The following is a 57671-nucleotide window of genomic DNA, read 5'->3' on the forward strand; positions in this document are numbered from 1 at the left end:
AATTATAAAAGAAGGTGATATTATCGAGGTGTCGCCAGCGCGTGAAAGCCTGATGGATGAAATAGCCAGCCATATTATGCAATATCGCGGTGCTGCCTTGATTATTGATTATGGTGCTATTGAGCCAAAACCGGCTGACACATTGCAAGCCATGTCAAAACATCAATTTAGTGATCCTCTTGCAAGCCCTGGAAAAGATGATTTAACATCACATGTGGATTTTGCCGCCCTTAACCAACGAGCGCAGCTAATGCACTGTCAAACCTATATGACCACTCAAGGCGAATTTTTATTGTCATTAGGGCTAATTGAGCGAGCGCAAACTCTTGGGCAAGGTCGCGACAGCCTATTTCAAGAGAAAATCCGCAATGATGTCGAGCGGCTCGCAGGTGATGATAAAATTAGTGGGAAAATAGGTGGGAAAATGGGCGGGCTCTTTAAAGTATTATGTGTAAGTGATAAAAATACCCCTATAATACCCTTTGATCAGCAATTCTAAAACAGTTAAAAGGCGGAAAAACAGCATGAATAATAAGCCTATGCCGATTATAAACACCGCCTTTAACGATCATTGCGGCGCGCAGATACAACATGGCTTTTTTACCCGTCAAGGCGGCGTATCAAGTGGCATTTATGAGAGCCTTAACCTTGGTCAAGGTTCTGATGACGAGCCCAATTTGGTGCTTGAGAACCGCAATCGTGTGGCTGCAAACTTTCATATTACCAGCGACAAGCTTTTGACTTGCTATCAGGTGCATTCATGCGATGTCGTAACCGTGACAGCGCCTTTTTCGAGTGAGCGTCCAAAGGCTGATGCCATGGTAACCAACGTGCCGGGGCTTGCGCTTGGCATCTTAACTGCCGATTGCGGACCTTTATTATTTGCTGATAGTAAGGGTGGAATTATTGGTGCAGCCCATGCGGGTTGGCGCGGTGCGCTTTATGGTATTATTGATAATACTATAGCCGCCATGGAAGCCCTTGGTAGTAAGCGTGAAGACATAGCGGTTGCGGTTGGCCCCTGCATTGGCCCCAATAATTATGAAGTTGGTGCAGAGTTTTTGCATAGCTTTCTTGACCTTGATGCTAATAATATGGTTTACTTTCGGCCATCGAACCGCGCTGACCACTATTTTTTCAATTTGTGGGCATTTTTAACTGTCCGTTTGCGCCGTAATAAAGTGAAGGATTATGCACTTAACCTGTGCACCTATGCTGATCAGGCACGTTTTTTTTCATATCGTCGTAAAACCCATCAAAATGAGATGGATTATGGTCGGCAAATTTCAGCGATTATGCTAGGGGAATAAGAATGGGTTTATATTTTTCTACCGAAGAATTTAAAAAGCGTGAAGCCCGCCTAATCGAAAAAATGACGATTGATAAACTTGATGCCGTGGTGCTTTTTTCGCAAGAAAGTCTTTACTGGTTGACGGGCTTTGATACATTTGGCTTTTGCTTCTTTCAATGCCTTATTGTTAAAGCTAATGGTGAAAAAGTATTATTAACGCGTTTGCCAGATTTGCGCCAAGCACTAGAAACATCAACAATCAAAAATATTGTTATTTGGCGTGACCGTGAAAACGCCAATCCCGCCTTTGATTTACGCAATCTTTTAAACGATATGGAGCTTTTGGGTTGTCGTATTGGTTTGGAATATCGCTCCTATGGTCTTGATGGTGCAAGTTGCCGCCTTGTTGACGAGCAATTGACCAGCTTTGCCAAAATTGTTGATATTTCTGGTTTGATTGACCATCTACGCTTAATAAAAAGCCAAGAAGAGATTACCTACATTAAAAAAGCTGCGCAATTATCCGATGATGTGCTTGATGCGGCTTTACCCAAAATTCAAGCAGGCAGCAATGAAGGTGATATTTTAGCTGCTATGATTAGCGCTAATTTTATTGGTGGCGGTGATTTTCCCGCCAATGATTATATTATTGGTTCAGGTAAAGATGCGCTTTTATGTCGTTCCAAAACCGGTCGGCGAAAGCTTGATGACAATGACCAATTAACCCTTGAATGGGCCGGAGCCTATCGCCACTACCATGCTCCGATGTTGCGCACTATATTGATCGGCACTCCAACACCGCGCCATCACCAGCTTTATGATGCAGCATTTGAAGCCATTTTAGCTATTCAAACGGCAATGAAACCAGGGGCAATATTTTCCGGTATTTTTGATACATTTACTGCCGTTATGGAAAAGCATGACTTAACGCGCCATCGTTTGAGTTCTTGTGGCTATTCCATTGGTGCCCGCTTTGCACCAACATGGATGGAAATGGAACATTTTGAAGCAGAAAGCCCGTTTGAAATTGCACCCGACATGACGCTTTTTGCCCATGCCATGCTTTTTGATTCAGATAGTGGTACAGCAATGACTCTAGGCGCTTCTTATCTTATTGATGAAGAAGGTGCAAAGCCGCTGTCACGCCACACGTTAAATCCAATTTTGCGTTAAAAAGTAAATAAAATCATTGATTATTACTGTCAATGTATCGTTGGCAGAATTATTGTTGGTTTATAAAATATCAAAATAAACTACGTTGCGTCTCATTGGAATATATTGAGTATTTCCAACCTCGCATATAGAATGATGATTTTGCAATTAATATTTATTGCGAAAAATTCATGCATAAAGCAAAAATATCGCTTTTTTTATTGTAAATTGCGTTTAAAATAATTCCATGATTTCTCGAAATGTTGAAAATTTGATGAAAAACAAAATTTTTACTATTTTTTCTATATTTACTGTTTTAATTTTGACAGGATGTCAGCATCTAGGACTTGGCAGCAAAACTGCTTCAAGTCCTGCCTTTGGTATTATTTCCCTTGATAATGCAACCGTTGCTGCGGCCAAACAACTCAGCGATGCCTTCATTGATGAAGGTGATGAGCAAAAAATCAAAATTTACCGCGGCATGCCTGATAAAGCGCAATATTATATTAAGGGCTACTTCTCGGTTATAGTTGATGAAAGCCCTGACGAAAATATGGTTCTTTATGTCTTCGATATTGTCGATAAGGATGGATCACGACTACACCGCATTGAAGGAAAATATGTGCTAAATCGTGTATTGGTACCGGCGCGCGACGGCTTTTGGGCAAGTATCACCAAAGACGGATATGACGCAATTGCAACGGAAACCATTCGCCAGATTGGTATATGGGTTGCAACCAATCGCGGCAATCTGTGATGGTTTTGTCTCGCAAGTGAAGCTATTATGCCAGTATCATTTTGACCGAGGAGATAAAAGTGATTGATTTTGCAGATTTTGAAAAAGTTGATATCCGTGTTGGCAAGATAATTGAAGCTGAGACTTTTCCGCAAGCACGAAAGCCTGCTTATAAATTGCTGATTGATTTTGGCGCTGACATTGGCTTTAAAAAATCATCGGCACAAATTACCAGTCATTATCAGCTTGATGATCTTGTTGGAAAGTTGGTTTTAGCGGTGGTCAATTTTCCGCCACGCCAGATCGGCCCTTTTATGTCTGAAGTGCTAACGCTTGGACTTCCCGATGAAAAAGGCGATGTTGTGTTGCTAACTCCCGATAAAACGGTACCACTTGGTGGACGCATGTTTTAAAGGCATTACTTTATTCTGGTTTTACCTTGATAGACGGACAAAACCAGAATGTAATAATAAGCAAAAGAAAGCTATAACAACTAAATATTAACGTGGACTAGTTTCACGTTTTTTACGCTCTTCATATGCTTTGACATGGCTATAGGCAAGCTCAAGAATTGGATGCTTTATATTTGCAGCCTCGGCGCGTTGTAAAAGGTCGCCTAAAATATGATCGCCTTCGACACGATTGCCATGTTCTATATCGCGCAACATTGAAGATGTGCCAACTGATTGATCATCGAGCAAAAAATGCTTTATAGCATCAAAAGCATCTGCATTAACCGCAAATCCATAATGGGCGGCAATTTCCGCATTGGTTATGATATAGCGCGACATGGCTTCACGTCCGCCATGGGCGCGATTAATATCGCCAAGGCTTGCACGCATAAGGCAAGTCATGCCGGCAAAAGCCGATAGCTGCACCCATTTATTCCACATTCTTTGTAAAATATCAGGAACGGCTGAAACTTGTAATCCTTTAGCACCATTAAAAGCACTATCTAGCATTTCAGTGCGTTCACTCAAACCGCCATCTTGCTCACCCAAAACCAATGTTGCTGTATTATTAAGGTGGTGAATAACACCATCTTGCCCAAGCGTTGCCTGAATAATAACTGAACCACCAAGAACATTGGCCTTGCCAAAAATCTCATTCAGTCTATCCATATGCGCCATGCCATTTAAAAACGGAACAAGCGATGCCCCCTCCCCCATAGCCGGAGCAATAGCTGCGATAGCGTCATCAAGATCATAGGCTTTACAGGTTAAAAATATGAAATCATAATTTGGCTGCAACTCGCTAGCAAGTATGGTTTTTGCCTTGATAATTGCATTGCCTGCAGGACTTGCAATGACAAGCCCGTTTTGTTCAATATTAGCTTGTCGCTTTTCACGAACCAAAAAAGTAACATCGCCGCCAATTTCGGCAAGACGCCCGCCATAATAGCCCCCAATTCCGCCAGCACCTAAAACCAGTATTCTTGGTCGTTCCATACCACCCTCCAATAAAAAGCTAACTAATTTATTTATATAATAGACTTAACCGCAAAATCATTGGCTTTGCCGAAAAATATTCTGAACAATATCTAAAGCATTTTTTTAAAAAAATAGAAAATCACATTTATTTATAGCACTTGCCGTTTAATAATTCGTACAATTTATAGAGCTAATAATGTGAATGAAAATGGATTTGATTTGCCAGCCTTTATTCAACGCTTAATAAATCTTAGACTAAACATTTATTCTCACCCCTTGCGCTTTTGTCGATATTAAGGCAATTTCACCTAGAGTATAATTTAAGTGTCGCAAATAATGCGCAGCAAAGGCATTGCTATTGCCTTTATGCATGGGTAGGATAAAAAATGGTTCTTGTTCTTCGTCAACAAAACAATGATTTTGAAGCAAAATTTAAACAGTTTCTCGGCTCTAAAAGAGAAGTCTCCCAAGATGTTGACGATGTTGTGCGTGCTGTTATTGATCATGTGCGCGAAAATGGTGACGAAGCCCTAATTGAATATTCCCTGCAATTTGATCGCATTGACCTTCGCGAAAAGGGCATTGCGATAAGCCAACAGGATATTGAAACTGCTGCTGCAAGTATTGATAGTGACACAATGGCGGCGTTGCAACTTGCCCATGACCGCATCAAGGCCTATCATCAACACCAATTACCACAGGACAAAAAATTTAGCGATGATTTGGGAGTTGAACTGGGTTGGCGGTGGACAGCGGTTGAATCTGTTGGGCTTTACGTACCAGGTGGCACGGCAAGCTATCCAAGCTCGGTATTGATGAATGCCGTTCCTGCAAAAGTTGCGGGTGTAGAGCGCCTTGTGATGGTGGTACCAACCCCAGATGGCAAAATTAACCCCTTGGTGCTTGCCGCTGCAAAACTTGCCGGCGTTGATGAAATTTATCGTGTTGGCGGCGCACAAGCGATTGCTGCCCTTGCCTATGGTACACAAACCATTGCACCTGTTGCCAAGATTGTTGGGCCCGGCAATGCCTATGTAGCCGCAGCAAAGCGCCAAGTATTTGGCATTGTTGGCATTGATATGATTGCTGGCCCTTCTGAAATTTTGGTACTAGCGGACAAAAATAATAATGCTGATTGGATTGCAGCTGACCTATTAGCGCAAGCTGAGCATGATGTTGCAGCTCAATCAGTACTTATCACCGATGATGAGGCTTTTGCAAGAGAAGTTGAAAAAGCGGTTGATGCGCAACTCAAAATACGCAAACGCGCAAAAATAGCCGAGCAGAGTTGGCGTGATTTTGGTGCAATTATTTTGGTTGATAATTTTCAAAATGCAATGCCATTGGTTAATCGCTTTGCGGCAGAACATCTGGAACTTGCCGTACAAGACCCAGATGCTTTATTGCCAATGATACGCAATGCTGGCGCAATTTTTCTTGGCAGTTACACGCCTGAAGTTATTGGTGATTATGTTGGCGGTTCAAACCATGTTTTACCAACGGCGCGTTCTGCTCGTTTTTCTTCTCCGCTTTCGGTTTTTGATTTTATGAAACGTAGTTCAGTGATGAAATTAAATGCCGAACAGTTGCGCGTTCTTGGACCAGCCGCCATTCGCATTGCTGAAGAAGAAGGGTTAGACGGCCATGCTTATTCGGTTGCAGTGCGGTTAAATCTTTAAAATTTTACGAAGCCATATTGACGCTTACGCAAAAGACTTTAAGGTTAGAACTCAATGAGTGAATTTAATGAAAATGCGCGGTTGATTGGTATTGAATTTGACGAGACCATTGGCCGCTCCACTCCAGAGGTTGAACATGAGCGCGAAGTAGCCGTTTTCGATCTTATTGAGGAAAACCAGTTTTTTCCCTCTGGCGATGATATTGGCGGGCCCTATAATCTTAAACTGTCCTTAATTGAAAAACGCCTTGTCTTTGACATTTCACGCAGTGACGGAACATGGGTTACCACCCATATTTTGTCTCTCACACCATTTAGGCGTATAGTCAAAGACTATTTTTTGATATGTGAATCCTATTATGAAGCCATACGCCTTGCAGCACCGAGCAAGATTGAAGCGATTGATATGGGGCGGCGCGGCTTGCATAATGAAGGATCACAAACCCTGCTAGATCGGTTAAGCGGTAAAATAGATATGGATTTTAAAACCGCACGCCGACTTTTTACACTTTTATGCGTTTTACATTGGCGGGGTTGATATGGATCATTTTTTACCAAAAGTATCACAACCAAGCTCGGTGCTTTTTGTATGCGGCATGAATTCCATCCGCTCGCCTATCGCAGAAGCTTTAATGCATCATCTTTTCCCTAAAATTTATGTCGCATCAGCCGGCGTAAATCGCGGTGAACGCGATCCATTTGCATCAGCCATTATAGCCGAAGAAGGTCTATCTCTTGATAGCCATAACCCACGCGGATTAGAAGATTTATCCGATGGTTTCTTTGACCTTATCATTACGCTAACGCCGCAGGCTCACCATGCGGTATTAGAAGAAATGCGCTCTTTTTCAGTCGATGTTGAATATTGGCCAATGCCAGATCCTGCTTTGGCAACGGGCTCACGCGAGCAAATTTTAGATGCCTATCGCAGTGTGCGTGAAGTTTTAAAAAAGCGTATTTTAGAACGTTTTAGCTCTATGAGCGAATGAAATAATAAAAAGCATATATTTAAGCCTATTTTACCGACAAGATATAAATCAATATAAAGCATATTCTTATTTTCATGATGAAAATTTGTGAGGAAAAAATGGTTCAGCGTTTATTATGTTTTGTTTTAATATTCTTAACAGCAACAGTTCCTGCAAAAGCGTTAGATCATTTTATCTATGCTGCAGATATTGATGATTATGTTGTTGTGCTCGAACTTTACCGCTTTTCTGACAATTCCTTCATTGGCCGTATGAGAACGGATGGCGATATATGGGCATTAGAAGGTAATAATGACAAGGCCAATCAATCAGCTCTTTCAGATATAGGCCTTGGCAGTAGTTATGCGACATGGCAGTTTAGCCAACTTCCTGACGGTAATATAGACGCAAAACGCAAATATTTTTATAAAGAGGAAATTACCAATATTGTATTTAGGCTAGTTGCAAAAGAAGCAAGAGCAGATATTAGTCGCAAAGATTTCATTAAACTGCTAAAGCAAAATGGTTTTAAATATTTCGACGAATTGTCAGATAAATACCAAGTAATTTTGGCGAAGTTTGATTATGATGAACGGGTTATTTATAAAGGAACTATCGGTTACTCCCCGATTATTATGGAGTTGTCATTTAGACCTGATAAAGTCTTAAAGGGACGCTATTTTTACGAAAAGTCAGGCATTGATATTCCAATAAAGGGAACGATAGCAAGCATCGCTGAGCCCTATCCGTTAAAAGACTATCCATATCAAAAATTTGATGAATATTTTGCTGATGGTCCAGTTTTCGTGCGACCAAAAGGGCGCTTTATAGGCGCGTTTGATGAAAAAAAATACTCGGGCATTTGGGAATTCGACGACAAAAAGATGGCGACCAAATTTGAGCTTGAGGAAGTAGATCGCTATTCGGGAGGATATTATTACTCTTCATCTAATGGCGAATTCTCACCTTATGATATGCTCAAGCTTCAAGGGCACGCTAAAGAAACTGGAAAAATACAGCAACAAAATAAAATAAGTTGGCAATATGTCAAAGATCCGCGAAACAATATTACGTTTTTCAAATTGGTAGATTTTCCTAATAACGCCATTAAAAATAGTATTAATCAACAGCTCCAAGACCAATTTTGGCAACTATCACAAAGTGCATTTGAATGTCTTTCTAGCCAATATTATGAAGTAGCGCCTTGGGCTGGACGAACAGGCTTTGAATTCCAAAAGGTTGGTGTCATATATGCATCTAAAAATTTGTTGGTGTATGAACAATCAATCGATGCCTATTGCGGCGGTGCACACCCATCAATTTTCACAGAACAGACAGCTATTGATATGACTTTGGGGGGCGAGCTAGATTGGCAAAAAATCTTTAATTTTGCGAAAATCTACGGCGACAAGACAGATAACTCATACAATTTACCAACTAGAGAGAATTTTTTTAAATTTCTTAAAAACCAACATAATAAAAATCGAAAGCAAAAAGATTGGGTGGAATGGGATGAATGCGCAGATTTTATGGCGGATTATCTTACATTTTTTTATGCGGATAATCGTTCCATCGCCTTTGGTAACAAGTCCATTTCCACGGCGGATCGCAATTGTGAAGGACCGATTATGCGTTTAGATATTGATAAGCTCACACCATATTTACAAAAAGGCGCGAGAGAATTTTTAACCAAAAACTAAACGCGAGCCTTCCATTTATAATAATATTGCTATCTTACCCATTCATAAATTTTTTGGGAATAATCAAATTTTACAAAATGAAGCGCTGTGGTGTTTTTTATATCTGCATATCTTTTAGGGGCGCTTACTCTTTGAAAGTAAATATGAAATTCCAAAATTTTACATAAACTTCGCGTCAAGCTTTTTTACATGGCCGTTTAGGTTAACTAGATATTCTACACCATCAAAATCTTTTATATATACCTTATTAAAGGCGATAATTTTATACTCCAATATTACGTCATAGTGAGAATATTCATAAAGCTTTGACCAATCCGCTAACGAACGCCACATTATCGATAACTCAGTTACCAAAATAGCCATTTCATCATTCACAATGAAAATGGCCCGCATTTCGTTTTCTTCATCATATTCCATTACCACCCGCTTATTTTGGATTTTTGCGAGCCGAGTGCAGAACCAACAATAAAGTGTATGTTCATCAACAATTGTAAGACTTGCCGGATATATTGGCCATTTGAATATGTGTATAAGCTCATCATTGATATATAAATGAACATTATCGCCTTTTTCATTTAACCGATATTTGGTTTGCCCGATAATATACAGCATGGCATCTCCCGAATTATTAATTAACACCATTTAACCTTATTTGTGATACCCCCCTCAATTGTGCAATTCAACCTCAATATTGCATTTGACTGGTGTAAAACTAAATCTACCGAAAGCACGACATTTTCGGCAATAAAAAAACAACGAAAGAGGCAATCTTTCGTTGTTTAAAAAATTCATAATTCGACAATCAAAACTGTCGCATCAACAGCACTTTGCTTAAGCCATAGTAAGAACGCCGCGCACGGTGGTTAATTCATATAAGAAATCTTCAGCGCGGTTACGGTGATCATCATTGGTAGCACCATCAAGTTCAGCCTTAGCAGCAGCGATACGCTCTTCAAGCTCCGCTGGATCAAAAGCTTCCAAAGGATGAGCAGCTTCCGCCAAAATTGCGCAAGATTGCGGGGTAATATCGGCAAAACCGCCAAATACCACAAAAGCCTTTTCGTCCTTGCCAGCAATTTTTACACGTACAACGCCGGGCATGAGACGGGTCATTGTTGGCGCATGATTGGCCATTACTGTCAAATAACCTTCACTGCCAGGAAGCTGAACTTCAAGCGCTTGTTCTGAAAGAAGAAGCTTTTCAGGTGCAACGAGTTCAAATTGAAAGGTATCGGCCATGTTCATTTGCTTTCAATCATTAGAGCATAGAATAGCTTCAAAAAATGAGCTGAATAGCTATGCAACAAAACAAAGAGATATAAAATAATTATATTCAGCTTGAGCTGAAAATATTTTGGGAAATTACCTTGGAACAACAGTACCCTTAAATAATTATACCAAAATCAGTCTAACTAAGCGCTGTTATAAACAATATCTATAACAGCGCCAACATTTATTAAGCAGCTTCGGCAGCAAGACGCTGAGCTTTTTCGATTGCTTCTTCAATAGAACCAACCATGTAGAAAGCTTGCTCTGGAAGGTGGTCGTAATCACCTGCGCAAAGACCCTTAAAGCCTTTAATCGTATCTTCAAGAGCAACCAACTTACCTGGTGAACCGGTAAACACTTCAGCTACGTGGAATGGCTGTGACAAGAAGCGTTCAATCTTACGTGCACGAGCAACAGTAAGTTTATCTTCTTCTGATAGCTCATCCATACCAAGAATTGCGATAATATCTTGCAATGACTTATAACGCTGCAAAATGGTCTGCACTTGACGGGCAATTTCATAATGCTCTTCACCAACTACGAGTGGGTCAAGCATACGGCTTGATGAATCGAGTGGATCCACCGCAGGATAAATACCCTTTTCAGCAATGCTACGTGAAAGAACAGTTGTTGCATCCAAGTGAGCAAATGATGTTGCTGGTGCAGGATCGGTCAAGTCATCGGCAGGAACGTAAATAGCCTGCACTGAAGTAATCGAACCCTTATTAGTGGTTGTAATACGCTCTTGCAAAGCGCCCATTTCATTAGCAAGGGTTGGCTGATAACCAACAGCTGATGGAATACGGCCAAGAAGCGCTGACACTTCAGAACCTGCTTGTGTAAAGCGGAAAATATTATCCACGAAGAAAAGAACGTCCTGTCCAGCATCACGGAAATATTCAGCAACGGTTAGACCTGACAAAGCCACACGAGCACGGGCCCCAGGAGGCTCGTTCATCTGACCATAAACGAGGGCGCATTTTGAACCTTCCGCGGAACCATCATGTTCCTTAGGATCAACATTTACCTTACTGTCAATCATTTCGTAATAAAGATCGTTACCTTCACGGGTACGTTCACCAACACCAGCAAATACAGAATAGCCACCATGGGCTTTCGCGATATTGTTGATAAGCTCCATGATGAGAACGGTTTTACCAACGCCCGCACCACCGAAAAGACCGATCTTACCACCCTTTGCATAAGGTGCGAGAAGATCAACAACCTTAATACCAGTGACGAGAATTTCAGATTCTGTTGATTGCTCAACATATTCTGGAGCTGGCTGGTGAATAGCGCGTGTTGCAGAAGCAACAATCGGACCGACTTCATCAACAGGCTCACCGATAACGTTCATGATACGACCTAACGTACCTTCACCAACTGGAACTGAAATCGGGGCACCAGTGTCTGTTACTTCTTGACCGCGAACAAGACCTTCAGTCGAGTCCATAGCAATACAACGAACAGTATTTTCACCAAGATGCTGTGCTACTTCGAGAACAAGACGATTACCGAGATTTGTTGTTTCAATGGCGTTAAGAATGAGCGGTAGATGCTCATCGAACTGAACGTCAACGACAGCACCGATAATCTGCTTGACGCGACCGACATGACCTTTTGATGTATCCATCCTAAAGGATCCTTTACCTGTTATTGACGCAGCTGTTGCAGTTTCTGCCGCTGCATGGGTTAAATAGTATTGGGGCAATTATGCAGCATTGTTTAAAATGCTTCAAGGATTTGCCCCTTTTGTTTCATTATTGTAAATAATAGCAGGAAATAAAACGCTTATTACAGCGCTTCAGCACCTGCGATAATTTCAATTAATTCTGTTGTAATCTGCGCCTGACGTTGGCGGTTATAGGTGATCGACAATCTGTTGATCATATCGCCAGCATTACGCGTTGCATTATCCATAGCGCTCATCTTAGCACCCATTTCACCGGCAGCATTTTCAAGCAATGCCCGAAATACCTGAACAGTTAAATTACGTGGGATGAGTTCATCAAGAATAGATGCAGCATCGGGTTCATATTCATAAAGCGCGCCATTGACATCGGCATTATCTGCAACAACGTCACCTGCACTTGCTGGGATGAGTTGCAAACGGGTTGGCTCTTGATTTATAACCGACTTAAATTCGGAATAAAACAATGAACAAACGTCAAATCCACCATCATTAAACAAGTTGACAATCTTGTTGGAGATACGCTGTGCATGAGCAAAACCAACTTGTTTGGCATCACGCAAATCAACATGATCAATAATAAGCTTGCTAAAGTCACGCTTTAAAATATCTGCGCCTTTTTTACCAACAGTAATCAGTTTCACCTGCTTACCATCTTGCAAAAGAGTGCGGATATATTCACGAGCATGACGCGCAATTTGCGAATTAAAGCCGCCGCAAAGACCGCGCTCAGCTGTACAAACAACAACAAGATGAACTTGATCATTGCCTGTACCTGCCATTAAACGCGGTGCATCTTCAGGGCTTACATTAGCAGCGATATTGGCAAGAACTGATGCCATACGCTGAGAATATGGACGCGCAGCCTCAGCTGCCTCTTGGGCGCGACGCAATTTTGCCGCGGCGACCATTTGCATCGCCTTGGTAATTTTTTGCGTCGCCTTAACTGAGGCGATACGGTCTCTGAGATCTTTTAGCGAAGCCATTAAACCGTCCCGTCAGTGTTAAGCAAAGTTCTTTGCATAATTGCCAAGCAATTCGACAAGCTTGCCTTTAAGCTCATCAGTTACCTGCTTTTGATCGCGAATGCCTTCAAGGATATCCTTGTGCTCGGTACGAAGCAAGGCTAATAGACCTTGTTCAAATTTACCGACCTGATTAACAGCAAGCTTATCAAGATAGCCGTTCACACCAGCGAAGATCACACAAACTTGTTCTTCGGTTTTAAGCGGTGAGAATTGCGGCTGTTTCAAAAGCTCAGTCAAACGGGCACCACGGTTAAGCAAACGCTGAGTTGCCGCATCAAGATCCGAACCGAACTGCGCGAAGGCAGCCATTTCACGATACTGAGCAAGCTCACCCTTAATCGAACCTGCAACTTGTTTCATTGCCTTGATCTGCGCTGATGAACCAACGCGTGATACGGAAAGACCAACGTTAACAGCAGGGCGAATACCTTGATAGAACAAATTGGTTTCCAAGAAAATCTGACCATCGGTAATCGAGATCACATTGGTTGGAATATAAGCAGAAACGTCATTTGCTTGAGTTTCAATAACTGGCAACGCGGTTAATGAACCTGCGCCATTATCGTCATTGAGCTTTGCAGCGCGTTCTAAAAGGCGTGAATGCAAATAGAAAACGTCACCTGGATAAGCTTCGCGGCCTGGTGGACGGCGAAGAAGCAAGGACATTTGGCGATAAGCAACAGCTTGCTTAGACAAATCATCATAAGCAATAAGAGCGTGCTTGCCATTATCACGGAAATACTCGCCCATTGCACAAGCTGCAAATGGAGCCAAATATTGCATTGGAGCTGGTTCAGAAGCGGTAGCTGCAACAACGATTGAGTATTCAAGAGCGCCGCGTTCTTCCAAAACCTTCACAAATTGTGCAACGGTTGAACGTTTTTGACCAACAGCAACATAAATGCAATAAAGCTTGTCCTTTTCAGGACCAGCATCGTGCACTGACTTTTGGTTAAGGAAAGTATCAAGAATAATTGCAGTCTTACCAGTTTGACGATCGCCAATTACCAATTCGCGCTGCCCGCGACCAACTGGAATAAGCGCATCAATGGCCTTAAGACCAGTTGACATTGGCTCATGAACAGACTTACGTGGAATGATACCAGGTGCTTTCACATCAACGCGGCGGCGTTCCTTTGCATTGATTGGACCTTTGCCATCAATTGGATTACCAAGTGCATCAACGACGCGGCCAAGCAATTCTGGGCCAACTGGCACATCCACAATCGACTTGGTACGGCGAACAGTGTCACCTTCACTGATATTACGGTCAGGTCCGAAAATAACGGCACCAACATTATCAGCTTCAAGATTGAGCGCCATACCACGGATACCACCGGGGAACTCAACCATTTCACCGGCCTGAACATTATCAAGACCATAAATACGGGCAATACCATCACCCACAGACAATACCTGACCAACTTCAGAAACTTCGGCCTCTTGGCCAAAATTCTTAATTTGCTCTTTTAGGATTTGCGATATTTCCGACGGTTTAATATCCATCAGCCGACCTCTTTCAGTGCAAGCTTGAGCGAAGACAATTTAGTGCGCAGCGATGTATCGATCTGTCGTGAACCTACGCGCACAACAAGACCGCCAAGAATAGCTGGATCCACAGTTACATTTAATGCAACATCTTTACCAACCACTTGACTAAGCGCTGCTTTCAACTCTTTTTCCTGTACGTCTGTTAACGCAAGGGCTGAGATTACCTCAGCAGAAACCTCACCACGCGCACGCGCAGCAAGAATATGAAAGCCTTTAATAATTTCAGGCAATTTATTTAAACGCCGATGATCGGCGATAACACGGAGAAAATTTCCAGTCAGCCCTTTTGGACCTGCACCATTAAGACCAGCCTTATTGGCGATACTATCAATAGCGGCAAGCTGTTGCTCTGCTGAAAATACCGGACTTTCAATCAAAGACTGTAGGTCATCATTTTTTGCAATTACTTGCGCAAAAGACGAAAGTTCTTTTTCCACAGCCTCGACACAGTTGGCTTCAGACGCAAGATCAAATAGGGACCCTGCATACCGCTGGGCAACTGATGAAATAAGCGAAGACGTTTCTGTCACGATTACTTGTCTCTTTCCCCAAGCATAGGCCCACCCTTAAAAAGGATTCGACCTTTCGGTTTCAATTAATTTCAGCACAATAGGCATTTTTTCAAAAATGGCAACACTGAAAGTTGAAGAGCATCTAGCATAGACATTCATGGCGTGCAACACCAAGCTGGAAGCCTTTTGCGCGGTTCCTTATGTTTTTCCACGTTTTTGCCATTATTTTTATGTGATATGGAAGACTTCTAATTTAAATAAAACTTGATTTAGCGCATAATCCCTTTGCTTACTATCAATCCGCAAGCAGGTGATTCCTCTCATTGTAGTTTCGCAAAATGCGCGATTAACCTAATTTATTTTTCTTACTAATCCCATGCAACTGTTTCTTAAACCTATCAATATTGGTGATGTTTTTGATATAAAGGACGCATTTAGAAGATAATTTTTCAAAACCCATAATAGCGGTGGTAATATTGCCGCAATTACGCTATAAGCTTGCCATTGTATTTAGGATTTAATTATCCATACATTTTTAACCCTTGTCTGGACGACATCCCGGCTAGGGCGTTTTTTCTTTAATTTTTGAAAGGATATATGATGTCGATTACTGCTGAACGTAAACAAGCTCTTATCAATGAATATGCAACAAAAGCCGGTGACACTGGTTCACCAGAAGTGCAAGTTGCTGTTTTGTCAGAGCGTATTGTTAATCTTACCGAGCATTTTAAAACCCACAAAAAGGATAACCATTCTCGCCGTGGTCTTTTGAAACTGGTTTCGCAACGTCGTAGCCTTTTGGATTACCTTAAGAAAATCGACCTTGCTCGTTATCAGACTTTGATTTCAAAGCTTGGTTTGCGCCGTTAAGCCAAATTGCCCTGTCCCATTTGAATATGGGGCAGGGTAAAATTTTTGAAGTTTACGCTTATGTTTTATCGGTTATCACCTTAAAACAATGAGTTTAATTTCACACACAAACGATTATTTTTATAATATCGCTGATATTATAAACGATCGTTTTGATACCTATTATTAATTGCTGTGAAAAATACTTTCTATCCAAGATTATGATAGGCATCAAAAAATGCATGTAAATTCGGGACTTGTCATGGGGCAGGATTGCTAGCCGCTTTAGATAGTTAACTCATGTGAATCTGCTTTCAATTGAAAGCTGCTTGTTGTCTTGCCCATGGCCCGTCTAAATAAGTGAACATATTTTGTAATCTAATTGATCAATGGATGATCGATAATAAAATATGTTTTGTATGTTAAATGAATGAAAGACGAAGTATGTTTAATACACATAAAGTAGAAATCGAATGGGCAGGCCGCCCGCTTACCCTTGAAACCGGCAAGATTGCCCGCCAAGCTGATGGCGCAGTAATTGCAACCTATGGTGAAACCATGGTTATGGCAACAGTGGTTTCCGCTAAGGAAGCAAAGGCCGGACAGGATTTCTTCCCCCTTACGGTTAATTACCAAGAAAAAGCTTATGCAGCTGGTCGTATCCCAGGTGGCTATTTCAAGCGCGAAGGCCGTCCCTCTGAAAATGAAACTCTTGTTTCACGCCTGATTGACCGTCCGATCCGTCCGCTTTTCCCTGAAGGTTATAAAAATGACACGCAAGTCATTGTAACTGTTCTTCAGCATGATCTTGAAAATAACCCTGATATTTTATCAATGGTCGCAGCTTCGGCAGCACTTACTATTTCTGGTGTACCTTTCATGGGACCCATTGGTGGTGCACGCGTTGGTTATATCAATGGCAAATATATTTTAAATCCAAATATCGATGAAATGCCTGAATCAAAGCTTGATTTGGTGGTTGCTGGTACAAGTGATGCTGTTCTTATGGTCGAATCAGAAGCACAAGAGCTTAATGAAGAAATTATGCTTGGTGCGGTAGTATTTGGTCAACAAGGTTTCCAACCAGTTATTGATGCAATTATCAAGCTTGCAGAAGTTGCTGCTAAAGAACCACGCGAGTTTGAGCCAGAAGACTTTTCTGAAATTGAAAAGAAAATGCTCAAATTTGCCGAAAAAGATTTGCGCAAAGCCTATCAAAATACTGTTAAACAAGAGCGTTATGCTGCTGTTGATGCTGTAAAGGCAAAAGTGCTTGAAAAATTCTTGCCAGAAGGCGAAGAAGCTGAATATGCACCAGAACAAATTGCAGCAGTATTTAAGCATTTACAGGCGAAAATTGTTCGTTGGAACATTTTAGATACCGGCACACGTATTGATGGCCGTGATCTTGTTACTGTTCGCCCAATTGTTGCTGAAGTTGGCATTTTACCTCGCACCCATGGTTCTGCTGTCTTCACACGCGGCGAAACCCAAGCAATTGTTGTTGCAACTCTTGGCACTGGCGAAGATGAGCAATATGTCGATACGCTTTCCGGCCTCATCAAAGAATCCTTCATGCTTCATTATAATTTCCCGCCATTCTCGGTTGGTGAAACAGGTCGCATTGGTTCACCGGGTCGCCGCGAAATTGGTCACGGTAAGCTTGCTTGGCGTGCGCTTCACCCAATGTTGCCTGAAAAAGCAAACTTCCCTTATACTATGCGTGTTGTGTCAGAAATCACTGAATCAAATGGTTCGTCATCAATGGCAACCGTTTGCGGCACCTCGCTTGCCTTGATGGATGCTGGCGTTCCTCTCGCTCGTCCCGTTGCTGGTATTGCAATGGGCCTTATCAAGGAAGGCGATCGCTTTGCGGTTCTTTCTGATATTCTTGGTGATGAAGATCATCTTGGCGACATGGATTTCAAGGTAGCTGGTACCGATCAAGGTATTACTTCTTTACAGATGGACATTAAAATCCACGGCATCACTGAAGAAATCATGAAGGTAGCGCTTGAGCAAGCTAAGGGTGGCCGTGAGCATATTCTTGGCGAAATGGCAAAGACCATTACCTCATCACGTGCTGAGCTTGGTGAATTTGCTCCTCGCATTGAAATCATGAACATTCCGGTTGATAAGATCCGTGATGTTATTGGTTCAGGCGGTAAGGTTATTCGTGAAATTGTTGAGCAAACCGGTGCGAAAATCAATATTGAAGATGATGGTACAATTAAGATTGCTTCTTCTGATGGTAAAACCATTGAGGCTGCAAAACGTTGGATCCATTCAATCGTTGATGAGCCAGAAGTAGGTGCGATTTATAATGGTACTGTTGTAAAGACTGCAGAATTTGGCGCCTTTGTTAATTTCTTTGGTCCTCGCGATGGTCTTGTTCATATTTCACAGCTTGCACCTGAGCGCGTTCAAAAAACCACCGATGTGGTAAAAGAAGGCGATAAGGTTTGGGTTAAGCTCATGGGCTTTGACGAGCGTGGTAAAGTACGCCTTTCCATGAAGGTTGTTGATCAGGAAACAGGTAAAGAACTTGCTCAAGACAACACAAGTGAAGATGCTGGTGACAATAATGATGGTGGCGACCGCCCAGAGCGCAAGCGCCGTCCACGCCGCAACAATGACTAAGTTAAGCTAAATTAAGCGTTAGTATTTTTGCCTATAGGCATATAAGCAGGGCTAACAATTGAGATTGACTATAAAGAAAGCAGGTACATCATGTGCCTGCTTTTTTATTTACGCTATTTTTTGGTGCTATGTTTATGTGGAGGTGAAAGCAACTTCCAAGGTAATTCAGAATATTTATGGCTTATCATGAGATGCGTCATGATTTTTTAAATGAAATTTTTTTGACAGGTTAGAACCAAGATTTACGCTGAAGCAATTTCAGAAAATGAAACTTTAAGAACCGTTTTAAAAAAACTGCAGCAATTGTTGCGATTTAAATATCATTTGTCAAAAATCGTATTTTAGAACACCTCCAAGGTTGCAATTTTTATGATAGGCTTTAAATATAGCAAAAATTACCAAGGTTACGATAATCTTTATATGCTAGAGACTTGAAACCGCTTCTTAAAAGGAGTAACTACTATATATAGAGTTAGCCCTTTAAAGTGTGACAGGCTTTTTTCGGTTTTCAATGATTATTTGTCTTGAAAAATTGTGCGCTATTTTTGATCGCACTTTTCAGGCTTAGTTGATTATTGGCTCTGGTGGTTTATGGGTAGGTCATGGATCTATTCATTATAGTTTTGACAACCACATGGTAAGCAAGACTGTAATAACCTTAAATCTGTCTCATCTGATGGTAATGACATTTTATATACACTATTTAAAGTCCCAATTAAGCCTATGGTTTGATTTGGCATATTTGAACATAAAAAAATAGCACATTGCGCATTTTACAAAGCTGTTAAAAATGCATGATGGAAGCGGTAAACACCTGCTTGTGATCCGGAGTTAAGATAATGACTTATGTCGTGACCGACAATTGTATTCGTTGCAAATATACTGATTGTGTTGAGGTTTGTCCTGTCGATTGTTTTTATGAAGGCGAAAATATGCTTGTCATCAATCCAGATGAGTGTATTGACTGCGGTGTTTGTGAGCCTGAATGCCCCGCCGAGGCAATTAAGCCAGACACTGAACCAGGTCTTGATGACTGGATGGTGCTTAATGCGGAATATGCTGAAAAATGGCCTAACCTGACCATTAAAAAAGACCAGCTTCCTGAAGCGGAAGAAATGGATGGGGTAACTGGAAAGCTTGAAAAATTTTTCTCACCTAATGCTGGCAGTGGCGATTAAGCCAGCTAAAAGCCGTCTTGAAAAGCGGCTTTCTCTTTCCATATAAAGAATCATCTACCACATTTGTATTTTTCCTTGTTTCTCTAGTGGAAAAACACTAAGAAGAAGGTTAAATCGCTCTCTTTTGTTAAATTTTTGATAATAAGTTGATTCTTATTAAAAAAAGTGATATGGTTGCTATATTCTGTCGAGAGCAAAATCGTGACCTTACCAGTGTTTATCATATTTGATGTTGTTTATATTGGCTAACGAAATTATGGATTTTGTCCAATAATGCTAGCCAATTTTTGCGCTTGTAAATTTGTTAGCGCATTAAAGGTTCTGAGTATGTTGGATTGCCAACAATTAGACAATATCACTTAGCCGATACTTCTGGCTTGCCTCACGCATATCGACTTACAAAAAATATACCGATTAGCCCTAAGGGTTCAACATGTGTTTTCGGCAATATCGTGCCGGACACAAAGGGAGAAAGTTAACCTATGTCATCCCAGCAGAAGAAGACCTCAGCCCACCATGGTTTTAACGCCGGTGAATCTATTGTTTATCCCGCCCATGGTGTGGGTGAGATTGTTGCCATTGAAGTGCAAGAAGTTGCAGGGCACAAGTTAGAGCTTTTTGTCATCCATTTTGAAAAAGACAAAATGCACGTTAAAGTGCCGGTTGCTAAAGCGCTTTCTATTGGTATGCGCAAACTTTCAGAAAATGATTTTGTCGATCGCGCCTTGAAAGTCCTGCAAGGTCGTGCACGCGTTAAGCGCACTATGTGGTCGCGCCGCGCCCAGGAATATGATGCAAAAATCAATTCTGGTGATCTTATTGCTATCGCTGAAGTGGTGCGCGATCTCTTTAGAGCTGATAATCAGCCTGATCAATCCTATTCTGAACGCCAGCTTTATGAAGGTGCATTGAGCCGGATGGCGCGCGAAGTTGCTGCGGTAAATGCGGTTTCTGAAACTGAAGCTGTGCGTCTGATTGAGGCCAATTTGGTAAAAAATCCTAAGCGCAATGCTAAAGCTGATGATCAAATTGATGACAGTGAAGAAGTTGAAGCTGCTTAATTTATAAAACTATTTTAAAAGCCGTGTTTTCTTTATTAGATAACATGGCTTTTTGTGTTTAATGGCATGCGATTTGGCTCGCTAGTTTTTTAGGCAACGTAGCAAACGGAAACCCATACACTTCCATTTAAACAAATGGCCAAATTCTCACTTACAAAAACAGAAGCTCCCTTACAATATTTAACTATGCCGACAATTATTTAGCGCCATAAATCTTACCTCATTTTTTCCTTGAATAATACGATAGAATAAGTATTACTTACTCTATTCCGTTGGACCTGTTTTTCAGGTGGCTATTCCGGGCGCCTATCCCCCGGCAACATTTATGTTAGAGCATTTTCAAATTCAGTTAAAACGACAAAATGCTCTCATTTTTGGGTTTAAAGCATAATCTATAAAAGCGCATTTTACTGCTTTATAATTATGCATAGCACTTTGCCAGTGCAATTAAACCAATAGAAAGATTCATAACTTGAAAATTCGTGGTTTTGCTACCATTCGTCATGAATGGCTGGGAAATATTCGCGGCGACGTGCTTTCGGGTACGGTTGTCGCTCTTGCCCTTATTCCTGAAGCCATTGGCTTCGCTCTCATTGCTGGGGTTGACCCAAAAGTCGGTCTTTATGCTGCTTTTTCAATTTGTTTTTTAACTTCAATTTTCGGTGGTCGCCCTGGCATGATTTCCGGCGCGACTGCAGCTGTCGCGGTGCTTTTTGTCGTTCTCGTCAAAGATCACGGCGTTCAATATCTCTTCGCCGCAACCATTCTCGCCGGGCTTTTACAAATGTTATTTGGGCTGCTGCAAATTAGCAAATTGATGCGATTTATTTCCCAACCGGTAATGAATGGATTTGTCAATGCCTTGGCCATTTTGATTTTCATGGCGCAATTGCCAGAATTACTGGGGCAAAATGCCAAGCCGCTAACCTTTATCATGGTTGGCGTTGGCTTGCTTATTCTCTACCTATTTCCGCGGCTCACTAAAGCAATCCCTGCCCCATTGGTTTGCATTATCGTGTTGACTGCCGCCGCCTATTATCTCAATCTTGATGTAAGGATGGTTGGGCAAATGGGAGATATTCCTGAAAGCTTGCCCGTTTTTGCCATTCCAAGTGTTCCATTTACCTTTGAAACTCTAGTAATTATTTTTCCCTATGCTTTGGCAGCAGCTCTTGTTGGTCTATTAGAATCCTTGATGACCACCAATATTGTTGATGAATTAACCGATACTTATGGTAATAAAACCCGTGAATGTATTGGCCAAGGCATTGCCAATTCGGTTACCGGTTTTTTCGGCGGCATGGCAGGTTGCGCCATGATTGGCCAATCAATGATCAATGTTAAAAGTGGTGGACGCGGCCGCCTTTCATCATGCTTTGCCGGCCTATTCCTATTATTTCTCATATTAATTTTGAATGATCTGGTGGCGATAATCCCAACAACCGCCCTTGTTGCAGTGATGATCATGGTATCTATCGGTACATTTTCATGGTCGTCGGTTAAAAATATTCCTCGCAATCCTGCAACGTCTTCATTGGTTATGCTTGTCGTCGTTGCAGCAGTTGTTTACACCCACAACCTTGCCATTGGAGTTATTGCCGGCGTCATTTTGTCAGCATTATTTTTTGCTTGGAAAATTGCCCGCTTGATGACCATTACTTCAAACCTTAGTGATGATGGCCTTAACCGTACCTATCATATTGAAGGGCAGTTATTTTTTGTATCCGTATCAGGATTTACCCGTGCTTTTGATTTTGGGGAAGCATTGAATAAGGTGACTATTGATGTGTCGCACGCTCATATCTGGGATCTTTCTGCTGTCACCGCCCTTGATCAAGTGGTGTTAAAGTTTAGGCGCGAAGGGGCAGAAGTTGAGCTTATCGGCATGAATAAGGCAAGCGAACTTATCATCAAAAAACATGCCGTTCATGATAAGGAAAATGCCAAACTACCTGCTGGACACTAGGTAAGTCACCCATTAAACTAACCACATTGAATAAAGCATTTTTACTTCTATATTAAGTATAAATGCTTTATGTTTTGAATTTATTAGCGCGTAGCATTGAAACTTTTGAAAAGGGCACATCATGACCCATATTCTTTCACTCATTGACAGTTCCATCTACGGTCCCAGTGTTTGTGACTTGTCCAGTTGGATAGCTACGCGCCTTAGCGCAACCGTAGAGCTTGTTCATGTTATCGATAAAAGCGAAATGCATGAACAATTAACTGATTTAAGTGGCTCCATCGGTCTTGGCGCACGCAGCGCCTTGCTTACTAAACTATCCGACCTCGACGCAGAACGGGCACAGCTTGCTAATAAGCATGGCCGTGTTCTCCTTGATGAAGCAAAAGAGCGGCTTGAAAAAAGTGGCGTTCAGAATATAACCATGAATTTGCGCCATGGTACTCTGCTTGACGTGATGGAAGATTTAGGAAAAAAAGCCGATTACATCATTCTTGGCAAGCGCGGTGAAGGGGCAGATTTCATTAAACTCCGACTTGGCTCTAATGTTGAAGATGTTGTGCGTAGCAACCAAAACCCTACATTATTGGCGGCGCGACAATTTAAACCAATCAGCAATTTTTTAGTGTCTTATGATGCAAGTGCTGCGATTGAACGAGCCATTGACTATTTATGCCAAACACCACTTCTTAAAGGTCTTGGTTGCCATCTTATTATGGCGGGAAGTGAAAACGATAAGGATTTTGATAAGTTAAATGCAGCAGCGGTCAAACTGGTTGCAGCCGGCTTTGATGTTAAAGCCGATATTATTAATGGTGCTGCAGGTCCAGTCATTAAAAACCGCGTTGAAAAAGATAATATCGATCTTCTCATTATGGGCGCTTATAGCCACTCGCGTATAAAGCAATTTTTTGTTGGCTCTACCACCACGGAACTTATTCGGGGTTGCCTTATCCCAGTTATGCTATTTAGCTAAACAAAAGCCTTCGGAAAAATTCTCCGAAGGCTTTTGAAATCAAGATTATGCAATAATTGTCTTAAAATGAGCAAGGATTGCATCACCCATTTCACTGGTGGAAACTTTACGCATACCATCAGAATAAATATCGCTGGTGCGAAGACCATCATCCAATGTGCGTGAAATGGCTTTTTCAAGCTTAGCAGCTTCTGCATTAAGCGAGAAAGAATAACGAAGACACATAGCAAGAGACGCAATCATCGCAATTGGATTGGCAATGCCTTTGCCAGCAATATCAGGGGCTGAACCATGCACAGGCTCATACATCGCTTTACGCGCGCCAGTATTTTCATCCGGCGCACCAAGCGAAGCTGACGGCAACATACCAAGAGACCCGGTGAGCATAGCTGCAACATCAGATAAAAGATCTCCAAAAAGATTATCGGTTACAATCACATCAAATTGCTTAGGTGCGCGAACAAGCTGCATGCCACCAGCATCAGCCAACATATGATCAAGCACCACATCGCTAAAACGATCTTTATGAGTTGCATTGACCACTTGATGCCATAAAACGCCTGACTTCATGACATTGCGTTTTTCCATTGAAGTGACGCGGTTGCCGCGTGTGCGGGCAAGGTCAAATGCAACGGCTGCAATGCGCTCAATTTCATAAGTATCATAAACTTGCGTATCAATCGCACGTTGTTCACCATTACCAAGGTCAATAATTTCCTTTGGCTCACCAAAATAAACGCCGCCAGTTAATTCGCGCACGATTAAAATATCAAGGCCTTCCACCAATTCAGGTTTTAATGAAGATGCATTAGCAAGGGCTGGATAACAAATAGCAGGACGCAAATTAGCAAAAAGACCAAGATCTTTACGAAGACGCAAGAGACCAGCCTCAGGACGCTTGTCGTAAGGAACATTATCCCATTTTGGACCACCAACTGCACCAAATAAAACTGCATCAGCATTTAATGCGCGCACCATATCATCATCAGATATTGCAACACCATGAGCATCATAGGCTGAACCACCAACAAGCCCCTCTTCACAAACGAAATCCAAATCAAGCTCGTTGGTCATATAGGTGATAATTTTACGCACCTCGGCCATAGTTTCAATACCAATACCGTCACCTGGTAAGAGAAATAATTTTCTTGCAGCCATTCTGACACCCTCAATTGCTAATGTTAAACAAAATACCGACCATTTGCTTCATTTTAAGCAAATAAATATGGTGCAACAATAGAACCGGATTTGATCAATTACAATATGACTCTTTAAATTTTGATCACGCACTTATTAATTTAACCCACCAACACTTTTAAGAAACATAAAAAATCAAAAACCAATGCTTGAAGATATGCTTTGTATAAAAACACTAAATTAGCAACCAATATTATATCGTTATAATAATTCTAATTTCATCGATGCAAAAATATAAAAATTATTACAATTATCAGCTAGGATTGCTTAAAAATATCTGATAATCATTTCCACCAACGTAATTTTAAATTGGTTTTATTCAATTTAAAATTTCTACATTAATAAAAATAGAAGTTTATCAACTGGAAAATGTTTTTTTATTAAAAATCATAATGGATATGAACACTATTTCCAATAAATTAGACTATTAATATATTAAAGCTATACAGAGAGCCGAAATGGAAACTGATAATATATTATCCAAATTATATGCGGATCATGATGAAAAAACATCTGACAAATGGTCTATATATATAGACACTTATCACAACCAACTCAGTTCCTATCAAGATAAAAATATCAATATGCTTGAAGTGGGGGTTCAAAATGGTGGCTCTCTAGAAATATGGGCCAAATATTTTAAAAATGCCCATATTATTATTGGCTGCGATATTGACCGTCAATGTGCAAATTTGAAATTTGATGATGCCAGGATCAATGTGCTGATTGGGGATATAAATCAACCCACGACAAAAGAACGTATTTCATCAACTTGCCCAGAATTTGATATTATCATTGATGATGGCTCACACAAATCCTCTGACATAATTGCTACATTTTGTAATTATTTCCCCGATCTAAAAGATAGTGGCCTTTTTATTATTGAAGATCTACATTGCAGTTATTGGAAAGACTACCAAGGTGGCTTATTTGCGTCTCAATCAGCAATTCAATTTTTTAAACTTTTAGTTGATATTGTAAATTTTGAACATTGGGGATTACCAATATCTAGAGCTGAATATCTTGAACCTTTTTTAAAAAATTTGGAACTAACACTCACCGATGAGTGTCTTTCTCATATTCACTCAATTGAATTTATAAATTCTCTATGCATTATTAAAAAAGCACCATCTGCTAAAAATCTGCTTGGTGGACGAATTATTGCAGGAGAAAATGCTTTAGTGAATGCTGATGTTTTGGGATTGAATAATACGACGTCCACCGCACCCAAACAAACTGAAAAGTGAAATAGCAAGCTCTAGAGTTTAAAAATCTAGCTTATTCATTAATATGCATTTCATATGTATTTTTAATTCACCATATTGGCTTCACCGTAACAAGCGGCTGAGATAGGCTTAACTGTGTTTAAGCATTGCAAATACACTTGCAACGCTTGCAAATTAAATCACATGATCCTAGTTTAACATTCAAATAGGCAATCTACGCCTGCATCATAAGTAAACATCAAGAAAGGGAAGCTATGTCCGAGCGCCATACGCCTGTATTAATCATTGGATCAGGCCCTGCAGGCTATACTGCAGCAATTTATGCAGCACGCGCAATGCTAAAACCTATAATGATTACTGGCCTTCAACAAGGCGGTCAACTTACCATTACCAGCGATGTTGAAAATTACCCTGGCTTTGCCGACCCTATCCAAGGGCCATGGCTGATGGAACAAATGGCTAAACAAGCGACACATGTTGGTGCTGAAATTATATTTGATCTGGTGAGTAATATTGATCTTTCATCTCGTCCTTTCAAAGCAACAACCGATTCTGGTAACGTAATTTTTTCTGACGCTGTTATCATTGCAACTGGTGCGCAAGCACGTTGGTTAGGCCTGCCTAGTGAACAGAAATTCATGGGCGGCGGTGTATCTGCCTGCGCCACATGTGATGGTTTCTTTTATCGCGGCAAGGATGTTGTGGTTATTGGGGGTGGAAATACAGCAGTTGAAGAAGCGCTCTATCTTTCCCATATTGCCAAAAAAGTAACTATTATTCATCGCCGTGATAGTTTTCGTGCTGAAAAAATCATGCAAGACCGCCTTATTGCCCGCGAAAATGTTGAAGTCATCTGGAATCATACAGTTGAAGAGATTGTTGGAACTCAATCTCAAGGACCGCTCGGCGCAACTGTAAATGGTGTTCGCATACGTAACGTTGCAACAGGCAAGGAGCAATCTCTTAGTACCGATGGGGTATTTGTCGCTATTGGTCATGCGCCGGCGGTTGCATTATTTGAAGGACAGTTACAGCAAAAAGATGGTGGATATCTATGGACAAAGCCCGATTCTACCGCCACCAATGTGCCAGGTGTTTTTGCTGCAGGTGATGTAGCTGATGATGTCTATCGCCAAGCCGTAACCGCCGCTGGACGGGGCTGCATGGCTGCCCTTGAGGCAGAACGCTTTCTAGATCAAAATACATGATTTAAAGAATTGTTAGCTTAAAAATTAAAGCGATTTTGTTCATGAACCATTCACTTAATTGCTTTAATTTGGGGTTAACACTTTTAAATCATAAACGCGCCCCATTGCTTTGGCATAAAAGAACAAAATTAGACTAGACACAAAGCGCGTAAAATTAATAAAAAAATTCTTATTAATTTTAACAATTGATAAGAATTTTTAAACCGGGGATAGGAAACTATTGTGGCAGCACCATTAGATTGGGATAAATTGCGTATTTTTCATGCTGCTGCAGAGGCGGGCTCTTTTACGCATGCAGCACAAACATTGCGCCTTTCACAGTCTGCAATTTCGCGCCAAGTGAGTGCATTAGAACAAGATGTTGGTGTTCCCCTTTTTCAGCGCCATGCTCGTGGCCTCATCTTAACCGAACAAGGTGAAACACTCTATCGAACCGCGCATGATGTTTTGATGAAACTTGAAAATGTGCGTTCCAAACTTATTGAAAGTAAGGAGCGGCCTAGCGGCCATTTACGCGTTACTACAACTTTTGGCATGGGTTCTGGTTGGCTTGTAGAGCGCATCCCTGAATTTTTAAGCCTTTACCCAGATATTCAGTTGCAATTATTGCTCGATGACGAAGAATTAGACCTTACCATGCGCCACGCCGACTGCGCTGTGCGGTTGCGTCAGCCACAACAACCTGACTTGATCCAAAAGCGGCTATTCACAGTACACATGCATGTCTACGCATCTGCAACTTATATCGCGGAAAACGGCAAACCAAACGAGCTTAATGATCTTGATAGTCATAGAATAATATCATTTGGTGAACCCGTGCCATCATATCTTTCAGGGTTAAACTGGCTAGAAATAGCCGGTCGCAACGGTGAAACACCACGCACGCCTACATTACAAATTAATAATATTATTTCAGTCAAACGCGCTGTCATGCGTCATATCGGCATTGCCGTGTTGCCTGATTATATCGTTAATGCGGATGATCAACTCGTACGACTTTTTCCAGATTTAACTGATATTCCATCTTTTGATACTTTTTTCTGCTATCCTGAAGCGCTACGTAGCTCAGCAAAGCTTAATGCATTTCGCGATTTTATTTTTTCAAAAGCCCGAAATTGGTCGTTTTAGACCGTGATGAGGCTTGACCAAATTGAAAAATTTATTTGCTGATTCGAAAATATCACTTGTTGCATTTATGCAACTTAACTCAAAAAATACACAACTTACATTTACCTTTTTTAAAATAATCTTTATAAGAAAAATAGAAATGTTTTATTTTCTATATTTCACCCAATAAGAGACTTTTTAGATAAATTTTAAAAATTAGCTTGATTTATTCAAAATTTTGTGGAGAATATCGAATATTAAAAACAAAATGGTTTTTAACTTTGAAAAAGTGCTTGGCAATTGCGCCAATGATGGTTAATTATCCAAAACTATATGATAGAAATGGGAAGTGATTTGTGTTTTGAGCACAAGATCCGCTATCATCATTTGGTTCTTCAGCATAATATTCGCTTAAGAGGCAAATTTTACCGCCATTATTGACATTGTGCGTGTCAATATAAGAGTGGTTTTTTCAGTGAATTTTAGCACTGGCACAAGATCTCTATAACAGACAAGATCTCTATAACCAAAAAAGAGTAAATTATGAGGCCACAACAAAATAGGCGTATGCGTGGACGCAGCAATAATAACAATAACAGCAATAATAACAATAATCGCAGAGGCCCAAACCCTTTAACCAGAAACTATGAGAGTAGTGGGCCAGATGTTAAAATTCGCGGAAACGCCCAACATATCGCTGATAAATATTTGACTTTGTCACGAGATGCTCAATCATCTGGCGATAGAGTTATGGCAGAAAATTATTTGCAGCATGCAGAGCATTATATGCGCATTATTTTGTCAGCCCAAGGGCACATACAACAAAGTAATAATCGCGATGAGCAAAATGATGATAATTTTGAATTGGTGACCACTGATACAAGTGAGACCAATGAAAGTGAGCCTGTTGGAACAGGTCCGCAGCCCGTTTTGAACAGTGACCAACTGGAAGCTTCATTTGATCAAGAAAATACTGAACACAATAGTAGATCACATGAACGTTCTTATAATGGACGCAAAACCAATGGCTTACGTCGAAACCCACGTCAACCCCGTACTCCTCGCAATAATGAGCGTAACTTTGAACGTGTCACCACTGCACAAAATGACCAACGCACCGATGATGCACAAGAAGTCGTAACTGTTGTAACGCAAAATGAACCTTTGGTTAAAGCGGTTGAGCCAGTGATTGCTGCGGTTGAAACCAATGACAAACCAGTTAGCAAACCACGGGCAACAAGAACCCGTGCGCCTAAGGTTGTTGCAGCTGCGAGCGAAAAAAACGACGAAGCTGCGGTTGAAAAACCGCCTCGTAAACGCCGTACCACTAAAGCTGAGGCTGAGCAAACAGAAGCTTAGTTGGCTGTTTATTTTCAACCACTCATTGCTGTTCGCAATTTGAAATGCTTTAAACCTTATAAAAAGGGAGAAATATAGAATACTATATTTCTCCCTTTTTTCTAAGCGACCTAAACTTCAATCATTCTTTTGTGTTCTAATAACTGTAGAAAATTTATTAAACGACAAGCTTGCAGTAAAAAATTTAGCGAAAATAGAGTATAATATATATTTCGACTTTTCTTTTTTTAAAATATATTTATTTAATATAATTATGTGTTTCCCTATTGATAAAATTGTTCAATAGGCCAAAAATTTATAGGTATAAAAATGGATAAAATATACAATCTGTCACCATTTGAAATTATAGTTATTACATCTGTATTAATCTATTTTATATTTTATGGTATTGCAAAATTCTATAAAGCTCAGAAAAAGTTGATTTATATTACTATAGCAATTGCATCTGTTGGCTTAGCATTTGCTTCTACATCAATCTTTATTTATCCATGGTATCAGATAAAACAAATTGAATATCTTGCCAACAGAAATCTCCCCAAAAATTTAAATGAAAATACAATTTTAGAAAAGATCAAAATTACCCATTCTACTTACCATTATTTCTATACTATTATTGATAATGATCAAGAATTTGATTTTGATAAATCATTTGCAAGACCGAAAGAAGAAATTTTTGAAACTGAATTGGTTGGTACATTTTGTACTATTCTTAAAAGAAACCAAAAAGTTGAAAATTTGTTAGCGACTTACACCTATAAAGGTAAAACCGTTGAGTTTTCATTTACTCAAAACGACTGCAATAAATAAACTGACCACATTTATGGGTTTTTATAAATTTAACTGTTAAAGGCATTAAAATCAATAAGCCTTAACTTCAAGATCACCCTATTTCAACCTAAGGCTTTGGCTCTTAATCACAAATAAACGATTACTCCTCATGAATTTTTAAATTCAATAATCAAAGCCTTGGGTTATAATTAATGTTCTCAATCAAAATCATTAATTATTTTGGGGACGCATCTATTTAGCTTGCAAAGCCGCTGAGCTTGGTATTGATAAAGTTGATGAAGTTCAATTTGTATTATTCTATAAAAAGCAAATTTGGTCGTGACACTTAAGTTAAAACACTTATCTTGATGTCTTAGAACGCCATAAACAAGTTTGCATTGACAGTGTACCAAACGCCTCAATAGACATGTTGCCAGGCATTTTGACGGAAGTAACGCGGTTATTGCCTTAGCAATGCTTTTGCGAGGTTGCATAAATACAATGGCATGATCGTCTTTGGTTATAGATATTTTCGCATTGATCATACTAAAGATGAATTTGCAAGATAGGCTTCAGACCTATCCCATCCAAGAATTTTTGAAATTAGCCAAAATTACCCCACCAAATTCAAAGCCCAAATGAAAATATTTCACTTACACCTTAAATGGACATAAATGGAGATTGATCAACTGCTTTGGCGATAAAGCAAAAATCGTGTTAAAATGGCTAAGATTAAATCCATTTCACTAAACAAGACCCAAAAACATTTAATTCGAGCCGGCCAAATGACCAAAAGCCAACTACAACATTTTATCAAACAGAAAAATAGTATTTATCAATTAGATAATGAAAGCGTAAAGTTTTTCGAAGGGTTAGTGCTAAGTGATCAACATGAATCTGAAATATTTTTACAATACTTTAATAAATTTCAACATGTCACAACATCTGAATGTTTTTCGACTGGTTTATTTTATCTTACCAGCATAAATCGTGACTATATTGATTTTATTATTGAACACCAATATTACTCAATGTTCTGCGTGGCGGCTTTTAATTTACGTCATTTAAGCAATGATAAAAACAACATTATCACATGGGATGCCATTTTTAACTATTATCTCCATCAATTTGAATCTGCCCTAAAGGCTAATTCAGTGATTAATTTTACCCATGGTGCTTTAAGTAGCCAAGATCCATTTTTTAATGCTATGAGAACGGCAATTGACCATTTTTGCAAGGATCGTGATATTATTATGCCTGAAGCCTTAATGGATAGCTTTTATAATAAAGAAAGCAACCACTATAAGAAGATAAAACACTTATTAAAGCCTTATGATAAGAAAGCAGCGAAATCATAATGGATTGGCAAATTAAAGCTGATGAGCTGATAAAAATTTATCCTTTCGCAACATTACCAGATTTAGCTTTTGGGATATCAAGCCAATGACTCAATAGCGATGAAGCACAAAAGTTTATTGTTTCACGCCTTGATAGTCAGTCTGAGGAGCAGCTTTTTGACCTTGCTATTGAAGCTGATAGCTTTACATTTATCAACAAAATCAATAGCCATTTAAATCATGTAAACGAAGATTATCAAAAGAAGCTCTGGGGCTATATTTTCCTAAGCTGGCTTAAGTTTTATGCAGATTATCATCCAAGCAGGTTTAAATTGCTAGACGATATTTTTATTGCATTAGAAAGGCCAGAATTTTTATTACCGCTTGAGGAATATTATCAATTTTTTGATGAACTAAGTGCCGTCGCTAATTACCGGGATGAGCAGCGGCAAATAATATTAAAAAAGCTAGCAATCGAGTTAAAACTACCTTTTAGTGAAAAACCATAGTAAATGTTATTATTGGTCAATTAAAATGTATCAACAAATACTTCATCATGAACTTTTTAATATTTTGCCAAATTTATCATTGGCCGATTTAGCCTTTGGAATAAAAAACCATTTTTTAACGGTGGACCAAGCAAAAAAATATGTAACTGAAAGTCTCACTGAAAATTCATCTGCTGAACTTTACGCCCTTATCCTTGAAGATGATAACCATATTGTTTCGCATGTAATATTATCTTATTATGATGAGTATAATACCCTCCATCAGCAAAAGCTATGGAGCTATATTTTTTTAACTTGGATTGACACTTATAAACCATTGGATGATAAGCGCTTTTCCTATACCGATTATTTTGTTGGCAATTTAAACTATCCAGAAGCGTTGAAAACTATTGTTTCTTATTTCCCATTGCCGAAAGGACAAGCAGGTGGGTTTGATTGGTTAGATAAGCAACGCCACTTAATACGACAGGCCTTGGCCGAAGAACTTCAAATGAACAAAGATTAAAATAAAGATTCGAGTTCTTTTGCCTTAGTATTTACAAACCAACCATAATAATTTTCTTCAGGATATTTAATTGGCTTATTCTCTGATTTGAGCTGCTTATTCAAACTTGCTAAAGCACGCGCACGCTCATCCGCCCCGCCCGTATTATAAAGAGTTGATGTGAGGCCGGGATTTTTAGAAATATCCATATCAGCAATTTGGCGATAAGAGTCTATCGACTGACGAATTGTTGCTGCAATATAAGGCAAGGTCAAATCGGGGTCCATAATAGCCCGATACACTCCATCACCATTGTCTGCTTCAAGCTTTGGAAGACCTGATATTTGATGAACGCGATCTGAAACTTTCAAAGCGGTAAGCGGATTCACCTGCCCTAGCCCAAAAGTCTGCCCGGCATAGAAGGGTTGAAAAAACACCGCACTAAAACGATTTTTTGGAAAAGACTTGCCATCAACAGTTTTGCCGCTAAACTTTTCGTTCCAAACTTTTTCACGGCAAGACCATAGGCGATAGCTATCAGTAAATTGTTTACATGTTTCAAATTGTGGTCTTGCTATAAACGCACCTATTTTCTCCCCCTGATAGGAAAAACTCACCCCTTGCTTAGCCCATGACATGCCTTTGACATAATAGGTTTGAATGCGATCATATACATCAACATTATAGGTATGTTCCCCAATGATCGCACCAGCAATATGAACCGGCGAAATACCATAGGCTTTTGCAGTTGCTTCAATGCGCTTACGCAAACGTGCATCATTTTTAATGAAGCTAAAAACCTTATTGAATTTTGCATCATAGGTCGTTGCAAGTTCGCGGGTCCGGCGTGCTGATGCACCTGGGATTGGAGGTTGAACCTCATTGCGATTGCCGGCAGGCACTACCGTCGCCGCGCCCAAATTCTGCATGGTGACCATCATCACAAGACTACTCGCAAAAACCAATTTTCCTAATAATTTTAAAAAGCGGTCTTTATGTTGGATTGCATTTATCATGAACAACTCATCAAACAGAATGGGGGCAAGGTTTAAAACACGCAAGGATTTCTGGAACCTTATCATATAGAATTATCTAATAATTAACCATAAGTAATAAGTCGAGAGTAATTTTTAATTTAGCTGGTGATCACAGGATATTGTTGCAAATCTGCACTTATTACTGAACTTTAAGCCGCAAATTATAAATTTATTTTATAAATTAAAAATTACCCGCCTTGCAAAAGCAAGGCGGGTATTTTGAGTAAAACTTTAAATAGTTTTTATTGTGGTAAGTCCTTATCGGGATTTGGTGGGAATGCAGGATTTTTATCCTCGCCACGCAATAATTTTAATGCTTCACCAAGCTGCACATCATCTTTAGGTTCTTTTGGAACATAAGCTGCAGATCCTGAACCCTTTTCGTCCTCATTATTGCCTTTAATGTGGTTTTGAAGTTCTGATTCTGCAATGCTTACATTTTTGCCCTTAAGTTCATCTGGCAATGGTTGCTCCACCAAAATGTCAGGTGTGATACCTTTACCCTGAATTGAACGGCCAGCCGGTGTATAATAAAGTGCAGTAGTTAGACGCAGCGCACCATTTTCACCAAGTGGTATAATGGTTTGTACAGACCCCTTACCAAAAGATTGCGTACCAAGAATGGTCGCACGGTGATGATCTTGTAAAGCGCCAGCTACAATTTCAGATGCACTTGCCGAACCGCCATTGATTAAAACAATAATCGGCTTGCCCTTGACTAAATCGCCGGGGCGAGCGTCAAAGCGCATGATGTTTTGCTCATTGCGGCCACGGGTTGAAACAATTTCCCCTTTATCAAGGAACGCATCTGAAACGCTTACCGCCTGATCCAAGAGACCACCAGGATTGAGGCGCAAATCAAGCACATAGCCTTTGAGCTTATCTGCTGGAATTTTGCTTTCAATGTCGTCAATTGCCTTTTTTAGATCGGTGCTAGTTTGCTCGGTAAATTGAATAATGCGGATGTAACCAACGTCATTTTCAACACGGTAGCGTACTGCCTTAACCTTAATGATGGCACGCTTGATAGTAATATCAATCGGCTTATCGGCACCTTGGCGCACAAGGGTAAGAGTAATATCGGTACCTACTTCACCACGCATAGTATCAACAGCATCATTTAAAGATTTGCCGCGAACTTCTTCACCATTAATTTTAACAATTAAATCGCCAGCAAGAACACCAGCGCGTGATGCCGGAGTATCATCAATTGGTGCAATAACCTTAACGGCGTCATTTTCCATGGTTACTTCTATACCAAGACCACCAAATTCGCCCTTAGTTGACACCCGCATATCGTTAGCAGCTTCTGGGTCAAGATAAGATGAATGGGGGTCAAGCGATGAAAGCATGCCATTAATTGCACTTTCAACCAATTTTTTATCATCGGGCGGCGTTACATATTGATCGCGCACCCTTTCGAAAATATCGCCAAAAACGGCAAGCTGGCGATAAACATCTGTGTTTGTCTTATCCGCACTCGGCGCTGCATAAGACTGCACCATAATCATGGAAGTTGCCCCCAAAAGCGCTCCTGCCAGTGCAATAGTTATTTTACGAATCATCCTTGTCCCTTTCCGGCTTGACCTCGTACCCACCAAGATTCGGGGTCAACGGGCTTTCCTTCTTTTCTAATCTCAATGTAAAGCATTGATACGCTTTTGCCTATATCCAATGCAGTTGCGCTCGCAATAAGTTGTCTGTCCATTGAACCTATTGGTTCGCCTTGCAAAACAACTTGTCCCGGCGTTACATCCAATTGCTCTAGTCCGGCAAGTATAATATGATAATTTTGCCCAACATCAATAATTAACATTTGCCCATAGGAACGAAAACTGCCTGCATAACGCACAATTCCTTCCGCTGGACTTAAAACAATAGCTCCCGCATCAGTCTCATAGGTTTCGCCTTGCGAATTTTTACTAAATCCAGAAACCTTTCTACCCAATACAGGTAAAGCCAAACGACCTTTCAACTTATTAAAATCAGCACGTAACGCTAGCATTGTCGGCTCGCCTTGCTGATTACCGACCGTGTCTCCAAATTGAAACTTACTTTGACGTTCCAATTCGGCAACAAGATCTTGCACGGACTGAGCCTTTTGCGCAAGTTCATCCATATGCAAGCGCTCATTTTCCAAATTTTCTTCAGATTTTTGTTGCAACTTAGCTTTTTCAGCCAATAAAAGTTGTAAACGCTTCTTTTCCTGCCTTTGGGCAGAAACTGAATTTTCAAGTTCTTGTGTTTCGTGTTTTACTTCGCTTTCAACAACCTCAAGCTCGCGTAAGGTAACATTTAATGCTTCCATGCGTTGGCGCATATCTGGAACAACCGCACCAAGAAGAGCCGCACTGCGCACCGCTTGCAATGCATCATCAGGATGGACAAGAATTGCTGGTGGAGGCTTAAGACCAAGCCGCTCTATAGCAGCCAATACTTCAGAAAACTCAGCGCGCCTTTTTGCAAGTCTTTTTTCAACCACTTGTTTTTCATCAAATAAACCAGCAAGACGAAATTCACCACGTTGAACAGCTTCAGCTAAGTGCCGCTCTTGGCTAGCACTATCGACCAAAGCTTGCGTCAAACTATGTTGGTCTTTTTTCAAACCATCTACTTCTATTAAGAGGTCTGCTGCTCGCTCCTTGGACAGCGTCATATTTTGCTCTATTTCTTCCAAGGCTTTATTGGCTAAGGCTTTACCATCATTTGGGCGATTATCTTGCGCGAAAACGAAATTTATAGAAAATAAAATAAAAATAGCAACTAAAGCCAAATGCAAACTGACAGCCAAACGCTGACCCGCAGCCAATTGAGGCAGCGGAAACAAATGCTTATCCATATTTGGGCGCTTTAGAGTTTTAATCATGACACTTTATATGAGGTGATATTGGCAAAAATCAGATTACAAATATTTTTTGGCTTTTACTAACGATTTTTATTCTATTATTACAAATAATTAATATAAGACTAAAACACTATAAATTTTATAGTAATTGATATTTCAAAACAACAAAAACAAGCCAAATGATTATCAATCACCTAGGCAGATGTAAAGCCTGTAAATATATCATTTTATAAAGGGAAAAAGAAAAAGGCTGCGCGGGAGGAGATGCGCAGCCTTTCAATCTCGAATATGGCTTGGGAGGAGGAAGATGCCATATTCAGCATGGGCTCTTGGGAGGAGGAGTAGAGCCCAGTGACAATATGTATATTTCAAACGATTTAGTTTCACAACCAACAATAATGCATAGCTGACATGCACTATTCGCAAAAGGAATTTGAAACATTATTTAAATCGCCTCACCTTTTAATAAACGGGGTGAATCATTGCTAAGACCCGACGCTTCTTTAATGAAATAATTTTTCAGTGCCGGCAAACGATCTACAACTCCAAGACCAAAGTCGCGAAGCGCCCGCAATGGTGTAAAATCATTAGAGAACATGCGGTTTAAAACATCGGTGGTAATCCCCATCCGCACGGTTTCATAACGGCGCCAACGCTCGTAACGCTCCAATGCTGACATTGCGCCAATATCAAGTCCAAGGCGGGTAGTTTCAACAATAACTTCAGCAAGGGCAGCAACATCGCGGAAACCCAAATTTAGCCCCTGGCCTGAAATAGGATGAATACCATGGGCGGCATCGCCAGCCAATGCAAAGCGTGGACGAACAAAATCGCGCGCCAGAGTTAGACCAAAAGGAAAGCCGCGTTTTTCGCCTTCAAGGCGAATAGCGCCCAAATGGTGACCAAAGCGCATTTCAAGCTCAGCCTCAAACACAATGTCATCACTTGCCAATAATTTCTTGGCATTTTCTTCTGACTCATTCCAAACTAGTGACGAGCGGTTGCCTTTAAGCGGCAAAATAGCAAAAGGTCCTGCGGGTAAAAAATGCTCCTCAGCACGGCCATTATGGGGGCGCTCATGTGATACGGTACACACAATACCAACTTGGCCGTAAGGCCAATAAAGCGTTTTAATACCAGCCTTATCACGCATTTTAGAGCGAACGCCGTCAGCCCCGACCAAAAGTTTTGATTGATAAACCTCACCATTATCAAGATAAATACGCACATGATTATCAAAGATTTCAAAATTTTCAACCTTGACACCTTCATGAACAATAACCCCAAGCTCACTGGCTTTTGCATGTAACGACGCATTCAAATGCCGATTTTCCACCATATAAGCAAAAGGTTCACCAGGATTAACATCGCCTTCAAAAGTTAGAAAAACGGGACGCACCGGATCCGACAAGCGCGAATCTGTTATAACCATATCAGTGATAGGCTGAGAAAGTGGCAATACCTCTTGCCAGCAATTTAAATGGTCGAGCATACGCACTGCGGCAGCGGCAATAGCTGAAGCGCGAGGATCATTTTTCCATGCACCGGGTTTGCCTGCATCAATAATAACCACATTAAGCTGCGGCGCGGCTTTTTTTACTGCCACCGCCAGAGAAAGACCAACATATGCGCCACCTGCAATAACAAGATCGACATTTTTGCCATCAATGGATTGAGCCTTAGTCATCGTGGTTTTACTCCTGATCGGATCGTTTTTTGTCTTTCATTTGATTTTTCATAAAATCAAATGCACCCACCATATTACTGTTCTTCACCAAGAATACAAGAAGAAGTGTATATCCAATGATTGACTCTGACTTTAATGCCGGTTTAAAAAATATTATAAGGGTTCAATTTATATAAACACGGCAAGTATGCGAAATGAACCTCGCCGATTTTCAAAGACTAAAAATGGGAGTTTAGGATCATGGTCAAACAGGTTGATGCACTTTTAAATATTCTCGATCTGGAAATGATTGATATTGATCTTTTTCGCGGTCAAAGTGGTACTTCCCTTTGGCAACGCGTTTTTGGTGGCCATGTGATTTCGCAATCCCTAGTTGCTGCACAAAACACGGTAGAAAGCACACGTTTTGTTCACTCTCTGCATGCTTATTTCATGCGACCTGGCGACCCAGAACACCCGATTATTTATCATGTAACCCGCTTGCGTGATGGCCGCAGCTTTTCAACACGCCATGTTATTGCCAGCCAAAATGGTAAACCAATCTTTACCATGACTGCATCCTTTCAGGTGGAAGAACAAGGCCTTGAACATTATATGGCAATGCCTGACAATGTGCCAATGCCCGAAGATATAAAGGATGACCCCAGCGCCAACCAAAAACTCATGGAAAAAATGCCCGAGGATATGCAACGCTATTGGCGTTGGGATCGGCCATTTGCATTGCGCCCCGTTTCACTTGAACATTATATTAGCGATGAAAAATTGCCGCCGCGTCATGGTGTTTGGGTAAAGCTATTTGATGAAATTCCACAAAATCCACAGTTAAATGCAGCAATGCTGGCCTATGTATCCGATACAACCATTCTTGACACTGCGCTTTTTGCCCATGGTCTTTCAATTACCGACCCATCAATTCAAGCCGCTAGCCTTGACCATGCGATGTGGTTTCACCGTCCATTTTCTTTTGATGACTGGTTATTTTATTATCAAGATAGCCCAAGTTCAAGTGGAGCGCGTGGGTTTAGCCGTGGCCTTATTTATGACCGCCAAGGTGTTTTGGTGGCGTCTGTTGCGCAAGAAGGGCTTATTCGCAAAATTTAACTATTGTGCGCTTTAAACTTTAGCAAATGCAATTATGGGTAATTTTAATTTTCGTGAGACATTACCCATAAACACTAAGCGTTAATTTGATTGATAGGTAAAATTAAAGCCAATTAATTTAATTTTTTCACCAAAAAACCAAGATACATTGAGAAACCTAATGTATTTAATCATGTAAATCTTACATTAGATAAGTTGCAGTTTTAATAAAGACAAAATTTCTCGATTAATTTTTTTAAATTTTAAAAAATTTATTTATATTTAAAAAACACTCAAAGCCTAAACCACTGTGTTTATTTGTTTTAAATCAATGTTTTTTTTAGCAGTTGGTATAATATTGACATTATAATAACTTTAAAGGATGCATCACTATGGTTAGGTTAAACAATATAAACCGACGCAATCTTTTAACCGGAGCTGCTGCAATTGGGGTCGTTGCACCAATTATTATTGATCGCGCCTTTGGACAAAATAATGCCAACAAAGCAGATGTCAAAAATGAAGAAGACATTGCACATTTACCGCGAAAAAAAATTGAACTTGTTGCACCTCCATTTGTGCATGCTCATGAACAAGCGACCGATAGCGGTCCTTGTATCATTGAAGTTACCATGACTTGTGAAGAAAAACTTATAACATTAGATGATCAAGGCACTAAGACTTGGGCAATGACATTTAATGGCTCAGTTCCAGGACCATTACTTGTTGTTCATGAGGGCGATTATGTTGAACTTACCCTTATAAATCCACCAACCAACCTTTTAACCCATAATATTGATTTTCATGCTTCTACTGGTGCCATGGGCGGCGGGTCCCTTACCCAAATTGCACCAGGAGAAAAAACAATTCTTCGTTTTAAGGCTGATAGAGCAGGCACATTTGTTTACCATTGCGCAGCACCTGGCATGGCTCCTTGGCACGTCACAAGCGGTATGAATGGTGCCATTATGGTACTACCTCGCCAAGGCTTGAGTGACGGCAAAGGTACTAAGCTTCATTACGATAAAATTTATTATATCGGCGAACAAGATTTTTATATTCCCAAAGATAAAGATGGTAACTATAAAGAATATGAAAATATTACGGATAGTTACGAAGACACATTAAAGGTCATGAGAGGACTTATTCCTACTCATTTGGTTTTTAATGGTTCAGTTGGTGCTTTAACCGAGAAAAATGCATTAACAGCATCGGTTGGCGAAACTGTTTTATTTGTACATTCTCAAGCAAATAGAGACACACGTCCACATTTAATTGGTGGGCATGGTGACTTTGTTTGGAACACAGGCAAATTTGCAAATATGCCCGAACGAAACATGGAAACATGGTTTATTCCAGGTGGTGCCGCAGGTGCAGCTCTCTATACGTTTAAACAACCCGGCACTTATGTCTATCTTAATCACAACCTTATAGAGGCGTTTGAACTTGGAGCTTTAGCCCAAGTTAAGGTGACAGGCGAATGGAATAATGACTTAATGAAGCAAGTATTGCCAGCGACCGCCATTTAACCTGTTTTAGCGCTCTTTATTTTAATGCAATATAGCCAGATTAGCGTGATTTAAATTCAAATCGCGCTAACCTGGTTTTTTGTTTTTTAAAGCTTTATTATAAGTGGCATTTTCTTGCTATTGATATTTTTAAATTTTGCGTACATCTATTATACAAAGATTATTTAAAGTGCAAAAATAATTATTTAATACTATAAGTTATTTAATATCATTATCGATATATTAATAAGAATTATTATAATTTTGAAATTTGGCGTTTTAACACTTATTACCATTTTTAAAGCTTATTTAATTGTAAAGTTTAAAAGACCCTTGCAAATAAAAATACTTTAATTAATGATTGCATAAAAATTTTTAATAAATCATCTATTTATATAATTTTAAAGGAAACGAAGTTTTATGAACTTCCCAGATAGTCCGCCAAAATCATGCACCCGCCCAGCCAAAAAGCGTTTCTGGCGCATTATTGGAAGCGTGGTTTTCGCGGTATTTGTTCTTTATAGCATTGCTTGGTATTTTTTATCAGCCCATGTGCAAAAAGTGATTGAAGAACGCCTTGCAGCTTCTGCTGATCGTGGCATGATTATTTATTGCGAAAATTTACATAAAACTGGTTTCCCCCTGCGCATTGGCAGCGCATGTGACAGTATTAACTATCAATGGCCAACAGCAGGCATTGCTATTTCGACCAATGGCTTTGTTGCAAGTGCCCCTATTTTTGCGCCACGTTGGCGCTTATTACAAGCAACCTCACCCGCCAATTTTGAAATACCCGGTTTGAAGCCGATTGGCGCAAATTGGCAAAGATTGCAAATCGATTCAGAATTAGAGCACGGCCATGTGAGCGAGTTAAACTTACGCATTGATCAACTTGAAATGCATAATTTTGATGACAATCGCCAAGAGATTGGACTTTTAAAAGCCGATTTTATCCGCCTCTTATCAAATATAGATAGCGCAGCAATGCATATTGATCTCACTTATGATCAATTAATCTTGCCGCTGTCGATTAGTGGCAACACCATAGTTTTACCAGCTATTAATGGTAAGATGATAATCTACCTTTATGAACCACAGCAATTGCTACAGCCATCAATTGGTCCATGGAGTAATCGCTTACGCTCAATGCAGGGTAACATTGAAAATGCCAGCTTAGAATTTGAAGGTGGTGGCGCATTTAGCCTTTCGGGCAAGTTTAATTTCTCTCAAGATGGCTATCTTAATGGCAACTTTCAGATTGCTTTTATAAATACAATCGACCTAAGCCAGAAATTACGCACTATATTCCCAGCGCAATCATCCAATATTAGTAGTTTTTTCTTTGCTCTTAATTCACTTCCTAAAGATCAAAACGGCAATCCAATTGTTAATTTTAATGTAAAACACGGCGAAATTAGCGCGTTATTTTTCAAATTGGGACACATTCCACCCGTTTAAATTGCATATACTTTTCATATAATTTTTAAGGAAACGAATAAAGGGCATTTAACTTCTACAAGTTAAATGCCCTAAATGCTTAAAAACCGCCTATTATGGGCTAAGTTTTAATTTTCATTAGTTAGCAAACCTATCTCATTTCAAGCGATGATGCTTGGTCGCGTTTTTGTTGTTTTTTGCGCCGCCATGGCGCATTGATCAAGCAATCACCTGCCATGATAGAGCCATAAGGGATTACTTCTTCAACAATATCGGCAAGGCCGTAATCCTTTATTTGCTGCTTTACTGCTGCCGCATTTTTATAGGCAGATGGTAATTCCGACACATCAGGATGACCTGAGAAAAAACGCACATCAAGCCCCTTTGTTTCACGAGCGATAATCTCTTTGAAATGCTGATCACCAAGACTATTTTTATCGACATTAAACTCAGCACAAAGATTACGCACATGACCAGAGCGAGAAAAATTTCGCCCTGCCCCATGAGGTGAAAACCCTAAACCATGATCAGCATTGCTTCCATGCACAATCAAAATAGGCTCCGCCATATTAAGCGGAATTATAGTTAAATCTGTAGCATCATGCGACCACCCCGAAAATGCTGGCGTTGCGCCTTTGGCGTGATAAAATAATCCATCACTTTTGCGGAAAACAAAATTATGCTCATTCCAAAAACGATCATTGACTTTAACACCAAGTACATCAGCTGCAAGATCGTGAATTGCAAAATGGTTTTCTTTGGTCCATTGCCGAATAATCTGCAAGGCAGACCAATAAGTCTCACCCTCAACACTATCGGCAGGAATCCACGCATTAATAGTTTGGGTTTTTGGCGAAAGTTCTTTTCGAAAACGATCAGCAACTTTCATACCCGTTTTATAAAGGCGAGCACCGGGGGCGCGTGAACCATGATGAGTTACCAAAACCGTTTCCCCAGTTGACTTTAACTGGCCAACATAAGCAAAATGATTACCATCGCCTTGGGTTGCAAAATGTTCAATTGCAACACTTTGCTGCTTTTCAAGATAAATATTATCAGCAAAATCTTGCATGACCTTATCGCTTGGGCGAATTTGATTACCGCGCTCACGTCCACCTGGACCAAAATGGGTTACCTTATGTACTGCATTCAACAAATCTGCGGGTGCTACTCCTTTAAATACCGAAATAGCAAGCGAACAACAAATATCAGCAGAATGCATACCGGGGTGGATGGCTTCAGATGCAACGATGCCACCAACTGGAATTTCGCCAGAAGATCCGGTAGGACAAGCATCAGGCATGATGGCTGCCGCTTTTACCACTGGTGTCTCAATTAAGGACTTCATGGAAGCAATGACCTTATCGATATTTTCTTGCTCAAAATCATTTTCAGCACGAATATTAATATGAAGCGGTACATCACTTGCGTCTTGCAAGCCAATCGTTGGAGGAGGTGCAAAAGCAATAGCTGCAGCCAAGGCTTGCTCGCGAGTACCGCCTTCTTGTAAAATTGCGTTTCCTACTTCAAGCGCTTTTGCAAACCATTTTCCGCTTTGCTGCCCAGCTTCAATCAAATCTGTTCCAAATAATTTATTAGTCATTTTAAAATCCTTCTCATCGTAGCAAACACGATTTATATTTGCTTAAAGGCCAGAGACAAAAAATCATAACTCTGTACCAATTAATATTTTTATAAATACAAGAACCGTGCCAAACTAACGAAACCATTTTAATTAACAAAAAATAAAAAATTAACTTATTGTTTTTAAACGAATTATTTATTTTAAGGCAAAACAAAATATAAAAAGAAGAACACAAAGCAAGCGACAAAGATATAAAATTATATAAATAATTAGAAAATATTATCGTAACTTCACTTAATGAAATTTCTTTAATTCGAACGTAAAAATTCCTCTATCATGATAATAGAGATCATACACTTTGTTAAAAACAGCTATTCATAAATGCGCAAAATGCCGCAAGCGCAGGAATATTCATTTAAAAACTTGCCATTCAACTGCAGGCATTTTATGAACTAAAGGATCAAGAATTTATAAGGTCTGTGAGATATAAGGATCTGCATAATGTCCCAATATGAAAAAGAGAATGACCCGCGTTTTCCCAAAGGCAGTGTGCTTGCACCTTTTGCATTTATGGTACTGTTCATCTTATTTATTTATTCGCCTTTGCTTGTAGGGCTGCTTTTGCTCGCTCGATGGATCATCGATGCTAACAATTTAACATTTTTTCTCAATCTCGGCGCGTGGGGCGATCTATTGATGCTGTTCATCGTGACGGCAAGTTGGATTTTGATTGTTCTTGGCATTTCCATCATACCTTATCTGATCTTACGCTCAAAAGGGCAGTTTATTTTGGCAGAAAAAGTGGCTGCGGTGATTAGAATATTATTATTCCACATCTTTGCATTTCCCTTTATTTGCTGGCGCATGGTTCGTAATAATTCGCCGATTTTACGTCGCCGCTATCGGCAAAAATTAAAGACCATGGTCAATGGTAAAAAAATGCAAGAGCGAAAAATGGAACGGCTTGCACGCATGCAAAACAAGTTGCGCTCAGTTTAGTGCTGAGCACGACACCTATAATTACAATGAAATACTAAAATAAGGATAATCGAGGTAGATTATGGCAAGTTCAGCAGAGCAAATCCGCAAATGGCAGGGCCCCGCTATATTGAGCTATGGTTATCGACCGTTTTTCCTATTTTCAGCTATTTTAGCACTTTTCGCGCTTATTGCATGGATTTTTATCTATGCAGGCGTTATGGAACTTCCAATCGCCTTAGATCCTATATCATGGCACGCGCATAGCTTCATATTTGGTTATTTATGGGCAGTGGTTGCAGGCTTTTTATTAACTGCAGTACCAAATTGGACAGGTCGGCTACCGATTGTTGGATGGCGACTTATGGGACTATTTTCTCTCTGGCTTATTGGCCGCATCGCTATTTTTATTTCGCTTTATCTTCCCTATTGGGCAACAATTACGCTTGATCTTATTTTTCCTGTTGCACTTGCCTATGCAATTGGTCGCGAGATTATTGCTGGCAAAAACTGGCGCAATTTAAAAATACTCATTCTTGTTGGCCTTTTAATTATTGCCAATTTGATTTTTGATTATCAAGCCCTTTATGAAGGCTATGGTGCTGGCGGTATTGGCGCACGTCTTGGTGTTGGCGTTGCCATCATGATGATTGCTGTCATTGGCGGCCGCGTTGTGCCAAGCTTCACTCGCAATTGGTTGGTGAAGCAAGGGCAAGACAACCTGCCCGCACCCCATGATAAAATTGATACAATTATTATTGTATTCACCGCATTAACTCTTATCACTTGGATTATTATGCCTAGCAGTAAGATCACTGCTGTCTTTTGCCTCATTGCGGCCATTGCCAATTTTTATCGGCTGTATCGATGGCGTGGTTGGCTAACTTTGGGTGAATCTTTGGTTTGGGTACTCCACCTAGCTTTCTTTTTTATTCCTTGCGGTTTTTTAGCCATTGGCCTTGAAATATTTGGGTTTTTGCCCGGTGGAATTGCTCCTGTCCAGCATTTATGGATGGCAGGCGCGATAGGCCTTATGACGCTTGCCATCATGTCAAGGGCAAGTCTTGGTCATTCTGGCCGCGCACTTCATGCAACAAAATTTGTCACTAGCCTTTATATTGCGCTGTTCATTTCTGTTTTTTTACGGATGCTATCTGGTTTAATGGAAAATAACGTTTCCCTATTACACCTTTCGGCAACTTTATGGATTTTTGCTTTTGGTGGCTTTATCATTGCCTATTGGAACATTTTAACCAAGCCCAGATTGCAATAAAATACAATTTTTAACGGTTAACACTGGTAACATGACGAAGAGAGGCTTTTCTTTTAAGCCTCTTTTTTATTTTTTGAAGAAGTGAATCACAAACAGACGCCGCAAACATTGATAATAGACAATAGGGCAAACAAAAAACACAAGCTAAAAAAAACGCATAATCTGTAGGATAATTAAAATAAGCAATACCTAACGTAATAAGAAAACAACCGACAAGCATGATTAAAAAGCGCGTCACTTCATTTAACTTACCGGTTTTAATAGAATAAAATTTCAAACAAACAGCTAGCAATGCAACTGGCCCACCAATTATATAACCAATGCCTACTGCAAAACCTATTGCGATAAAAGATAATGCAATTCCCTCAAGACTAAAGCTTAAAAGTGGCACCACGGAAAAAAATACAATAAATGGTAATGTTCCAATCACTGGCCCAATCGCCATATAAATAAAAAACAGCAAAAGATATTTTTTAAAATTTTTCATGCTCTCCCCAATAAAACATGACCTATTTCTTTATCATTAGCAATAATCTAGTTTATAAATACTGATTAGCAAAGCGAATAGTATTCTAAGTGCGGGTATTATCCTATATAGTTTTTTCAACTATTTGAGTAATAAACAATCCTAATATTAAAGGGACAGTTCATGAAGCAATTGAGTGATATTGAAATAGCACGCAGTGCTAATAAAAAAGCAATTGGTGACATTGCTGCAAAGATTGGACTGACCGCACAAGATATATTGCCCTTTGGTCATGATAAGGCAAAACTTACCAAAAATACGATTGAGAATTTGCCGCAGCGAGATAATTCTCATCTTATTTTAGTAACCGCCATTAACCCTACCCCGGCGGGCGAGGGTAAAACTACCACATCAATTGGCATTGCTGATGGACTTAATGCTATTGGCAAAAAAGCAATGCTAGCCTTACGCGAGCCTTCCCTTGGTCCTTGCTTTGGCACGAAAGGCGGTGCTGCAGGCGGCGGCCATGCTCAACTTATCCCTATGGAAGATATTAATCTCCATTTCACAGGCGATTTCCATGCTATTACATCAGCGCATAATCTTCTAGCCGCATTAATTGATAATCATATTTATTGGGGCAACAATTTGCAAATTGATAGCCGCCGCATCATGTGGCGTCGCGTTATGGATATGAATGAGCGGGCATTACGTGATATTGTTGTTGGCCTTGGCGGCGTAAGCAACGGCTTTAGCCATCAAAGTGGTTTTGACATTACGGTAGCTTCGGAAATCATGGCAATATTTTGCCTTGCTGAAAGCCTAGATGATTTGATGATTAGACTTGGTAATATTGTAGTTGCTTATAATTTCAATAAGGAACCAATTTACGCCCGTGATCTTGATGCGCAAGGGGCAATGGGGGTTTTGCTTAAAGATGCATTTTTACCAAATCTTGTACAAACGCTCGAAAATAATCCTGCCCTTGTCCATGGTGGGCCTTTTGCCAATATCGCCCATGGCTGCAACTCGGTTATTGCTACCAAAACCGCATTGAAACTTACTGACTACGTGGTGACAGAAGCAGGGTTTGGCGCAGATCTTGGTGCGGAGAAATTTCTCGATATTAAATGTCGCTTGGCCAAATTGCAGCCATCAGCCATTGTAATTGTGGCAACGATCCGCGCCCTTAAAATGAATGGTGGCATTGCTAAAGCGGATCTTAACCTTAAAAATATTGAAGCTGTCCGCCTTGGCGCCGATAATCTTATTCGCCATATCAACAATATGCAAAGCTATGGAGTGCCGGTTATTGTTGCCATCAACCATTTTTATCAAGATAGTGATGAAGAAATTGACACTTTGCGCAGCATTGTCGAAAAATTGGGCGTTGATGCTATACCATGCCGCCATTTTGAACTTGGATCAAAAGGCACGGTTGAAATTGCAGAAAAACTAGTAGCATTGATTGATACCCACCCTTCCAACTTCCATTTTCTTTACGAGGATAACATACCGCTTATTGATAAGATCAACAAAATTGTCACCGATATTTATGGTGGTGAAAAAGCAATTATCAGCGATAAAATTAAACAACAACTTTTAGAATATGAACAAGCAGGCTATGGTCATTTTCCTGTTTGTATGGCTAAAACCCAATATTCTTTCTCGGCTGATCCAAATTTGCGTGGTGCGCCTAGCGGTTTTGATATCCCTGTGCGCGAGATACGCTTAGCAGCTGGGGCGGGCTTTATTGTTGTTATATGCGGTGAAATCATGACTATGCCGGGGCTTCCCTCAAAGCCTGCAGCGGAGCATATTTATCTAGATAATCAAGGTGAGATTTGCGGTCTTTCTTAAGCACCGCATAATTAAATCCAATATAGGTTTTGGGAAATAGATTAAGAAATCTTACAAAATTGCAGCAGATAATTGCTATTATTTATCAAGAAGGCGTGCCTCTGATGCCAGCATGATTGGCACGCCATCACGAATTATATAAGCAAGGCGAGCTTTTTGGGAGATAAGCTCTTGCCTTGATTCATCATATTCAAGCGTAGCACCCGTTAACGGGCAAACAAGAAGCTCTAACATTTTCCTGTCGGTATGAGAGGTCATGAAAAGCTCCTTTACTGCAACACGCTATGCCTATTTGCATGATTATTGGAATTATGTCCCAAAATTGAACGTTCAGCAATGGCAATTAATGTTTCCGAACGTGTCTTCAAGTCTGGTGCTTCCAACAAAGCCTGTTTTTCCTCACCGCGAAAAGGAGCAAGGGTGGACATTGCATTGATCAATGTTTCGTTACTAGCTTCAAGTATAGTGTCCCAGTCTGCATCAATCTGATTGAATTCCAAATAATCTTGAAATACTGATAAAAATGCATCGCGATTAATATCACTTTCTTGTTGGCCAGCAATAAGGTCATCAAAAAATGGCGATACCTTACAACGAAGGTAAGGTGAATCTGAGACAATCCTATTAGCAATGCGAAAGCGACAAACACCGTGCAATGAAATAAGAATATTACCATCACCAACTTCACTATAGCTCGTGATACGAGCGATACAGCCAACATCACAAAGCCGTGTTCCGTTATCAAGAACGGAAATTTGTGATACATTATCCATTGCAGGTTGTACAAGACCAATAAGACGATTTGTTCTCATAGCTTCATCTGCAAGACGAATGTTCTGTGGCTCGTCAATCTGGACGGCTATAAAACCACCAGGAAGTAAAACAACAGATGCCAATGACAATATCGGCATATTCGTCGGAATATCTTGTGCTGTACGATAGAATGCGTTACCAGCCTGCATAATTTGCCCTTTCATTCCTTTAAATAATTAAGCAAGGCCCCCTTTAGAGACCTTAATATCGAAAAAGATCAAATTACAATCACTTTATGTAATAATATGCTTCGTAAATACAACCATTTAACTGGTTGATCTTCTTCACTTTAACAACGCATTGCATTGGAAGTTAGTTCCAGAAAATATTTGTGACAATTTTAAGATGACATAACAATAATTTAATATTTTTAATTATATATGTATATAATAACATTAATGATTTCGTGAATTCGTTTAACGAGCGTTAGTTCTGTCACAAAAAAAATGAAAAAACTTTTAAGCGCCGTAAATATTCCCAATCTGGAACATGTTTCCATGTGGAAATTTAGTTTTTAAATCGATTTACATTGCGAATCAAATTAGGCGTTACGCCTATAAAACTATTAAAAAATTATAATATAATAAATATCAAATACAATAATTCAAATCACAATCTTGTTAATTTATCCATATACCAGTAACGTTAAATATGCTTGCTGTTAACAGGCCATATGCTAACAATACGCAATTGAGGAACGTTGTCACTTTCAACACCTATTCTTAAAGTAATCGCTTGCACAGCTTTAAAACTTAGATTTGTAGCAATTATTATAAGCTCTCAGGACTTGATTATATTAAAAGACCGACAAAAGCGTTATAAACGACCAAGAAATTAAGAAATATTACTCTGTTTGGGTGACGATAAGCCAAACCAATCACAGCGATAGTAACCGCTAAACCAGGAGAAAATGCATTGCGTCTATCACATATAAGTGCAGGCTTCATTGCAGCAATTGTCGGCTTTGGCGGTACTTTGGCCATTTTAATCCATGCTGCAACAATTGTCGGTGCTTCTCCAAGCCAAATCATTAGCTGGGTTAGTGCCGTCTGCCTTTCTATTGCTTTATCATCGCTTTTTTTATCTTGGCGCTACCGCATACCGATCATCACCGCTTGGTCAACACCAGGCCTTGCCTTGATTGGCGCAACATCAGGTTATGACATGGCACAGGTGACCGGTGCATTTATATGTTGTGCTCTTGCTATTATGCTTACAGCCTTCATCAAACCCTTATCGCTTGCCCTTAATCATATACCTGCCGGTATTTCTTCAGGCATGCTTGCAGGAGTTTTACTCAGCTTTATTATAAAAGCCATGGCCTTAATGGGTAGTGATGCCGCCTTTGTATTACCACTTATTATTCTCTTTTTTGCGGTTCGACGCTTTCAGCCATCTTTTGCGGTGCTCATTGTTTTAATTGCAGGCCTTATCTATGCTAGCATTAGCGGTAACATTAATACTATACCATCATTGCAATTATCTTCGCTTGAATTTAGCATACCAAACTTCCAATGGAATGCGCTTATCGGTCTTGCGCTCCCACTTTATCTCGTTACCATGGCATCGCAAAATCTTCCAGGCTTTGCTGTCTTACGTGCTAGCGGATATGAGCCTCCCGTCAAATCTTGCCTTAGTATAACTGGTGTCTTTTCGCTTATTTCGGCATTTTTATGTGCCTCATCCACCAATCTTGCCGCTATTTCAGCGGCAATTTGTACCGGCAGAGATGCAGGAAAAGACCCTAAAACAAGATGGTACTCCGGCATTGCCTATGCTGGATTTTATTTGTTCTTTGCCATCTTTAGTGCATCACTCGTTGCTGTTTTTGCATCCCTACCAGCCGCCCTTATCGTCCTTATATCTGGGCTTGCTCTTTTAGGTGCTTTTAGCGGTGCGTTAACCCAAGCACTCGCTATTGATCGCCAACGCATTGCTGCTATTATAACCTTTGCAATAACCGCATCCAATATCTCAATATTTAGCATTGGTGCGCCGTTTTGGGCCTTAATGGCTGGTCTGATCATCTATATTATTGGCGAGCCAAAGCATTAATTCCATCCTTATTGCTCACTTAATCAAAAAGCGTACCAATCTGCCGTTTTGCTTCTTCCTTATAGGGTATGACTCGCTCGAGGATTTTTTTTGCGCTCATAAAGTCAAGGACGTAAATACCAGCAACTGGCGGCACAAGAACAAGGTCGGGTTTTACGGCTAAAAACCGCGTATTCATTAACGAGCGCTGTGAAATCATATTAGCCGCAAACAAGGTTTCAAGGGTTGATGGCTTTTTATCCATATGAAGGTTTTCTTCAAAACCTATAATATCAATGGCAATTATCTTATCAACATCATCGCCAATACAATCGACTGGAACAGGATTGCAAACCGCGCCATCTACGAGCAAATAACCATCACGGCGCACCGGTGCAAATATACCCGGCAATGCAGCTGACGCTGAAATGGCGGAGCGTAAATCACCATCATTCATCACCACCATTTCGCCTGATAGAATATCGGCTGCAACAACCGATAAGGGGATTTGTAATTGCGCAAAATCAAAAGGCACACAATCGGGCAAAAAGCCCCGCAATATCTCCTCTAGGCTAAATTGTGATAATCTTAAACCACGCCGCCGTAATTCCTGAAAACTCATTGGGCGAATAGACCATAGAGTTGCAGCAACATCACCAACCTTGCTAAAGGTTTTTAAAAAATAATCTTGTAAATCTGCGCCGCTCATACCACTCGCAAGCGCCGCCCCAACCAAGCCACCAATAGATGTTCCAGCAATGCGCGCAGGCTTTAAACCAAGTTCTTCCATAGCCATGATGATAGGAATATGCCCCATCCCTCTTGCGCCGCCACCACCTAATGCTAGCCCAATTCTTTCACTGCTCGACATATAAACCCCGTTAAATAGCAAATAATAAAAAATAAAAAACCCGCCTTTTACAGCGGGTTTTTTATTAATTTTTCATAGGTCCAACAACAAGTAATGCTGGTTCATCTTTAAAAATCTTTTTTGCAACCTCGTGAACATCATCCAAAGTTACCCCATTGATCAAGTCTACACGTTTTTCAATGTAGTCAATCGGCAAATTTTCTTGCTGAAGACCGACCAAAACTGATGCAATCGACGATGAAGAAAAAAGATTATTCACCGCATAAGACCCAACCACAAAACTCTTGGCATTTTTTAGTTCATCTGCAGTAATATTATTTTCAACCAGATTTTTAATCTCGTTGCGGATTGTTTTTAACGATTCTTCAGCCTTTTCAGCCCGCGTTGCGGTTGAAATCATCAGCGCTTCGGCATGATCATAATTGACAAGACTACTTGATACACCATAAGCGAGACCGCGCTTATCACGTACCTCGGCAAATAGCCGCGACGTCAAACCAGAGCCGCCAAGAATATCATTCATAAGATATGCTGCAAAAAAATCCTTATCTGAACGCTTTATACCAGGATAAACCAAAGCCAGTGTTGTTTGCGGCAAGTCATAATTAACATTGGTCATGCCACCAAGCTGCAATTGTGCATCAGGAATTTCAATCAAAGTTGCCTTTTCTGGTAGATCGCCGAATAATTTATCTACCAATTCACCAGCTTGTTGCTCATTAATCGGGCCAACAAGCCCAATTTTTAGATTATCGCGTGCCAAAATATTTTTATGAGCCGCGATTATATCATCGCGATTAATCTTGGCTAAACTGTCAAGCGTCCCTTCACCTCGGCGGCTATAGGGATGTTTGCCATAGAGCATTGCATTGAATTTATTTTGGCCGATGGTCATTGGATCGCGCTCAGAGCCTTTAATAGACGTAACAATCTGCTCACGAATACGATCAATTGCATCTTGGTCAAAACGTGGTTTATCGAGCGCTAACTTCAAAAAATTAATCGCTTCATCGCGATTTTGCGCCAAAACCCGTAAAGAGCCATTTATTTTATCTCTATTTGCATCAAAAGCGATATCTGCGCCAAGATCATCAAGCTTTGCCTGATATTCAAGCGAAGTAAGATCCCCGGCCCCCTCGTCGAAAAGGCCGCTCATCAAATTGACTAGTCCTTCTTTGCCCTCAGGATCTTGTGTTGTACCACCAACCCAAGAAAATTGTAAGGCAACAAGCGGCACGCTTTGATCTTCCACTAGCCATAATTTGATACCTTTTGGCGAGGTAACTTCCTTAATCTCAATAGCATGAGCAGCAAACGCTGAAAATACAACCAAGCAACAGCCAATTATGACAGATAGATAATTCAAAAAACTATTTTTAAATTTATTTTTCATCGGAATATCCCTTATTGCCAAAAGCTATTGCTGTTCGCTCTCATCAGTGCCCATGGCAGGTGTCGCTGACGTTGCATCTTCACGAGGTTTTTCACCTTTTGGTGGCAATAAGTAACTGACAACCCCCTTATCTCCATCAAGATAGGCTTTGGCCGCTTCTTTAATTGCCTCGGGAGTTACCTTTTTAAGTCGCTCTGGCCATTCATGGATCGTTTCCAATGTTTGCCCAGTTGATAAGGCTGCTCCATAAATATTGGCTAGCCCTGATGGACTATCTTGGGAATAGATAATGGCTCGGATAAACCGCTCACGAGCTTGATTAAGTTCAGCCTCGCTTACGCCGTTCTTGGCAATATCAGCAATGACTTCATTAATCTCACTTTGTAATTCTTCAAGAGTGGTATTGTTGCGCGGCATAGCATAAACATAGAATATGCCATCATCAACACTTACACCACTATAGCCACTACCAACCGATGCCGCCTTGCCTTCTTGCACCACAAATTTAGTATAAAGGCGCGAGCGTTGTGATCCACCTAAAATCTCACCAAGAAGATCCAAGGCTTCAGCCTGTCCAGTTTTGGCGTTATTATAGGACGGCACAACCCATAAATGCTGGAAACTTTCATTGCTAACGCGCGGATCGCGCATCGTCACAACGCGCTGCGTGCGGCTAACTGGCTCTTGTGGGCGAATACGCTTTTGGGGTGGGCTTGAGCGTTTTTCTAACTTGCCAAAAGTTGCAAGGCTCAATTCACGCGCTTTTTCAGGCGTGATATCGCCCGCTAAAATAAGCGTTGCATTATTAGGGGTATAAAATTTATGATAGAAGTTAATCACATCTTCGCGGCTTAAAGCTTCCATTTCCTGCTTCCAGCCAATAACTGGATTATGATAGGGACTATTTAAAAATAAGGTTGCACGACTTTCTTCCGATAGCATTGCAGCAGGGCTGTTATCGGTACGCATGCGCCGCTCCTCGATGATAACCTGACGCTCCGATGTAATATCATCTTCACTTAGAACGAGGTTCAACATGCGATCAGCTTCGCGCTTCATCATTTCTTCGATATATTGCGACGCAACACTTTGAAAATAGGCGGTGTAATCATAAGAGGTAAAAGCATTTTGCTGGCCACCAAGACGCGAAACAGTCTGGTTGAACTCATCGCCTGGATAGGTCTTCGTGCCCTTAAACATTAAGTGTTCAAGGAAATGAGCAATGCCTGTCGTACCCGGATTTTCATCCGCTGATCCAGCGCGATACCAAACCATTTGGGTGATGACGGGTGCGCGATGATTAGGTAAAACAATAACCTGCAACCCATTTTCAAGGGTAAAACGATAAGCATCACCGATTTTTTCAATATCTGGTAAAACCTGTTGAGATTGATCAGATTGACTTGGCTCAGTTTGCTGATTGGTTTCAACTGCATTTGGCGCGTTCTCAACCAAAGGTGCGGTGCTAGATGGTGCACCCGTTGCCGGTTCGTTTACCTGACTTATTCTATCACTTTGCTGCCCTAAAATAGGATTATTAACGGTATTTGCAGCAATGGTTAATGGTGCATTTATACTGCTTGCTAGAGCTGTTGAGGCACCAAGAGATAGTGCCATAAACGCAGTTAGAGCAAGTTTGGTAAATTTTCCCGACACGCTTTACCTCTTTTTAAAACTAACTAATTTGAATAAATTCATAAAGTCGAATGACCGTATTGCCATAGCCACGTTCATCAACCAACCGAAAATTGGCTGGCAAACTTACAATTGCTTCCTTTGTTTCTTCAAGCACAATAATGGCATCATTATGAAGCCAGCCACCTTCCATTGCACTAACAAAGGCCTTTTCGCCTAAACCTTTACCATAAGGTGGATCGGCAAAAACCAGATGAAAAGGCTGCATCGTACCAATTTCGCCAAGCTGTGTTGCATCTCGGCGCAAAATACGCGCTGAACCTGTCAAAGCAAATTCTTCTATATTTTTTTGGATAAGGCCGCGCCCTTCAACCGATTGCTCGACAAAAACACCAGCTTTCGCCCCGCGTGACAGCGCTTCAAAACCCAAAGCGCCTGTACCTGCAAATAAATCAAGCACGCGCTTTCCTTCAAAATTGAAGGAAAGCCCATGATTTAAAATATTAAAAAGACTTTCGCGTGTACGATCAGTAGTGGGGCGAATATCATGCCCCTTGGGAGTGGCAAGAGACCTGCCACTCAAACGACCTGCGACGATACGCATTATTTATTATCTCCACCACGCGGCCTTGAACGAGGTCCATCACTTTTATAGGGACGACCACCGCTTGGGCGCGATGATTTATCAAAAGACTTATTACCGCCAAATGATTTACCACCATTTGATGAACGACGATCGCCACCACTACGGTTTTCGCCGCTACGATTGTCACCATCGCGGTTATAGCTTGGGCGACGATCTCCGCCACCACGGTTTTCGCCGCTGCGATTACCACCATCACGGTTAAAGCTTGGGCGACGATCTCCGCCACTACGGTTTTCGCCGCTGCGATTATCGCCATCACGGTTATAGCTTGGGCGGCGATCTCCGCCACTACGGCTTTCGCCGCTGCGATTACCACCATCACGGTTATAGCTTGGGCGACGATCTCCACCACTACGGTTTTCGCCGCTGCGATTACCACCATCACGGGTATAACTTGGGCGACGATCTCCACCACTACGGTTTTCGCTGCTGCGATTACCACCATCACGGTTAAAGCTTGGGCGACGATCTCCGCCACTACGGTTTTCGCTGCTGCGATTACCACCATCACGGTTAAAACTTGGACGACGTTCTCCACCACCACGGTTTTCACCGCTACGATTACCACCATCACGGTTATAGCTTGGGCGACGTTCTCCACCACCACGGCTTTCGCCGCTGCGATTATCGCCATCGCGGTTAAAGCTTGGGCGACGATCTCCGCCACTACGGTTTTCGCTGCTGCGATTATCACCATCTCGATTAAAACGTGGACGACGATCATCACCACTGCGACCGTCTCTTGCACGATTTTCACCGTCACGCGGATAGGTTTTTTCAATACGTGTCTTTGTAGGGCGGGCACCTGGCGCCATCCAAACATTAACGGAGCGATTTTTACGTTTTTCGTTTACGTCAGGCTTATCACCTTCTGCACCCTTTGCGCCAAATCCTTTATCTTTAAAATCTTTGCCTTTAAAGCCTTTATCCTTGAAGCCCTTATCACCAAAAGAACGCTTTTCGCGTGGCTCTGAAAATTTGCTATCGCCACGATCACGGGAAAAACCACGATCCCCTCGCTCGCCCCTGTCACCACGGTCGTCTTTGCCAAAACGGCCCTTAAAACCACCTCTGCGCGGCGCTGGTGCATCTGATGAAGCAATCCAACCCTCATCATCACTATTTGCGGATGAATTACTTGCGCTAGACACAGGCTTGTTAGAAAACGGATTTAAAACAGGGCCATCAAAGTCGGCATTGGCTTCTTCAATCAAACGATCGCCTAATTGATCGCGCAATGTGCGCCCCTTCACTTCAAGAACCATTCCGGTTTCTAATTCACCAAGCTGGAATGGACCAAAAGAAATGCGGATAAGACGCGTAACACTCAAACCGAGTGAGCCAAGAATATTTTTAACTTCGCGGTTTTTACCTTCACGCAGCGACACAGCAAGCCAAAGATTACTGCCCTGCTCGCGCTCAATCGTTGCTTCAACAGCGCCGTAAAATACGCCATCAACGGCCACACCGTTTTTAAGTCCATCAAGCTGTGCTTGGGTTACACTACCATGAACGCGCACGCGATAGCGGCGCACCCATCCGGTCGCTGGCAATTCAAGAACGCGCGCAAGACCACCATCATTGGTGAGCAAAAGCAAACCTTCAGTATTAATGTCTAAGCGACCAACTGATAATACACGCGGCATTTCTTCA

General features: G+C 40.7%; 51 protein-coding genes and 1 other annotated feature (2 of these 52 running past the window's edge). Of the genes, 30 read left to right on the top strand and 21 right to left on the bottom strand.

Features of this window, described 5'->3' with window-relative positions:
* From N6B01_RS11250 to N6B01_RS11270, 5 genes are all read left to right on the top strand, one after another.
* Nucleotides 1-499: the final stretch of a class I SAM-dependent methyltransferase gene (locus N6B01_RS11250; protein WP_262078813.1), read on the top strand. Its footprint begins 641 nt before the window's first position; only the last 499 of its 1140 coding nucleotides appear in the window; its start codon lies beyond the left edge, outside the window; its stop codon occupies nt 497-499.
* A gap of 25 nt (nt 500-524) precedes the next feature.
* Nucleotides 525-1310: a peptidoglycan editing factor PgeF gene (gene pgeF, locus N6B01_RS11255; RefSeq protein ID WP_262078814.1), complete on the top strand. Its 786-nt coding sequence runs from the start codon at nt 525-527 to the stop codon at nt 1308-1310.
* A 2-nt stretch (nt 1311-1312) separates the two neighbouring features.
* Nucleotides 1313-2464, top strand: a complete 1152-nt coding sequence (locus N6B01_RS11260; protein ID WP_262078815.1) for a M24 family metallopeptidase — start codon at nt 1313-1315, stop codon at nt 2462-2464.
* A gap of 253 nt (nt 2465-2717) precedes the next feature.
* Nucleotides 2718-3200: a hypothetical protein gene (locus tag N6B01_RS11265; protein WP_182417860.1), complete on the top strand. Its 483-nt coding sequence runs from the start codon at nt 2718-2720 to the stop codon at nt 3198-3200.
* A gap of 53 nt (nt 3201-3253) precedes the next feature.
* Nucleotides 3254-3592 (top strand): tRNA-binding protein, encoded by a 339-nt coding sequence (locus N6B01_RS11270; RefSeq protein WP_262080659.1) that lies wholly within the window; start codon nt 3254-3256, stop codon nt 3590-3592.
* Between the two features lie 87 nt (nt 3593-3679).
* Here the strand turns inward: N6B01_RS11270 and N6B01_RS11275 are convergent, their stop codons facing one another.
* A complete protein-coding gene (locus N6B01_RS11275) occupies nt 3680-4627 on the bottom strand; it encodes a 2-dehydropantoate 2-reductase (protein ID WP_262078817.1) in 948 nt (315 codons plus the stop codon).
* A gap of 368 nt (nt 4628-4995) precedes the next feature.
* Between N6B01_RS11275 and hisD the strand changes: the two genes are divergently transcribed.
* The 4 genes from hisD to N6B01_RS11295 all read left to right on the top strand — a co-directional run bounded on the left by hisD (nt 4996) and on the right by N6B01_RS11295 (nt 8955).
* Nucleotides 4996-6288 (top strand): histidinol dehydrogenase, encoded by a 1293-nt coding sequence (hisD, locus tag N6B01_RS11280; RefSeq protein WP_262078818.1) that lies wholly within the window; start codon nt 4996-4998, stop codon nt 6286-6288.
* A gap of 54 nt (nt 6289-6342) precedes the next feature.
* Complete coding sequence (locus N6B01_RS11285; protein ID WP_262078819.1) at nt 6343-6825, top strand: UPF0262 family protein; 483 nt, start codon at nt 6343-6345, stop codon at nt 6823-6825.
* 1 nt (nt 6826) lies between these two features.
* Nucleotides 6827-7276: an arsenate-mycothiol transferase ArsC gene (locus N6B01_RS11290; RefSeq protein WP_262078820.1), complete on the top strand. Its 450-nt coding sequence runs from the start codon at nt 6827-6829 to the stop codon at nt 7274-7276.
* 98 nt (nt 7277-7374) lie between these two features.
* On the top strand, nt 7375-8955 hold the full coding sequence (locus N6B01_RS11295) for a hypothetical protein (RefSeq protein WP_262078821.1): 1581 nt from the start codon (nt 7375-7377) through the stop codon (nt 8953-8955).
* Nucleotides 8956-9114: 159 nt separating this feature from the next.
* Here the strand turns inward: N6B01_RS11295 and N6B01_RS11300 are convergent, their stop codons facing one another.
* The 6 genes from N6B01_RS11300 to N6B01_RS11325 form a co-directional block, all read right to left on the bottom strand.
* Nucleotides 9115-9567 carry a hypothetical protein gene (locus N6B01_RS11300; protein ID WP_262078822.1) on the bottom strand — a complete coding sequence of 151 codons (453 nt, stop codon included), beginning with the start codon at nt 9565-9567 and terminating at the stop codon, nt 9115-9117.
* Between the two features lie 219 nt (nt 9568-9786).
* Complete coding sequence (locus N6B01_RS11305) at nt 9787-10194, bottom strand: F0F1 ATP synthase subunit epsilon (RefSeq protein ID WP_182417868.1); 408 nt, start codon at nt 10192-10194, stop codon at nt 9787-9789.
* 217 nt (nt 10195-10411) lie between these two features.
* A complete protein-coding gene (gene atpD / locus N6B01_RS11310) occupies nt 10412-11857 on the bottom strand; it encodes a F0F1 ATP synthase subunit beta (RefSeq protein WP_182417869.1) in 1446 nt (481 codons plus the stop codon).
* A 161-nt stretch (nt 11858-12018) separates the two neighbouring features.
* The gene (locus N6B01_RS11315; protein ID WP_182417870.1) at nt 12019-12900 is read right to left on the bottom strand and encodes a F0F1 ATP synthase subunit gamma; all 882 of its coding nucleotides are present in this window, start codon (nt 12898-12900) and stop codon (nt 12019-12021) included.
* An 18-nt stretch (nt 12901-12918) separates the two neighbouring features.
* Nucleotides 12919-14448: a F0F1 ATP synthase subunit alpha gene (gene atpA / locus N6B01_RS11320; protein ID WP_182417871.1), complete on the bottom strand. Its 1530-nt coding sequence runs from the start codon at nt 14446-14448 to the stop codon at nt 12919-12921.
* Entirely contained in the window at nt 14448-15023 is a 576-nt protein-coding gene (locus N6B01_RS11325; protein ID WP_262078825.1) for a F0F1 ATP synthase subunit delta, read from the bottom strand. Before N6B01_RS11325 ends, atpA begins: the two co-directional genes overlap by 1 nt.
* 582 nt (nt 15024-15605) lie before the next feature.
* On the opposite strand from N6B01_RS11325, the gene rpsO reads away from it, so the two are divergent.
* From rpsO to N6B01_RS11355, 6 genes are all read left to right on the top strand, one after another.
* Nucleotides 15606-15875: a 30S ribosomal protein S15 gene (gene rpsO / locus N6B01_RS11330; protein ID WP_182419757.1), complete on the top strand. Its 270-nt coding sequence runs from the start codon at nt 15606-15608 to the stop codon at nt 15873-15875.
* Between the two features lie 423 nt (nt 15876-16298).
* A complete protein-coding gene (gene pnp / locus N6B01_RS11335) occupies nt 16299-18494 on the top strand; it encodes a polyribonucleotide nucleotidyltransferase (protein ID WP_262078827.1) in 2196 nt (731 codons plus the stop codon).
* Nucleotides 18495-19333: 839 nt separating this feature from the next.
* Nucleotides 19334-19672, top strand: coding sequence for a ferredoxin FdxA (gene fdxA, locus N6B01_RS11340; protein WP_182417874.1), 339 nt, complete (start codon nt 19334-19336; stop codon nt 19670-19672).
* A 482-nt stretch (nt 19673-20154) separates the two neighbouring features.
* Entirely contained in the window at nt 20155-20733 is a 579-nt protein-coding gene (locus tag N6B01_RS11345) for a CarD family transcriptional regulator (protein WP_182417875.1), read from the top strand.
* A 271-nt stretch (nt 20734-21004) separates the two neighbouring features.
* Nucleotides 21005-21056, top strand: a sequence feature (sul1 is cis-regulatory element that is thought to sense ions involved in sulfur or methionine metabolism; They are found in Alphaproteobacteria).
* A gap of 155 nt (nt 21057-21211) precedes the next feature.
* On the top strand, nt 21212-22699 hold the full coding sequence (locus N6B01_RS11350) for a SulP family inorganic anion transporter (RefSeq protein WP_410007266.1): 1488 nt from the start codon (nt 21212-21214) through the stop codon (nt 22697-22699).
* Between the two features lie 121 nt (nt 22700-22820).
* The gene (locus N6B01_RS11355; protein WP_262078829.1) at nt 22821-23675 is read left to right on the top strand and encodes a universal stress protein; all 855 of its coding nucleotides are present in this window, start codon (nt 22821-22823) and stop codon (nt 23673-23675) included.
* Nucleotides 23676-23720: 45 nt separating this feature from the next.
* Here N6B01_RS11355 and leuB read toward each other — a convergent pair whose 3' ends face one another.
* On the bottom strand, nt 23721-24833 hold the full coding sequence (leuB, locus tag N6B01_RS11360; RefSeq protein ID WP_262078830.1) for a 3-isopropylmalate dehydrogenase: 1113 nt from the start codon (nt 24831-24833) through the stop codon (nt 23721-23723).
* A 497-nt stretch (nt 24834-25330) separates the two neighbouring features.
* On the opposite strand from leuB, the gene N6B01_RS11365 reads away from it, so the two are divergent.
* From N6B01_RS11365 to N6B01_RS11400, 8 genes are all read left to right on the top strand, one after another.
* Nucleotides 25331-26119 carry a class I SAM-dependent methyltransferase gene (locus tag N6B01_RS11365; protein ID WP_262078831.1) on the top strand — a complete coding sequence of 263 codons (789 nt, stop codon included), beginning with the start codon at nt 25331-25333 and terminating at the stop codon, nt 26117-26119.
* A gap of 233 nt (nt 26120-26352) precedes the next feature.
* Complete coding sequence (trxB, locus tag N6B01_RS11370) at nt 26353-27306, top strand: thioredoxin-disulfide reductase (RefSeq protein ID WP_262078832.1); 954 nt, start codon at nt 26353-26355, stop codon at nt 27304-27306.
* 222 nt (nt 27307-27528) lie between these two features.
* Nucleotides 27529-28434 (top strand): LysR family transcriptional regulator, encoded by a 906-nt coding sequence (locus tag N6B01_RS11375; protein WP_262078833.1) that lies wholly within the window; start codon nt 27529-27531, stop codon nt 28432-28434.
* Between the two features lie 522 nt (nt 28435-28956).
* Nucleotides 28957-29772, top strand: a complete 816-nt coding sequence (locus N6B01_RS11380; RefSeq protein WP_262078835.1) for a DUF4167 domain-containing protein — start codon at nt 28957-28959, stop codon at nt 29770-29772.
* Nucleotides 29773-30081: 309 nt separating this feature from the next.
* Nucleotides 30082-30579 carry a hypothetical protein gene (locus N6B01_RS11385; protein ID WP_262078837.1) on the top strand — a complete coding sequence of 166 codons (498 nt, stop codon included), beginning with the start codon at nt 30082-30084 and terminating at the stop codon, nt 30577-30579.
* A 683-nt stretch (nt 30580-31262) separates the two neighbouring features.
* A complete protein-coding gene (locus N6B01_RS11390; protein WP_262078839.1) occupies nt 31263-31898 on the top strand; it encodes a hypothetical protein in 636 nt (211 codons plus the stop codon).
* 311 nt (nt 31899-32209) lie between these two features.
* A complete protein-coding gene (locus N6B01_RS11395; protein ID WP_262078841.1) occupies nt 32210-32386 on the top strand; it encodes a hypothetical protein in 177 nt (58 codons plus the stop codon).
* Between the two features lie 25 nt (nt 32387-32411).
* A complete protein-coding gene (locus N6B01_RS11400; RefSeq protein WP_262078842.1) occupies nt 32412-32891 on the top strand; it encodes a DUF2247 family protein in 480 nt (159 codons plus the stop codon).
* On the opposite strand, the gene N6B01_RS11405 is transcribed toward N6B01_RS11400, so the two are convergent.
* The 4 genes from N6B01_RS11405 to N6B01_RS11420 all read right to left on the bottom strand — a co-directional run bounded on the left by N6B01_RS11405 (nt 32888) and on the right by N6B01_RS11420 (nt 38439).
* Entirely contained in the window at nt 32888-33811 is a 924-nt protein-coding gene (locus N6B01_RS11405) for a DUF1402 family protein (RefSeq protein ID WP_262080661.1), read from the bottom strand. The genes N6B01_RS11400 and N6B01_RS11405 overlap by 4 nt on opposite strands.
* A gap of 338 nt (nt 33812-34149) precedes the next feature.
* The gene (locus tag N6B01_RS11410) at nt 34150-35472 is read right to left on the bottom strand and encodes a S41 family peptidase (protein WP_182417888.1); all 1323 of its coding nucleotides are present in this window, start codon (nt 35470-35472) and stop codon (nt 34150-34152) included.
* On the bottom strand, nt 35469-36746 hold the full coding sequence (locus tag N6B01_RS11415) for a murein hydrolase activator EnvC family protein (RefSeq protein WP_262078843.1): 1278 nt from the start codon (nt 36744-36746) through the stop codon (nt 35469-35471). Before N6B01_RS11415 ends, N6B01_RS11410 begins: the two co-directional genes overlap by 4 nt.
* Nucleotides 36747-37197: 451 nt before the next feature.
* The gene (locus N6B01_RS11420) at nt 37198-38439 is read right to left on the bottom strand and encodes a ubiquinone biosynthesis hydroxylase (protein WP_262078844.1); all 1242 of its coding nucleotides are present in this window, start codon (nt 38437-38439) and stop codon (nt 37198-37200) included.
* A gap of 240 nt (nt 38440-38679) precedes the next feature.
* Between N6B01_RS11420 and tesB the strand changes: the two genes are divergently transcribed.
* The 3 genes from tesB to N6B01_RS11435 all read left to right on the top strand — a co-directional run bounded on the left by tesB (nt 38680) and on the right by N6B01_RS11435 (nt 42485).
* Complete coding sequence (tesB, locus tag N6B01_RS11425) at nt 38680-39540, top strand: acyl-CoA thioesterase II (protein WP_262078845.1); 861 nt, start codon at nt 38680-38682, stop codon at nt 39538-39540.
* Between the two features lie 371 nt (nt 39541-39911).
* Nucleotides 39912-41048, top strand: a complete 1137-nt coding sequence (nirK, locus tag N6B01_RS11430) for a copper-containing nitrite reductase (protein ID WP_262078846.1) — start codon at nt 39912-39914, stop codon at nt 41046-41048.
* Between the two features lie 399 nt (nt 41049-41447).
* Complete coding sequence (locus N6B01_RS11435; protein WP_262078847.1) at nt 41448-42485, top strand: DUF2125 domain-containing protein; 1038 nt, start codon at nt 41448-41450, stop codon at nt 42483-42485.
* 130 nt (nt 42486-42615) lie between these two features.
* Here N6B01_RS11435 and N6B01_RS11440 read toward each other — a convergent pair whose 3' ends face one another.
* Nucleotides 42616-44067 (bottom strand): RtcB family protein, encoded by a 1452-nt coding sequence (locus N6B01_RS11440; protein WP_262078848.1) that lies wholly within the window; start codon nt 44065-44067, stop codon nt 42616-42618.
* A 483-nt stretch (nt 44068-44550) separates the two neighbouring features.
* Here N6B01_RS11440 and N6B01_RS11445 point away from each other — a divergent pair, with 483 nt between their 5' ends.
* The gene (locus tag N6B01_RS11445) at nt 44551-45048 is read left to right on the top strand and encodes a hypothetical protein (protein ID WP_182417895.1); all 498 of its coding nucleotides are present in this window, start codon (nt 44551-44553) and stop codon (nt 45046-45048) included.
* A gap of 61 nt (nt 45049-45109) precedes the next feature.
* A complete protein-coding gene (locus tag N6B01_RS11450) occupies nt 45110-46300 on the top strand; it encodes an NnrS family protein (RefSeq protein WP_262078849.1) in 1191 nt (396 codons plus the stop codon).
* A 10-nt stretch (nt 46301-46310) separates the two neighbouring features.
* On the opposite strand, the gene N6B01_RS11455 is transcribed toward N6B01_RS11450, so the two are convergent.
* Nucleotides 46311-46787, bottom strand: coding sequence for a hypothetical protein (locus N6B01_RS11455; protein WP_262078850.1), 477 nt, complete (start codon nt 46785-46787; stop codon nt 46311-46313).
* 162 nt (nt 46788-46949) lie between these two features.
* Between N6B01_RS11455 and N6B01_RS11460 the strand changes: the two genes are divergently transcribed.
* The gene (locus N6B01_RS11460) at nt 46950-48626 is read left to right on the top strand and encodes a formate--tetrahydrofolate ligase (protein ID WP_262078851.1); all 1677 of its coding nucleotides are present in this window, start codon (nt 46950-46952) and stop codon (nt 48624-48626) included.
* Between the two features lie 78 nt (nt 48627-48704).
* On the opposite strand, the gene N6B01_RS11465 is transcribed toward N6B01_RS11460, so the two are convergent.
* Nucleotides 48705-48884 (bottom strand): Trm112 family protein, encoded by a 180-nt coding sequence (locus N6B01_RS11465; RefSeq protein WP_262078852.1) that lies wholly within the window; start codon nt 48882-48884, stop codon nt 48705-48707.
* An 11-nt stretch (nt 48885-48895) separates the two neighbouring features.
* The gene (locus N6B01_RS11470) at nt 48896-49588 is read right to left on the bottom strand and encodes an LON peptidase substrate-binding domain-containing protein (RefSeq protein ID WP_182417900.1); all 693 of its coding nucleotides are present in this window, start codon (nt 49586-49588) and stop codon (nt 48896-48898) included.
* A gap of 766 nt (nt 49589-50354) precedes the next feature.
* Here N6B01_RS11470 and N6B01_RS11475 point away from each other — a divergent pair.
* On the top strand, nt 50355-51494 hold the full coding sequence (locus N6B01_RS11475; protein ID WP_262078855.1) for a benzoate/H(+) symporter BenE family transporter: 1140 nt from the start codon (nt 50355-50357) through the stop codon (nt 51492-51494).
* A 19-nt stretch (nt 51495-51513) separates the two neighbouring features.
* On the opposite strand, the gene N6B01_RS11480 is transcribed toward N6B01_RS11475, so the two are convergent.
* The 5 genes from N6B01_RS11480 to N6B01_RS11500 form a co-directional block, all read right to left on the bottom strand.
* The gene (locus N6B01_RS11480) at nt 51514-52344 is read right to left on the bottom strand and encodes a patatin-like phospholipase family protein (RefSeq protein WP_262078857.1); all 831 of its coding nucleotides are present in this window, start codon (nt 52342-52344) and stop codon (nt 51514-51516) included.
* A gap of 64 nt (nt 52345-52408) precedes the next feature.
* Nucleotides 52409-53737 (bottom strand): M16 family metallopeptidase, encoded by a 1329-nt coding sequence (locus N6B01_RS11485; protein WP_262078858.1) that lies wholly within the window; start codon nt 53735-53737, stop codon nt 52409-52411.
* Nucleotides 53738-53761: 24 nt separating this feature from the next.
* Nucleotides 53762-55393, bottom strand: coding sequence for a M16 family metallopeptidase (locus N6B01_RS11490; protein WP_262078859.1), 1632 nt, complete (start codon nt 55391-55393; stop codon nt 53762-53764).
* Between the two features lie 19 nt (nt 55394-55412).
* On the bottom strand, nt 55413-55976 hold the full coding sequence (gene rsmD, locus N6B01_RS11495; RefSeq protein ID WP_262078860.1) for a 16S rRNA (guanine(966)-N(2))-methyltransferase RsmD: 564 nt from the start codon (nt 55974-55976) through the stop codon (nt 55413-55415).
* On the bottom strand, nt 55976-57671 hold the 3' portion of the coding sequence (locus tag N6B01_RS11500) for a pseudouridine synthase (RefSeq protein WP_262078861.1). It continues 515 nt past the right edge of the window; only the last 1696 of its 2211 coding nucleotides appear in the window; its start codon lies off the right edge, out of view; it ends in the stop codon at nt 55976-55978. Before N6B01_RS11500 ends, rsmD begins: the two co-directional genes overlap by 1 nt.

This window comes from Bartonella sp. HY406, assembly GCF_025449315.1.
GTDB lineage: Bacteria > Pseudomonadota > Alphaproteobacteria > Rhizobiales > Rhizobiaceae > HY038.

Coding starts and splice junctions, on each gene's coding strand:
- pgeF (WP_262078814.1), top strand. CDS start 525: ATGAATAATAAGCCTATGCCGATTATAAACACCGCCTTTAACGATCAT.
- N6B01_RS11260 (WP_262078815.1), top strand. CDS start 1,313: ATGGGTTTATATTTTTCTACCGAAGAATTTAAAAAGCGTGAAGCCCGC.
- N6B01_RS11265 (WP_182417860.1), top strand. CDS start 2,718: ATGAAAAACAAAATTTTTACTATTTTTTCTATATTTACTGTTTTAATT.
- N6B01_RS11275 (WP_262078817.1), bottom strand. CDS start 4,627: ATGGAACGACCAAGAATACTGGTTTTAGGTGCTGGCGGAATTGGGGGC.
- hisD (WP_262078818.1), top strand. CDS start 4,996: ATGGTTCTTGTTCTTCGTCAACAAAACAATGATTTTGAAGCAAAATTT.
- N6B01_RS11285 (WP_262078819.1), top strand. CDS start 6,343: ATGAGTGAATTTAATGAAAATGCGCGGTTGATTGGTATTGAATTTGAC.
- N6B01_RS11290 (WP_262078820.1), top strand. CDS start 6,827: ATGGATCATTTTTTACCAAAAGTATCACAACCAAGCTCGGTGCTTTTT.
- N6B01_RS11295 (WP_262078821.1), top strand. CDS start 7,375: ATGGTTCAGCGTTTATTATGTTTTGTTTTAATATTCTTAACAGCAACA.
- N6B01_RS11300 (WP_262078822.1), bottom strand. CDS start 9,567: ATGCTGTATATTATCGGGCAAACCAAATATCGGTTAAATGAAAAAGGC.
- N6B01_RS11305 (WP_182417868.1), bottom strand. CDS start 10,194: ATGGCCGATACCTTTCAATTTGAACTCGTTGCACCTGAAAAGCTTCTT.
- atpD (WP_182417869.1), bottom strand. CDS start 11,857: ATGGATACATCAAAAGGTCATGTCGGTCGCGTCAAGCAGATTATCGGT.
- N6B01_RS11315 (WP_182417870.1), bottom strand. CDS start 12,900: ATGGCTTCGCTAAAAGATCTCAGAGACCGTATCGCCTCAGTTAAGGCG.
- atpA (WP_182417871.1), bottom strand. CDS start 14,448: ATGGATATTAAACCGTCGGAAATATCGCAAATCCTAAAAGAGCAAATT.
- rpsO (WP_182419757.1), top strand. CDS start 15,606: ATGTCGATTACTGCTGAACGTAAACAAGCTCTTATCAATGAATATGCA.
- pnp (WP_262078827.1), top strand. CDS start 16,299: ATGTTTAATACACATAAAGTAGAAATCGAATGGGCAGGCCGCCCGCTT.
- fdxA (WP_182417874.1), top strand. CDS start 19,334: ATGACTTATGTCGTGACCGACAATTGTATTCGTTGCAAATATACTGAT.
- N6B01_RS11345 (WP_182417875.1), top strand. CDS start 20,155: ATGTCATCCCAGCAGAAGAAGACCTCAGCCCACCATGGTTTTAACGCC.
- N6B01_RS11355 (WP_262078829.1), top strand. CDS start 22,821: ATGACCCATATTCTTTCACTCATTGACAGTTCCATCTACGGTCCCAGT.
- leuB (WP_262078830.1), bottom strand. CDS start 24,833: ATGGCTGCAAGAAAATTATTTCTCTTACCAGGTGACGGTATTGGTATT.
- N6B01_RS11365 (WP_262078831.1), top strand. CDS start 25,331: ATGGAAACTGATAATATATTATCCAAATTATATGCGGATCATGATGAA.
- trxB (WP_262078832.1), top strand. CDS start 26,353: ATGTCCGAGCGCCATACGCCTGTATTAATCATTGGATCAGGCCCTGCA.
- N6B01_RS11380 (WP_262078835.1), top strand. CDS start 28,957: ATGAGGCCACAACAAAATAGGCGTATGCGTGGACGCAGCAATAATAAC.
- N6B01_RS11385 (WP_262078837.1), top strand. CDS start 30,082: ATGGATAAAATATACAATCTGTCACCATTTGAAATTATAGTTATTACA.
- N6B01_RS11390 (WP_262078839.1), top strand. CDS start 31,263: ATGGCTAAGATTAAATCCATTTCACTAAACAAGACCCAAAAACATTTA.
- N6B01_RS11400 (WP_262078842.1), top strand. CDS start 32,412: ATGTATCAACAAATACTTCATCATGAACTTTTTAATATTTTGCCAAAT.
- N6B01_RS11405 (WP_262080661.1), bottom strand. CDS start 33,811: ATGATGGTCACCATGCAGAATTTGGGCGCGGCGACGGTAGTGCCTGCC.
- N6B01_RS11410 (WP_182417888.1), bottom strand. CDS start 35,472: ATGATTCGTAAAATAACTATTGCACTGGCAGGAGCGCTTTTGGGGGCA.
- N6B01_RS11415 (WP_262078843.1), bottom strand. CDS start 36,746: ATGGATAAGCATTTGTTTCCGCTGCCTCAATTGGCTGCGGGTCAGCGT.
- N6B01_RS11420 (WP_262078844.1), bottom strand. CDS start 38,439: ATGACTAAGGCTCAATCCATTGATGGCAAAAATGTCGATCTTGTTATT.
- tesB (WP_262078845.1), top strand. CDS start 38,680: ATGGTCAAACAGGTTGATGCACTTTTAAATATTCTCGATCTGGAAATG.
- nirK (WP_262078846.1), top strand. CDS start 39,912: ATGGTTAGGTTAAACAATATAAACCGACGCAATCTTTTAACCGGAGCT.
- N6B01_RS11435 (WP_262078847.1), top strand. CDS start 41,448: ATGAACTTCCCAGATAGTCCGCCAAAATCATGCACCCGCCCAGCCAAA.
- N6B01_RS11440 (WP_262078848.1), bottom strand. CDS start 44,067: ATGACTAATAAATTATTTGGAACAGATTTGATTGAAGCTGGGCAGCAA.
- N6B01_RS11445 (WP_182417895.1), top strand. CDS start 44,551: ATGTCCCAATATGAAAAAGAGAATGACCCGCGTTTTCCCAAAGGCAGT.
- N6B01_RS11450 (WP_262078849.1), top strand. CDS start 45,110: ATGGCAAGTTCAGCAGAGCAAATCCGCAAATGGCAGGGCCCCGCTATA.
- N6B01_RS11455 (WP_262078850.1), bottom strand. CDS start 46,787: ATGAAAAATTTTAAAAAATATCTTTTGCTGTTTTTTATTTATATGGCG.
- N6B01_RS11460 (WP_262078851.1), top strand. CDS start 46,950: ATGAAGCAATTGAGTGATATTGAAATAGCACGCAGTGCTAATAAAAAA.
- N6B01_RS11465 (WP_262078852.1), bottom strand. CDS start 48,884: ATGACCTCTCATACCGACAGGAAAATGTTAGAGCTTCTTGTTTGCCCG.
- N6B01_RS11470 (WP_182417900.1), bottom strand. CDS start 49,588: ATGCAGGCTGGTAACGCATTCTATCGTACAGCACAAGATATTCCGACG.
- N6B01_RS11480 (WP_262078857.1), bottom strand. CDS start 52,344: ATGTCGAGCAGTGAAAGAATTGGGCTAGCATTAGGTGGTGGCGGCGCA.
- N6B01_RS11485 (WP_262078858.1), bottom strand. CDS start 53,737: ATGAAAAATAAATTTAAAAATAGTTTTTTGAATTATCTATCTGTCATA.
- rsmD (WP_262078860.1), bottom strand. CDS start 55,976: ATGCGTATCGTCGCAGGTCGTTTGAGTGGCAGGTCTCTTGCCACTCCC.